Origin of the sequence: Actinacidiphila glaucinigra (genome assembly GCF_900188405.1) — a bacterium.
GTDB lineage: Bacteria > Actinomycetota > Actinomycetes > Streptomycetales > Streptomycetaceae > Actinacidiphila > Actinacidiphila glaucinigra.
In genome coordinates this window covers 336,054-392,469 of record NZ_FZOF01000005.1, presented here as the reverse complement: position 1 = coordinate 392,469, position 56,416 = coordinate 336,054, and the positions used below count along the sequence as shown (strand labels likewise).

The window sequence follows — 56,416 nt, the reverse complement described above, 5'->3', positions numbered from 1 at the left end:
CTCGTGGTCCCCGACGGACTCGCCGCCTCCCGCGGCGGACGGCCCTCCCACAATGTGCGCCTCGCCCCCTCGCTGCGCTTCCTGGGCGTGGACATCGGCGCCACCTCGGTCGACGTGGCGGTCACCAACGCCGAGTTGGAGGTGCTCGGCCACCGCGCCGCGCGGTACGACGTGCGCGAGGGACCGGTCGCGGTGTTCGAGCAGGTACTGGCGATGGCGGCCGACCTGCGCGAGGCCGGTGCCGCGGAGAGCTTCGACGGCGCGGGGATCGGGGTGCCGGGGCCGGTGCGCTTCCCCGACGGCGTGCCGGTCGCCCCGCCGATCATGCCCGGCTGGGACGGGTTCCCCGTCCGGGAGGCGATGAGCCAGGAACTCGGCTGCCCCGTCCTGGTCGACAACGACGTGAACCTGATGGCGCTGGGGGAGCAGCACGCCGGGGTCGCCCGTTCCGTGCGGGACTTCCTCTTCGTCAAGATCGGGACCGGGATCGGCTGCGGCATCGTCGTGGGCGGACAGGTCTACCGCGGGGTCACCGGCAGCGCCGGGGACATCGGGCACATCCAGGTGGTGCCGGGCGGGCTCTCCTGCGCCTGCGGCAACCACGGCTGCCTCGAGGCCTACTTCGGCGGCAGCGCCCTGTCCCGGGACGCGGCCGCCACGGCGGCCGCGGGCGGATCGGCGGCGCTCGCCGACCGGCTGGCCGCGGCGGGGACGCTGACCTCCGCCGACGTGGCGGCCGCCGCGGCGGCCGGGGACGGCGCGGCCCTCGACCTCATCCGGCAGGGCGGCAACCGCACGGGGCAGGTCATCGCCGGCCTGGTGAGCTTCTTCAACCCCGGACTCGTCGTGATCGGCGGCGGACTCACCGGCCTGGGGCACACCCTCCTGGCGAGCATCCGCAGCCAGGTGTACGGCCAGTCGCTGCCGCTGGCCACCGGCAACCTGCCGATCGTCCTCAGCGAACTCGGCCCGACCGCGGGAGTGGTCGGCGCCACCCGCCTGATCAGCGACCACGTCTTCTCGCCGGTGTGATCCCCCGGCGGGCACGGCCCGCCGGTACCCGGCCGTTCCCCTCCGTTCGCCGTGCCGTTGCCGTGGGTTCGGTGTCGGCGGCGTCCACGGCCCTTGTACGCCAGGTGAGTTGGCCCGCGTCCAGACTTTGTCCTGGAACCGGGAAAAGACCTTGTCGATTCCTGCGCAACTTCTTCCCCCACCGGGCGGGCGCTGCTACTTTCCCATCGAAAGCCTGACGGAGCGGGACCGGCCGATGCCGGTCCGGTATCCCCATGCCGAGGGCCGGGGGAGGTGAGGGGCACGTGAGACGCATGACAGCTCGACCCGCCAACGCGCACCAGGCGCGGCTCCTGCGGCTGCTCCGTGACGGCGGACCCAACTCCCGTGCCCAGATGGGGGACCAGATCGACCTGTCCCGTTCCAAGCTCGCCGTCGAGGTCGACCGGCTGCTGGAGACGGGCCTCGTCGTCGCGGACGGCCTGGCCGCCTCGCGCGGCGGGCGGCGTTCGCACAACATCAGGCTCGCACCGGGCCTGCGTTTCCTCGGCGTCGACATCGGCGCCACCTCGGTCGACGTGGCGGTCACCAACGCCGAGCTGGAGGTGCTCGGCCACCTCAACCACCCGATGGACGTCCGTGAGGGTCCGGTCGCCGTCTTCGAGCGGATCCTGGAGATGGCCGCCAAACTGCGGGCCGCCGGCCTCGCCGAGGGCTTCGACGGGGCGGGCATCGGGGTGCCGGGGCCGGTGCGCTTCCCCGAGGGCGTCCCCGTCGCCCCGCCGATCATGCCGGGCTGGGACGGCTTCCCGGTCCGCGAGGCGCTCAGCCAGGAACTGGGCTGCCCCGTCATGGTCGACAACGACGTGAACCTGATGGCCATGGGGGAGCAGCACGCCGGGGTCGCCCGCTCCGTCGGCGACTTCCTCTGCGTCAAGATCGGCACCGGTATCGGCTGCGGCATCGTCGTCGGCGGTGAGGTGCACCGCGGTGTGACGGGCAGCGCCGGCGACATCGGCCACATCCGGGTCGAGGCCGACGGACGCGCCTGCGCCTGCGGCAACAAGGGCTGCCTGGAAGCCCACTTCAGCGGCGCCGCGCTCACCCAGGACGCCCTGGAGGCGGCCAGGTCGGGGCGGTCCCCGGCCCTCGCCGCCCGGCTCGAGGCGGCCGGGCAGCTCTCCGCCGTCGACGTCGCCGCGGCGGCCGCGGTCGGCGACGCGGCGGCACTGGAACTCATCCGCGAGGGGGGCAACCGCGTCGGGCAGGTCATCGCCGGACTCGTCAGCTTCTTCAACCCCGCACTGGTGGTGATCGGCGGCGGCGTCACCGGTCTCGGCCACACGCTGCTCGCCAGCATCCGCAGTCAGGTCTACCGCCAGTCGCTGCCGCTCGCGACCGGCAACCTGCCCATCGTCCTGGGTGAACTGGGCCCCACCGCCGGCGTGATCGGCGCGGCCCGGCTCATCAGCGACCACGTGTTCTCCCCGGCCTGATCCCCCCACCGGCCAAGGCTCCACCGGCACCACGGCACCACCGGCTCCACCTGCACGCCTTGCACGCGCACGTGTCACCCGCACCCGCCGAGGGGATCGTCATGGCACCTGAACCACCGGCACCGCCGCCCCCGACAGCACCTCCGCTGCTCACCATGTCCGGCATCACCAAGTCGTTCCCCGGCGTCCGCGCCCTGGACGGCGTCGACCTGGACGTCCAGGCCGGCGAGGTGCACTGCCTCCTCGGCCAGAACGGCGCGGGGAAGTCCACCCTCATCAAGGTGCTCGCCGGGGCCCACCAGCCCGACGGCGGGGAGATCACCTGGCGCGGGGAGCCGGTGTCGCTGAGGTCGCCGATCGCCGCCATGCGGCTCGGCATCGCCACCATCTACCAGGAACTCGACCTGGTCGAGGGGCTGTCCGTGGCCGAGAACGTCTTCCTGGGCCACGAACCGACCACCGCCGGCTTCGTCGTGCGCGGACGTGACGCCCGCCGTGAGGCCGCCGTGCTGCTGCGCCGGCTCGGCCATGCCGAGATCGACCCCGCCCGCCACGTCGGCGACCTCTCGGCCGCCCAGCAGCAGATCGTCTCGATGGCCCGGGCGCTCTCCCACGACGTGCGCCTCATCGTCATGGACGAGCCGTCCGCCGCGCTGGACCCCGAGGAGACCGACAACCTGCTGCGCATCGTCGGGCAGTTGACCGCCGACGGCGTCGCGGTCGTCTACATCTCCCACCGGCTGGAGGAGATCCGCCGCGTGGGCGACCGGGTCACCGTGCTGAAGGACGGCCGCGCGGTCGCCAACGGGCTCCCCGCCAAGTCCATGCCCACGCGGGAGATCGTGGCGCTCATGACGGGCCGTGACGTCGAGTACGTCTTCCCCCGGCGCCCCGCGGCGCCGCGCTCCGGCGACCCCGTCCTGCGAGTCGAGGGACTCGCCCGCGACGGCGAGTTCGCCGCGGTCGACCTCGAGGTGCGCCCGGGCGAGATCGTCGGGCTCGCCGGACTCGTGGGCTCCGGACGGTCGGAGATCCTCGAGACGCTCTACGGCGCCAGGAAGCCCACCGCAGGCCGGGTCACCGTCGACGGCCGGCCCCTCAAGCCCGGCAGCGTCCGCTCGGCCGTCCGCGCCGGGATGGGGCTGGCGCCGGAGGAGCGCAAGGCGCAGGCACTGCTGATGCTGGAGTCCGTCACCCGCAACGTGTCGGTCTCCACGCTCACCCGCTTCTCCCGGGCGGGCTGGCTCGACCGCAGGGAGGAACGACGCGCCGCCCGGGAGTCCACCCGGTCGCTGTCGCTGCGGCCCGACAACCCCGACGCCCTGGTGCGCACCCTGTCCGGCGGCAACCAGCAGAAGGCCGTCCTGGCCCGCTGGCTGCTGCGCGGCTGCCGTGTCCTGCTGCTCGACGAGCCGACCCGGGGCGTCGACGTGGGTGCCCGCGCCGAGCTGTACGCGGTGATCCGCCGGCTCGCCGACGACGGGCTCGCCGTACTCCTCGTCTCCAGCGAGGTCCCCGAGGTCCTGGGGCTCGCGGACCGGGTGCTGGTGCTCCGCGAGGGACGCGTCGTGCACGCGGCGCCCGCGACGGAGCTGGACGAACACCGCGTACTCGACCTTGTCATGGAAGGGAGCCCGAGCCGATGACACAGCCCGCATCCGAGGCCCCGCAGGCACCGACGCCGCCCGCGGAAGCGCCTCCCGCCACGAAGGGCGGCGGCCGGCGTCCCGCGCTGGGGCTCCACGCCGACGTCCGCAACCTGTCCCTCCTCGGCGTCCTCGCCGCCCTCGTCCTCGTCGGCGGCATCACGCAGCCCGACGCCTTCCTGGACGTCTCCAACCTCCAACTGGTGCTCACCCAGGCGTCCGTCATCGGTGTCGTCACCGTCGGCATGACCTTCGTGATCACCAGCGGGGGCATCGACCTGTCCGTCGGCGCGATCGTCGCACTCGCCTCCGTGTGGGCGACGACCCTCGCCACCCAGGAGTACGGCTTCACGGGCATCCTCTTCACCGCGGTCGTCGTCGGCGTCGGCTGCGGGCTGGTCAACGGGGTGCTCATCGCCTACGGCGGCATGGTGCCGTTCATCGCGACCCTCGCCATGCTCGCCTCGGCGCGCGGGCTCGCCCTGTACCTCACCGACGGCAAGACGCAGATCGTCACCGTGAACTCGGTGCTCGACCTCGGCCTTCCCGCCACCTACGTCCTCGGCATCCCGCCGCTGGTGCTGGTCTTCGCCGGGGTCACCGTCATCGGCTGGCTGGTGCTGAACCGGACGACCTTCGGGCGCAGGACCGTGGCCGTCGGCGGCAACGCGGAGGCGGCCCGCCTCGCCGGCATCGACGTCCGCCGGCAGCGGCTCTACCTCTACCTGCTGTCCGGGCTGTGCTGCGGCATCGCGGCCTTCATGCTGATCATCCTGTCCGGCTCGGGCCAGAACACCAACGGCAACCTCTACGAACTCGACGCCATCGCCGCGGCGATCATCGGCGGCACGCTGCTCAGCGGCGGCCGCGGCACGATCGTCGGCTCCGTCCTGGGCGTCCTGGTGTTCATCACCATCCAGAACATCTTCGCCCTCAACAACCTGGAGAGCGCCGTCCAGCAGATCGCCAAGGGAGCGATCATCGTGGCCGCCGTCCTGGTCCAGCGCAGCACCGTGCGCAACGGCGACGGCTGACCCAGCCCGTCGCGCCCGGCTCCACCCGACAACCCGCACGCGCCCGCACCGCCCTATCCCGAAGGGTTTCACCGTCATGCCACGAATCCCGGTCACCAGCCGCAGAGGACTGCTCTTCGGCGCCGCCGCCGTCTCCGCCGGAGCGGCCCTCACCGCCTGCACCAGCAACGAGCCGAAGAAGGCCGGCACGGCCGCCACCACGGCGGCGGCCGCCGACGACAAGCCCGGCACGCCGGTCACGATCGGCTTCGCCGGCCCGCAGGCCGACCACGGCTGGCTCAACGCCATCAACCAGAACGCCAAGGACCGCGCCGCGAAGTACTCCGAGGTGACGCTGGAGATCACCGAGGGCTCCAACGACACCGCCGCCCAGATCGGGCAGATCCAGACGCTGATCAACAAGAAGGTCGACGTCCTGGTCATCCTGCCGGCCGACGGCAAGGCCCTCACCCAGGTGGGTCTGCAGGCCATGAAGGCCGGCATCCCGGTGATCAACCTGGACCGGGTCTTCGCCTCCCCGCAGGCGTACCGCTGCTGGATCGGCGGCGACAACTACGGCATGGGGCTCAACGCCGGCCGCTACATCGGCGAACAGCTCAAGGACAAGCCGGACGCCAAGGTCGTCGAGCTCGCCGGCATCGACAACCTGGAGCTGACCCGGCAGCGCACCCAGGGCTTCGACGACGCCCTGAAGAACTACCCCAACATCAAGAAGGTCGCCCGGCAGGCCGCCGAGTTCACCGTCGAGACCGGCCAGGCCAAGATGGCCCAGCTGCTCCAGGCGCAGAAGCAGTTCGACGCGCTGTGGAACCACGACGACGACCAGGGCGTCGGTGCCCTGCGCGCCATCGCGCAGGCGGGCCGCGACGACTTCTTCATGGTCGGCGGCGCCGGGTCCAAGTCCGCGATGGACGCCATCAAGGCCGACAACGGCGTGCTGAAGGCCACCGTCCTCTACCCGCCCACCATGGCCGCCTCCGCCATCGACCTGGCCCGCGCGCTCGGCCAGAAGAAGGGCGTCGGCGGGATGTCGGAGCTGGAGATCCCCGCGTCGATCACCCTGTACTCGGCCGTCGTCACCAAGGAGAACGTCGACGAGTACCTGCCGACGGGCTTCATTTAACGGATCCGCCCCGCCCGTCCGAACCGAGCAACCGACGAGGAGCAACGGCATGGCTGATATGGCCGGCAACGAAGACAGTGAGGCAGGGGCCGCTTCGCCGGCGCTCGGCATCGGCATGGTCGGCTACGCCTTCATGGGCGCCACCCACTCCCACGCGTGGCGCACCGTGGGCCACGTGTTCGACCTGCCGATGAGGCCCGTCATGGCCGCGATCGGCGGCCGGGACGCGGACGCCGTCCGGGCCGCGGCCGCCCGGCACGGCTGGGCGGCCGCGGAGACGGACTGGCGGGCACTGGTGGACCGGGACGACGTCCAGCTGGTGGACGTGTGCACCCCCGGCGACAGCCACGCCGAGATCGCCGTCGCGGCGCTCGAGGCGGGCAAGCACGTGCTGTGCGAGAAGCCGCTGGCGAACTCGGTCGCCGAGGCCGAGGCCATGGCCGCGGCGGCCGAGCGGGCGGCCGCCCGCGGCCAGGTGGCCATGGTCGGCTTCAACTACCGGCGGGTGCCCGCGGTCGCGTACGCCCGGCGGCTCATCGCGGACGGGAAGGTCGGCACGATCCGCCACGTGCGGGTGACCTACCTCCAGGACTGGCTTGTGGACCCGGACTTCCCGCTGACCTGGCGGCTCAAGCGCGAGTACGCGGGTTCCGGGGCGCTCGGGGACCTCGGCGCGCACGCCGTCGACCTCGCGCAGTACCTGGCGGGGGAGCTCCTGGTGGGCGTCTCGGCGCTCACCGAGACCTTCGTACGGGACCGGCCCGAGCTGGACGGCGCCTCGTCGGGGCTGTCGGGCTCCGGGAGCGCGCGGCGGGGACCGGTGACGGTCGACGACGCGGCGCTGTTCACCGGGCGGCTCACCTCGGGGGCGCTCGCCTCGTTCGAGGCCACCCGGATGGCCTCGGGGCGCAAGAACGCGCTGCGGCTGGAGGTCAACGGCGAGCGCGGCTCGCTCGCCTTCGACCTGGAGCGGCTGAACGAGCTGTCGTTCCACGACCACACGGAGTCCGCCGAATCGGCCGGCTTCCGGCGGATCCTGGTGACCGAGCCGGGCCATCCGTACCTGGAGGCGTGGTGGCCGCCCGGCCACGCGCTCGGCTACGAGCACACCTTCACCCACCAGGCGCGCGACCTCGTCGTCGGCATCGCCGAGGGGGCCGCCCCGGCGCCGTCGTTCGCCGACGGCCTGCAGGTGCAGCGCGTCCTGGCGGCGGTGGAGGAGAGCGCCGAGAAGAACGCCGTCTACACCCCCGTCCCCTCCTGACCACGTCCGTACCGAGGAGGCCCTCGCCGTGCCACGACCCTTCACACTCTTCACCGGCCAGTGGGCCGACCTGCCCCTGGAGGAGGTCTGCCGACTCGCCCGCGACTTCGGTTACGACGGGCTCGAACTCGCCTGCTGGGGCGATCACTTCGAGGTCGACAAGGCCCTCGCCGACCCCGCGTACCTCGACGGGCGGCGGGCGCTGCTCGACAAGTACGGACTGAAGTGCTGGGCGGTCTCCAACCACCTGGTCGGACAGGCCGTCTGCGACAACCCGATCGACGAGCGCCACAAGGGGATCCTGCCCGCCCGCATCTGGGGCGACGGTGAGCCGGAGGGCGTGCGGCAGCGCGCCGCGCGCGAGCTCGCCGACACCGCGCGCGCCGCGGCGGCCTTCGGGGTGCGCACCGTCATCGGCTTCACCGGCTCGTCGATCTGGCACCTGGTCGCCATGTTCCCGCCGGTGCCGGAGCGGATGATCGAGCGCGGCTTCGAGGACTTCGCCGAGCGGTGGAACCCCGTTCTGGACGTCTTCGACGCCGAAGGGGTCCGCTTCGCCCACGAGGTCCACCCGGCCGAGATCGCCTACGACTACTGGACCACGCACCGCGCGCTGGAGGCCGTCGGCCACCGGGCGGCGTTCGGACTGAACTTCGACCCGAGCCACTTCGTGTGGCAGGACCTCGACCCCGTCGGGTTCCTGTGGGACTTCAAGGACCGCATCTACCACGTCGACTGCAAGGAGGCCCGCAAGCGCCTCGACGGCCGCAACGGGCGCATGGGCTCCCACCTGCCGTGGGGCGACCCGCGGCGCGGCTGGGACTTCGTCTCGGCCGGGCACGGCGACGTGCCGTGGGAGGACGTGTTCCGGATGCTGCGGTCGATCGGATACGACGGCCCGATCTCGGTCGAGTGGGAGGACGCCGGTATGGACCGGCTCGTCGGCGCGCCGGAAGCGCTTTCCCTCCTGAAGCGCTATGACTTCGACCCGCCGGCGGCGTCCTTCGACGCCGCGTTCGGAGGCAACGACTAAGGCGTCGCCGCAGGTCACAGCCAGCAGTCCGCAGCCCGGCGGCCACCGCCGCCGGGCCTGTCGGGCTGCCCCGGCACGTCTTTGTCCTGACCCGGGAGAAAGTTCAACTTATCTACTGCACAAGGGCTTTCGGTCCCGGACGAACCCGGCTACCGTCCCTGAGGTGTACAGGACACAGGCCTGAAACACGAGGCCGGTCCTGACGTGGCACCCCCGACCAGCGTGACGGCGCACGCCGGTCCCCGGATCTTCCGCACGGCAGCTGCATCCGCCCGTACGACCTTCCCGGAGGACACACGTGCACAGAAAACGGCCCGGAGCACCCAGAAGCCGATTCCGGCAGGGACTCGCGCTCCTCACCGGCGGCCTCCTCGCCGCCACCTCCCTCGTCGTCTCCGCCCCCTTAGGCGCCTCGGCCCGGCCTCTCGATACGGAGCCCGCGGCAGCGGCGGCGGAGGAGTTCCAGCAGGTCACCCTCGCCAAGGGCGAGCCCGAGACCGGCGAGCCCATGTCGCTCGCGGTCCTGCCCGACCGCAGCGTGCTGCACACCTCGCGCGACGGCGAGCTGCGCAGGACCGACGCCGCCGGCGACACCACCGTGATCGGCACCGTCCCCGTCTACACGCACGACGAGGAGGGCCTCCAGGGCGTCGGCATCGACCCGGACTTCAGCGAGAACCGGGCGATCTTCCTCTACTACGCGCCCCTGCTCGACACCCCCGCGGGCGACGCCCCCGACCAGGGGACCGCCGAGGACTTCGCCAAGTTCGACGGCGTGAACCGGCTCTCGCGCTTCACGCTGAACGCCGACTGGACCCTTGACCTCGGCAGCGAGAAGAAGGTCCTCGACGTCTCCACCACCCGCGGCATCTGCTGCCACGTCGGCGGTGACATCGACTTCGACGCCCAGGGCAACCTGTACCTGTCGACGGGCGACGACTCCAACCCCTTCGCCTCCGACGGCTTCTCGCCCATCGACGACCGCCCGGGCCGCAACCCCGCCTACGACGCGCGCCGCACCTCGGGCAACACCAACGACCTGCGCGGCAAGCTGCTGCGGATCAAGGTCGCCGACGACGGGTCGTACACGATCCCCGACGGCAACCTCTTCGCCCCGGGCACGGACAAGACCCGGCCCGAGATCTACGCCATGGGCTTCCGCAACCCGTTCCGCTTCAGCGTCGACAAGCAGACCGGCATCGCCTACGTCGGCGACTACGGCCCCGACGCCGGTGCGGCCGACCCGAAGCGCGGCCCCGGCGGCCAGGTCGAGTTCGCCCGCGTGACGAAGGCCGGCAACTTCGGCTGGCCCTTCTGCACCGGTGACAACGACCCGTACGTCGACTACGACTTCGCCACCGGGCAGTCCGGCGAGACCTTCGACTGCGCCGCCCCGAAGAACGAGTCCCCGTACAACACGGGCCTGACCGACCTGCCGCCCGCGCAGGCCGCATGGCTCCCCTACGACGGCGGTTCGGTGCCCGAGTTCGGCTCCGGATCCGAGTCCCCGATGGGCGGCCCGGTCTACCGGTACGACCCCGAGCTGGACTCCCCGGTGAAGTTCCCCGAGGCCTACGACGGCGACTTCTTCGCCGGCGAGTTCGGGCGCCGCTGGATCAAGCGCATCGAGCAGGGCGAGGACGGCACCGTCCAGTCCATCAACAACGTCCCGTGGACCGGGACGCAGATCATGGACATGGCCTTCGGTCCGGACGGCGCGCTGTACGTCCTCGACTACGGCACCGCCTGGTTCGGCGGTGACGAGCACTCCGCCCTCTACCGGATCGAGAACGCCACCGACGGCCGCTCCCCGAGCGCCGAGGCGTCCGTCAACAAGACCTCGGGCACCGCGCCGCTGAAGGCCACCTTCTCCTCGGCAGGGACCATCGACCCCGACGGCGACACGCTCACCTACAGCTGGGACTTCGGCGACGGCGGCACCTCCACCGCGGCGAACCCGGCACACACCTACCGCAAGAACGGCACCTACACCGCGACCCTCACCGTGAAGGACCCGACCGGGCGCACCGCGTCCGCGAGCGTCCAGGTCGTCGTCGGCAACACCGCGCCCAAGGTGACGCTGGAACTGCCGGCCGAGGGCGCCCTGTTCAGCTTCGGCGACGAGATCCCGTTCAAGGTGACCGTCACCGACCCCGAGGACGGGACCGTCGACTGCTCCAAGGTCAAGGTCACCTACATCCTCGGCCACGACAGCCACGGCCACCCCGTGACCTCCGCCAACGGCTGCTCCGGCGCCATCAAGACCTCCGCCGACGGCGGCCACGACCCCAACGCCAACATCTTCGGTGTCATCGACGCCGAGTACACCGACGGCGGAGGCGGCGGCCAGGAGGCGCTCACCGGCCACGACCAGGCGCAGCTGCAGCCGCGCCACCGGCAGGCCGAGCACTTCACCTCCTCGTCCGGCGTCGACCTCTTCGACAAGGCCGAGGCCCACGGCGGCCGTACCGTCGGCAACATCGACAACGACGACTGGATCTCGTTCAAGCCGTACAACCTCACCGGTTCCGTCCGGCTGAGCGCCCGGGTCTCCTCCGGCGGCGCGGGCGGCTTCCTGGAGGTGCGCACCGGCTCGGCGACCGGCCCGATCCTGGGCTCCGCCCCCGTCCCGGTCACCGGCAGCTGGGAGAGCTTCCAGGAGATCGACGTACCGCTGCGCGCCGTGCCGAAGAAGACCACCGAACTCTTCCTGGTCTTCAAGGGCGGCTCCGGGGCCCTCTACGACCTGGACGACTTCGAGCTCTCCGACGTTCCGGCCGACCGCGCCGCCAAGCGCGTCCTGGTCTTCTCCAGGACCGCCGGCTTCCGCCACGACGCCATCCCCACCGGGATCGCCGCGCTGAAGGAGCTCGGCGCCACCGCCAACATCACCGTCGACGCGACAGAGGAGCCCAAGCAGTTCACCAGCAACAACCTGGCGCGCTACGACGCCGTGGTGTTCCTGTCGACCACCGGTGACGTCCTCAACGCCGAGCAGCAGCAGGCGTTCGAGAACTACGTCAAGGGCGGGGGCGCCTACATGGGTGTCCACGCCGCGGCCGACACCGAGTACGACTGGCCCTTCTACGGTGGTCTCGTCGGCGCCTACTTCCAAGGCCACCCGCAGATCCAGAAGGCCACCGTCCGTGCCGAGGACCACGACCACCCGGCCACCGCGCACCTCGACGAGGCCGGCTGGGAGCGCACCGACGAGTGGTACAACTACCGCACCAATCCCCGCGGTCAGGCCCGCGTCCTCGCCACCCTGGACGAGACCACCTACCAGGGCGGCACCATGAAGGGCGACCACCCCATCGCGTGGTGCCAGACCTACCAGTCCGGCCGCTCCTTCTACACCGGTCTCGGGCACACCAAGGAGTCCTACGCCGAGCCGGCCTTCCGCCAGCACCTGCTGGGCGGACTGCGCTACGCCGTCGGCCAGGTCAAGGCCGACTGCAAGCCGCAGACGGGCTACCGCGACCTGTTCAACGGGCACACCTCGGAGGGCTGGAAGCAGGCGGGCCCCGGCAAGTTCAACGTCGTCGACGGTGAACTGCGCACCGAGGGCGGCATGGGCCTGCTGTGGTACCAGGCCAAGGAGTTCGGCACGTACTCGCTGAAGTTCGACTGGAAGATGGACGGCGACGACAACTCCGGTGTCTTCGTGGGCTTCCCGGCCTCCGACGACCCCTGGTCCGCGGTGGACAAGGGCTACGAGATCCAGATCGACGCCTCCGACGCCCCCGACCGGACCACCGGCTCCGTCTACAGCTTCAAGTCGGCCAACCTCAAGGCCCGCGACCAGGTGCTGCGTCCCCCGGGCCAGTGGAACAGCTACGAGATCAAGGTCCAGGGTGAACGGCTGCAGGTCTTCCTCAACGGAGTGAAGATCAACGACTTCACCAACACCGACCCGGCCCGCAGCCTGAAGGACGGCTACATCGGCCTGCAGAACCACGGGGCCGACGACCAGGTGTCCTTCCGGAACATCCAGATCAAGGAACTGCCCTCCTCGTAGGGCGGGTCCTGCCGGCACCCACGAGCCGGCGGCGGGCGGGGAGACGCCGTGCCCCCGCCCGCCGCCCCCCACCACTCGCACCAAGGGAGGCAGCCGTGACGAACCCGCCCGCTCCGGCACCGGCATCGGACAACCAGTCGTCCTCGCGCACCGGAGTGTGGCTCATCGGAGCCCGCGGCTCCGTCGCCACCACCGCCGTCGCGGGATGCGCGGCGGTCACCGCCGGGCTCCACCCCGCGACGGGCATGGTGAGCGAGACGGCACCCTTCGCCTCGGCCGCACTCCCACCACTGCCGTCCCTGGTCTTCGGCGGCCACGACACGGCAGCCTGCCCGCTGGGCAAGCGGGCGGAACAGCTCGCGGAGGGCGGCGTGCTGCCGCACGGCCTGCCCGTCGCGCTCCACGCCGAACTCGCAGCCGCGGACCGGGAGATCCGCACCGGCGGCCCGCTCCCCGGCGACACCCGCGGCGACGAGGAGCTGATCGCGGCCTTCGCCGCGGACATCACCGACTTCACCCGGCGCCACGACCTGGCCCGGACCGTCGTCGTCAACGTCGCCTCCACCGAGCCCGTGCCCGAGCCCGGGAGCGACCGCCTGCCGGCGAGCTCCCTCTACGCGGCGGCGGCGATCGAGGCCGGCTGCGCCTATGTGAACTTCACCCCCTCCACGGGCATACGCACCCGGGCCCTCGCCGAGGCGGCCGCCGCCCGCGGCCTCCCCCACGCGGGCCGGGACGGCAAGACCGGGCAGACCCTGCTGCGTTCCGTCCTCGCCCCGATGTTCGTGCAACGCGCCCTGTCGGTGCGGGCCTGGTCCGGCACCAACCTGCTCGGCGGCGGCGACGGCGCGGTCCTCGCCGACCCCGCGGCGGCCGCGGCGAAGAACGCGGGAAAGGAACGCGTCCTCGCCGACACCCTCGGCGCCGCCCCCGAGGGCGAGGTGCACATCGACGACGTCCCGGCCCTCGGCGACTGGAAGACGGCCTGGGACCACATCGCCTTCGACGGCTTCCTCGGCACCCGCATGGTGCTGCAGACGACCTGGCAGGGCTGCGACTCCGCCCTCGCCGCCCCGCTCGTCATCGACCTCGCCCGCTTCGCGGCGCGCGCCCACGAGGCCGGGCTGAGCGGCCCCCTCCCGGAACTGGGCTTCTACTTCAAGGCCCCCGACCCGGGCGCCCCCGCCTCCCTCTCCGATCAGTACGGCGAGCTGCTGGCCTTCGCCGCCCGGCTGGGGGAGTCCCGGTGAGGGCTCCGGGAGCGCGGCGGCTGCGGGCCCTGGCCTTTGTGGCGGCCCTCGGCGCCGTGACGGCGTTCGCCACGCGCCGCCCACCGCGCGGCGCGGCGCAGGACGCCGTCCCGCGGAACGGGGCGGCGGAGGGGGCCGTCCCGGGCGGGCCCGGCCGTGCCCGGCCCGCCGGGCCTCGGAGTGACGGCGCCGCCGGGAAGGCCGACGCCGCCGAGATCGCGGACGGCTCCGGGGCGGAACGGCCCGCTGCGGGCACACGGCTGTGGGACTGGGCCGAACTCTTCCGCGTCTCGGCACTGTTCACCGTTCCGGGCGACGCCCTCGCGGGCGCCGCCGCGACCGGGCGGCGCCCCGGTCGCGGCACATTCCTCGCCATCGGCAGCTCGCTGTGCCTCTACCACGCGGGCATGGCGCTCAACGATTGGGCCGACCGCGACGAGGACGCCGTCGACCGCCCCCACCGCCCCCTCCCGTCGGGCCGGATCAGCCCGGCCGCCGCCCTGACGGCCGCCGGAGCACTCACCGCGACCGGCCTTGCCCTCGCGGCCCGCGCGGGACGTGCCCCGCTCGCCCTCGCCACCACCCTCGCGGCGACGGTCTGGGCGTACGACCTGCGCCTGAAGCACACGGCGGCGGGCCCGGCCGCCATGGCCACGGCACGCGCCCTCGACCTGGTGCTCGGCGCGACGGCCACCCGCCCCCGGGCCCTGGCCGCGGCGCTGCCCCACGCCGCCCTGCTCGGCGCGCACACCTACGCGGTCACCACCGTCTCGCGCAACGAGACGCGGGGCGGCTCCAGCACCGCACCGCTCGCCGCGCTGGTCACGACCACGGCGATCGCCGCCGTCACCACCACCGACGCCGCCCGTACGCTACGCCGGCTGCGCACGTCCGGACGCCCGCCGGCGGCCACCGCCCGGCACGGGGCGGGCGGTGGCCGCCGCGCGCGACCGGTGGCACCACCGACGGGGCCACCACCGGCATTGCCCCACGCCCTGACGGCACTGGCCTCCGCCGCCTATGCCGGCACCGCGCTCACCCCCTACCTGCACGCCGCCCTCAATCCGTCACCACCTCTCACCCAGCGCGCGGTCGGCGGCGGGATCCGCGCCATGATCCCGCTGCAGGCAGCCCTGGCGGCCCGATCCGGCTCGGGTGCCTCCGCGGTGGCCGTCCTTGCCCTCGGCCCCGTCGCCCGCCGGATCGCCGGGAAGGTGAGCCCCACATGAGCCTGCGCCTCGGATACGGGACCAACGGCCTCACCGACCTGCGTCTCGACGACGCCCTCGCCCTCCTCGCCGACCTCGGCTACGAAGGCGTCGGACTCACCCTCGACCACATGCACCTCGACCCCCTCGCACCCGACCTCGGCCCCCGCACCCAGCGCCTCGCGCAACGGCTGTCCGCCCTCGGCCTCGAGGTCACCGTCGAGACCGGCGCGCGCTACGTCCTCGACCCACGTCGCAAGCACGGCCCCTCCCTTCTGGACCCGGACCCCGACGCCCGGGCCGCCCGCACCCGGCTGCTCGTGCGGGCCGTCCGGGTCGCCGCGGACCTCGGGGCCCACGCCGTGCACTGCTTCAGCGGGATCACGCCCGCCGGCACCTCGTCCACCACCGCATGGCAGCGGCTCCAGGACGCCCTCGCACCCGTCCTGGACGCGGCGTCCGCCGCCGGGATCCCCCTCGCGGTCGAGCCCGAGCCCGGTCACCTCCTTGCGTGCCTCGACGACTTCCACCACCTGCGCGGCCTGCTCGGCGACCCCGAACCGCTCGGACTCACCCTCGACATCGGCCACTGCCAGTGCCTGGAACCGCAGTCGCCGGCCGACTGCGTCAAGCAGGCCGCTCCCTGGCTGCGCCACGTCCAGATCGAGGACATGCGCCGCGGCGTCCACGAACACCTCCCCTTCGGCGACGGGGAGATCGACTTCCCGCCCGTCCTCCAGGCCCTGGCGGACAGCGGCTACGAGGGCCTGACCGTCGTCGAACTTCCCCGCCACTCCCACGCCGGACCCGAACTCGCCCGTACCTCCCTCGACTTCCTGCGCTCCCACATCCCCACGAACGGAGCCACGGCATGACGACACCCACCCGCGAGGTACTCCACGACCGGCTCGGCGACGCCGCCCGCGCCTGGCTGGACGCGGCCCTCGCCGAAGCCGGAGCCGCCCCCGGCGGCGCCACGGACGACGACACCCCCACCGCACCCTCCTCCCCGCCCGCCTGGGAACAGCACTTCGCCTCCGCGGGCCGCCAGTGCGGCCAGGAGCACGCCGACGCCGCCCGCGTGCTGCTGCTGCGGGAGGCCCGCGCCGACGCCCCCACCCTGACCCGCCTGTACCGGCAGGGCACCGCCGCGGAGCGCCGCGCCGTCCTCCTCGCGCTGCCCCACCTCGAGCCGGCCCCCGCCGACGGGGTGCCCCTCGTCGAGGACGCCCTGCGCACCAACGACACGCGGCTGGTCGCCGCCGCCGTCGGCCCGTACGCCGCGGAGCACCTCGATCCGCACACCTGGCGCCACGCCCTCCTCAAGTGCCTGTTCACCGGGGTGCCGGTGGACGCCGCCGCCCGGCTCGGGCAGCGAGCGCACGGCGACGCGGAACTGGCCCGCATGCTCGGCGACTACGCGGCGGAACGCACCGCCGCGGGCCGGCCCGTCCCCGCGGACCTCCACCGCGTCCTCGCCCTGACGTCCCGGACGGAGGAGTCCTGATGCGCATCTTCGACCCCCACATCCACATGACCTCCCGCACCACGGACGACTACGAGGCGATGTACGCCGCCGGTGTCCGCGCCCTGGTCGAACCCTCCTTCTGGCTCGGTCAGCCCCGTACCTCTCCCGAGTCCTTCTTCGACTACTTCGACTCCCTCCTGGGCTGGGAACCCTTCCGTGCCGCGCAGTACGGCATCGCCCACCACTGCACCGTCGCCCTGAACCCCAAGGAGGCCAACGACCCGCGCTGCCTCCCCGTCCTCGACGCGCTGCCGCGCTTCCTCGTCAAGGACAACGTCGTCGCCGTCGGCGAGATCGGCTACGACTCGATGACCCCGGCCGAGGACACCGCCCTCGCCGCCCAGCTCCAGCTCGCCGCCGACCACGGCCTGCCCGCCCTCGTCCACACCCCGCACCGCGACAAGCTCACCGGGATGCGCCGCACCATCGACGTCGTCCGCGAATCGGCGCTCGACCCCGAGCTCGTCCTGCTCGACCACCTGAACGAGACCACGGTCAAGGAGGCCGCCGACAGCGGCTGCTGGCTCGGCTTCTCGATCTACCCCGACACCAAGATGGACGAGGACCGCATGGTCGCCGTCCTCAAGGCCCACGGCACCGAGAAGATGCTGGTCAACTCGGCCGCCGACTGGGGAAAGAGCGACCCCCTCAAGACCCGCAGGACCGCCGACGCGATGCTCGCAGCGGGATTCACCGACGACGACGTCGACCAGGTCCTGTGGCGCAACCCCGTCGCCTTCTACGGCCGCAGCGGCAGGCTGCAGCTCGACGCCGCCGCCCCGGGGGACCTGCACGAGGGCAACTCCATCCTCCGCGGCGGGGAATGAGGAGGCGGTACCCATGCGCTTCCGGCACCCCGACGGCTCGGTCGTCCACCTGGCCTACTGCACCAACGTCCATCCCGCGGAGACGCTCGAGGGAGTCCTCGCCCAGCTCCGCGACCACTGCGAACCCGTCCGCAAACGGCTCGGCCGCGACCGCCTCGGCATCGGGCTCTGGCTCGCCAAGGACGCCGCGCACGCCCTCCACACCGATCCGGCGGCACTGCGCGGGCTGCGCACCGCCCTCGACCGCCGCGGCCTCGAGGTCGTCACCCTCAACGGCTTCCCCTACCAGGGCTTCGGCGCCGCCGAGGTCAAGTACCGGGTCTACCGCCCGGACTGGACCGAACCGGAACGGCTCGCCTACACCAGCGGCCTCGCCGACCTGCTCGCCGCCCTGCTCCCCGCCGACGTGACCGAGGGGTCGATCTCGACCCTTCCGCTCGCCTGGCGGACCCTCTGGGACGACCGTGCCGCGCGGACCGCCCGGACCGCCCTGACCACCCTCGCCGGGCGGCTCGACGCGCTGGCCGAACTCACCGGGAAATCCATCAGGATCGCCCTGGAGCCCGAACCCGGCTGCATCGTGGAGACCACCGCGGACGCGATCGAGCCCCTCGCCGCGATCGCCCACCCGCGCATCGGTGTGTGCGTCGACACCTGCCACCTCGCCACCTCCTTCGAAGAACCCGCCGCCGCGCTGGACGCGCTCACCGCCGCGGGCATCACCATTCCCAAGGTCCAGCTCTCCGCCGCCCTGCACGCCGAACACCCGCACCTGCAGGACGTACGCGACGCGCTCGCCGCCTTCTCCGAACCCCGCTTCCTCCATCAGACCCGCGCCCGCACCGCCGGCGGCCTGCACGGCACCGACGACCTGCACCAGGCGCTCACCGAGGGCCCGCTCCCCACCGGCGCCCCCTGGCGCGCCCACTTCCACGTGCCGCTGCACGCACCACCCGCGCCTCCGCTCACCTCCACCGTCCCGGTCCTCAAGGACGCCCTCGCCCGCCTCGTCGGCGGTCCCGCCCCGCTGACCCACCACCTCGAGGTCGAGACCTATACCTGGCAGGCCCTTCCCGCCGAGCTGCGCCCGCGTACCCGCGCCCAGCTCGCCGACGGCATCGCCGCGGAACTCGGCCTCGCCCGCGACCTCCTCCACGACCTCGGCCTGAAGGAACTCCCATGACCGACACCTCCGGGCCGGCCCCCCTCCTCGTCCTGGACGTCGTCGGCCTCACCCCCCGTCTCCTGGACCACATGCCGCGCCTGAAGCGCCTCGCCGACACCGGCTCACAGGCCCCGCTCGGCACCGTCCTCCCCGCGGTGACCTGCGCCGCCCAGTCCACCTTCCTCACCGGTGCGCCGCCCGCCGGGCACGGCATCGTCGGCAACGGCTGGTACTTCCGCGAACTCGGCGACGTCCTGCTGTGGCGCCAGCACAACGGTCTCGTCGCCGGCGACAAGCTGTGGGACGCCGCCCGCCGGGCTCACCCGGGCTACACCGTGGCCAACATCTGCTGGTGGTACGCCATGGGCGCCGACACCGATGTCACGGTCACCCCACGCCCCGTCTACTACGCCGACGGCCGCAAGGAGCCCGACTGCTACACGCGGCCCCCCGAGCTCCACGACGAGCTCACCGACGCCTTCGGAACCTTCCCCCTCTTCCACTTCTGGGGCCCCGGCGCCGACATCGTCTCCAGCCGCTGGATCATCGACGCCACCCGGCACATCCTGCGCACCCGCACTCCCGACCTCGCCCTCTGCTACCTCCCGCACCTCGACTACGACCTGCAGCGTTTCGGCCCCGACGACCCCCGCTCCCGGCGCGCGGCCACCGAACTGGACGAGGCACTCGCCCCGCTGCTGGACGACGCACGCCGGTCGGGCCGGACGGTGGTGGCGCTCTCCGAGTACGCCATCACGCCGGTCAGCCGGGCCGTGGACATCAACCGCGAGCTGCGGCGCGCCGGGCTGCTGGAGGTCCACACCCAGGACGGCATGGAGTACCTCGACCCGATGGCCTCCCGGGCGTTCGCGGTCGCCGACCACCAGATCGCCCATGTGTACGTGCGCCGTCCCGAGGACCTCGAGGCCACCCGCAAGGTCCTCGCCACCCTGCCCGGAATCGCCGAACTCCTCGACGACGAGGGCAAGAAGCGCCACGGCCTGGACCATCCGCGCTCCGGCGAACTCGTCGCCGTCGCGGACCCGGACGCCTGGTTCACGTACTACTACTGGCTCGACGACGACAGGGCACCCGACTTCGCCAAGCTCGTCGAGATCCACCGCAAGCCCGGCTACGACCCCGTCGAACTGTTCATGGACCCCGAGGACCCCTACGTCCGTGTCAAGGCCGCCACGGCCCTGGCCCGCAAGAAGCTCGGCATGCGCTACCGCATGGCGGTCGTGCCGCTCGACCCCTCGCCTATTCGCGGCAGCCACGGCCGCCTCCCGGCGAGCGACGAGGAAGGTCCGCTCATCATCTGCTCCGTCCCCCGTGCCGTCGGCGGCCGCGTCGCGGCCACCGAAGTGAAGTCCCTGCTCCTGCGCCTGGCAGGACTCCACTGAACCACACGTCACCGACGCCAAGGAGTTATCCACAATGGCCAGCACGCGTCGTAACAGCACCCCCGACCCGGAGCTCAGCCGCAAGCTCAGCAGACGCGGCATGCTGGGCGTCGCCGCCGGAGCCACCGCAGCCGCGCTGCTCGGCGCGACCGCCCCCACGGCCGCCGCCCACAGCAAGGGCCACGGCAAGGGCCACGGCCGGCCCGTCCTGCCCCCCGGCCGCCTCGGCATCCAGCTGTACTCGCTGCGCGACAAGGTCTCCACCCTCGGCTTCGCCCCCGTCTTCGCGGAGCTCGAGAAGTACGGATACGACGAGATCGAGTACGCCGGCTACACCCAGGGCTCCGCGGGCGCGATCACCCTCGCCCAGCTGCGCCGGCTCGCCCGCGACCACGGACTGCGCGCCATCGGCAGCCACGTCGGCTACTACAACGACGGCGACCCGGGCGCCTACACCTTCGCGCAGAACCTGACGCAGGTCCTCGACGACGCCCAGGCGCTCGGGCTGAAGCACATCGGCACCGCGTCCGGCCCCTGGCGGTACGGCAGCACGGTCGACGGCTGGAAGCGCTGCGCCGAGGAGTTCAACGAGTACGGCGCCGCCGCCAAGGCCCGCGGCATGAAGTTCTACCAGCACAACCACGCCGAGGAGTTCTCCTTCGCGACCGACCGCCCGAACGTGCGGCTGTACGACGTCCTCCTCGCCGAGACCGACCCCGACCTGGTCTACCTGGAGATGGACATCTACTGGGCCTACTCCGGCCAGTTCCGCTTCTCCAAGCGGGTGGACGGCACCCCCGCCCCCTTCGACCCGCTGCGCTACGTCCTGAAGCAGCCCGACCGCTACCCCCTCTTCCACGTCAAGGACGGTGATCGCGACGAGACCACCCGCGACGGCTACCGCATGGTCGACGTGGGGGACGGCGACATCGACTACCAGCGGTTCATCTCGGCCGTGACGCGCACGCACGGCGGCCGCCTCGACCACCACTGGCAGACCGAGCACGACACGCCGGCTGATTCCCTCAGCTTCGCGCGCAGGTCGAGCGCGTACCTGCACTCGCTGCGCGAGAAGGACTGCTGACGCCGTGTCGGTGACAATCTGACGCTTCGTCCGGCATGCCGCCGGGCGTGCCGCAGGGGCCCCGTGCCCGCCGCTCGGGCGGGCCGGGGCCCCTCGTCTTCCCGAGAACGGCCGGGCTTGCGCGTCGCCGTGACTTCGTGCAGTCCCGCGGCCGCAGCGACGCGCGAGCCCATGACCAGGGACGGAGCGGTTCCCATCCGCTCCGGGCCCGCGGTCGGCCCGGTCGTCCCGGGGGCTGGGTGGTCGCGTTGGCGTACGTTGTCGGTGACGAGGATTCACCCGTCGGGAGGTCCGGACGTGACGGTTCGTGATTACGGTGCGTGGCGGAGTGATTGAGACCCCGTCGGACCCGTGATCATCAGGAATTCGGCGCTGTGCACGCCGTCCGCAGTCCACCGTTCGCCGCATCTGACGCGGCGTCGCGTGACGGAGCGTGACGGGATTCCGTCGTGCGGCGCGGATGTCCTCGACGCACGCTCTCCATGTCGGAACCTTGCGGACACCGCCACGGTGCCCGCCGAGACAGGAGAGTCAGTATGCGCGTTTCCCGTTTTGTGGCCGCGGTCGGTGTGGCCTCTGTCGTTCTGCTGGGTGGTGCCACTGCTGCCGGCGCCGCCACCCCGGACCTCGCCAGCGCCAAGGGAACCCACGTCACGGGCGACCACGGTCGCGGCGGCTACGACCGTGGTCACGGTGGCCGCGGCCACCACCGTGACTCCTACCGCTTCGACCGCGGCTTCTTCGGCTCGTACCTCTTCGGGCCCTACCTCTTCGACCCCTTCTTCTTCGGCGGTCGCTACCGCTGACCTCCGGCCGGCCCGAACGCCCGCGCGTGACGGCCGTCGATTCCCGGGCCGCCGCCCCCGTCACGGGGGTGGCGGCCCTGTCGTGTGCGGGATGGCGCACGTCGCGGACTCCCATGTGAACGGCGCTAACGAGATCACGTTATCGCCTGTTGCGTTTCCGGCGATAACGTGGCACTGTTATCAGCGGAAGCGGGGCGACGGAAGGAGCCGCCCCCCTCGCATGATCGGGAGACCGCAATGACCGAGACCACCACCGCCCGCCGCGTCGCGATCGTCACGGGCGGCTCCCGCGGCATCGGCCGCGAGGTCGCGTTGCGCCTGGCCGCCGAAGGCCAGGCGGTCGTCATCGCTTACGCCGGCAACCAGGCCGACGCCGACGCGACCGTCGCGCAGATCACCGCCGAGGGCGGTTCCGCCCTCGCGGTACGGGCCGATGTCGCCGACGAGAAGGCGGTCCTGGCGCTCTTCGACGCCGCGGAGCAGGAGTTCGGCGGTGTGGACGTGGTGGTCAACTCGGCCGGCCTCATGATTCTGAACACCGTGGCGGACTTCGATCTCGATGCCCTGGACCGCATGCACCGCACCAACATCCGCGGCACCTTCGTGGTCAACCAGCAGGCCGCCCGCAGGGTCCGCGAGGGCGGTGCCGTGATCAACGTGTCCTCGTCCCAGACCCGGATCGCCACGCCGACCTACGCCGCGTACGCCGCGTCGAAGGGCGCGGTCGAGGCCATCAGCCTGATCCTGGCCCGGGAGCTGCGCGGCCGCGACATCACCGTCAACGCCGTCGCGCCCGGCCCGGTCGCCACCGATCTGTTCCTGAACGGCAAGGACGAGGCGACCATAGAGCGGTTCGCGAAGATGAACCCCCTCGAGCGCCTCGGGTCCCCCGAGGACGTCGCCGCGGTCGTCTCCTTCCTGGCCGGCCCCGGTCGCTGGATCAACGGCCAGACGATCTTCGCCAACGGCGGAGTGGCCTGACCCGCGGGCCGCGCCTCGCGCAGCCCCGCCCGCCGGACGTCGGCCACCCGGCCCCCCGTACCCCGAGCAGCACCCTGCCTCCCGGCAGATCCCGTACCTCGCGCCACCCACTCGATCCGTGACCCGGACGCCACCTGCACCGGGAGCGGTCCCCAACAGCCCAAGGAGATCCGAAATGTCCCCCGTGTCTTCCGTCGTCCTGGTCACCGGTGCGAGCTCCGGATTCGGCGCGCTCGCCGCCCACGCCCTCGCCTCCGCGGGTCACACCGTCTACGCGAGCATGCGCGACATATCCGGCCGCAACGCCGAACGCGCGGCGGAGGTACGCGAACGCGCCGCCCGCGAGGGCATCGACCTGCGGGTCGTCGAACTCGACGTGCTCTCGCAGGAGAGCGCGGACCGGGCCGTCGCCACCGTTCTGCGCGAGGCCGGCCGGCTGGACGTCCTGGTGCACAACGCGGGCCACATGGTGCTCGGCCCCACCGAGGCCTTCACCCCGAAGGAGATGGCCGCCGTCTACGACACCAACGTGCTGGGCACCCAGCGGGTGAACCGCGCGGCCCTGCCGCACCTGCGGGCCCAGGGGCACGGTCTGCTGCTCTGGGTCGGGTCCAGCAGCACCCGCGGCGGCACCCCGCCCTACCTGGCACCGTACTTCGCCGCGAAGGCGGCCATGGACGCCGTCGCCGTCAGCTACGCCGCCGAGCTCGCCCGCTTCGGCATCGACACCTCCATCGTCGTCCCCGGTGCCTTCACCTCCGGCACGAACCACTTCGCCAACGCGGGGCACCCGGCCGACACCGGCACCGTCGCGGCTTACGAGACCCGCTACGAGGGCCTGACCGAGCAGGTCGGCCGCGCCCTGGCGGCCATCACCCCCGAGGACGCCGACGTCGCCGAGGTGGCACGCGAGATCGTCCGCGTCGTCGGGCTCCCCGCGGGCAAGCGGCCCTTCCGGACCCACATCGACCCCGCCGACGACGGCTCGGAGGCCGTCTCCGTGGTCGCCGACCGGATCCGTGAGGACTTCTACCACCGGATCGGCCTGGACGACCTGCTCGGCCCCCGCGCGCAGGCCTGACGCAGGCCCACAGCCACAGCCGACCGATGCCACGGCTGCCCGGCCCTACAACTGCCGGACCCCACAACTGCCGGACCCCGCAGGAGCCGGCCACCCGCCGCCGGACGCGCCGTCCCCTCCGGGGGCCGGCGCGCCGCCCGACACCGCCAAGGAGAACCGCCATGACCGCTTCCGAGTTTCCCGAGCTTCCCGAGCCCGTGCGGCGCGCCGTCGCCGCGGCGAACGCCCATGACACCGAGGCCTTCCTCGACCAGTTCACCGAGCACGGCGCGGTGGACGACTGGGGCCGCCGTTTCGAGGGCCGCGAGGCCGTCGAGGGGTGGAGCGCCCGCGAGTTCATCGGCGTCAAGGTCTCCCTGAAGGTCACCGCGGTGACCCGGCGCGGGGGCCAGGTGATCGTCTCCACGCAGGTCGGCGGCGACGGTTTCAACGGCCCGTCGGACTTCGCCTTCACGGTCGAGGGCGACAGGATCGCCCTGATGAGGATCACCGGCTGACCGGCAGGTGGCCGGGACGCCGAAACGCCCGCTGGGGAACCGTCGAACGACGGTTCCCCAGCGGGCGTTTCCGCACAGGACGAAGGGGCAGCGGCAAGGCTCCGCGGGCAGGGACGCGGCCCTGCCCGCGGGGCTCAGGCGGAGTGTGTGATGCGGTCCAGCAGTTCGTTCAGCAGGATGCGTTCACCGGGTGTGAGGATCTCCCCGATCTCGGGGAGTACGGCCTTGAACGCGACGGTACGGGTGATCGTCCGGCGCTCCTCCCCGGCGGCATCCTCCGGCTGCGCGGTGGTGATGGCGGCGAGAATGGCCTCGCGCGTCCGCGGTGACAGCTCCGGGTCGCGAGCCCCGGGCAGCGTCGCGATCAGCGTCAGGACGACTCCGCAGCCGGCCGAGTGGATCATCAGCATGGCGCGTTCCACGTCGACGCTCAGCCGGCCCGCCTCGGCGACCCGGGTCACCAGACCGCGCAGGACGTTGAAGGACTCCGTCACGGCCGCCGGCTCGGCCCCGGGCCTGGGCTGACCGAACATCAGCTGGTATATCTCCGGGTTGGCCACACCGAACTCGATGTGCAGGTCCCAGCCCCAGCGCAGGTCCTCGACGGGATCGTCGGCCCGCGTCCGGTCGGTCTTGCGGTGCAGGTAGTCGGCGAAGCCCTCCGCGGCGACGGCGTCGAGCAGGCCCTGCATGTCGCCGAACTGCCGGTAGATGGTCGGCGGCTGAACGGCCGCCGCCTTGCTGACCGACCGGGTCGAGACCGCGTCGCGGCCGCCCTCGGCGAGCAGGGTGGCGGCAGCGGACATGATCCGCTCTCTGGTGGTCGCCCTCTCATCCATGAATCAACGATAACAGAAAAATGTTACCAAGGGAAACTTATCCGCCGAAAGGCCGTGAAGGGGCGGCAGGATGTGCCCGCCGCCCCTCCCCGTCCGGGTGTGCGGAAGCCTCACTTGGCGGGGCCGGAATCCGCCCCGTGCAGCGCCTCGCGGAGCGCCGCGGTGACCTCGGCGACCGCCTTCTTGTTGGACTCCGTGTCGCGGAGGGCGTTGAGCATCATGAAGTCGTGCGTGATCTTGGGGTAGTGCGTCAACTGGACGGGCACGCCGGCCTCCCGCAGCTTCCCCGCGTACGCGGTGCCCTCGTCGCGCAGCACGTCCGAGTCCGTGACCATCAGCGCGGGCGGCAGGCCGCGCAACTGGTCGACGGTGGCGCGCAGCGGGGCTGCCAGCGGGTTCTGCCGGTCCTTGAGGTGGGGGGCGTATGCGTCCCAGAACCACTTCATCGCGGGTTTGGCGAGCCAGCAGTTCTCCGCGAAGCGGTTGTACGAGGCGGTGTCGAAGTTCGCGTCCGTGACCGGGTACAGCATCACCTGGCGCCGGAATTCGGGTCCGCCGCGCTGCTTGGCCATCATCGTCACGGCGGCGGTCATGTCGCCGCCCACGGAGTCGCCGGCGACGGCCAGGCGCGAGGGGTCGACGCCGATCCGGCCGCCGTTGTCGGCGACCCACTTGGCCACGGTGTACGCCTGCTCGATCGGCACGGGGAACTGCGCCTCGGGCGAGGGGGTGTAGTCGACGAAGACCACCGCCGCCTGCGCACCGTTGGCGAGCTCGCGCACCAGGCGCTCGTGGGTCTTGAAGTTGCCCAGCACCCAGCCGCCGCCGTGGATGTAGACGATCCCGGGCAGGTCCCCCTTGGCGCCCTCGGGCCGTACGACGTGCACCGACACCGGGCCGGTCGGTCCGCCGGGCACGGTCCGCTCGCTGATCTGCGCCGGGAGCATCTCCACGGGACCCGCCTGCAGCTTGTCCAGCACTCCCCGGGCGGCCGTGTAGGAGAGCGTGTACAGCGGCGGTCCGTCCGCTGCCGCGAGCTGGTCGAGGAAGTCCTGGGCCTGGGGGTCGAGCTTCACCGGCGGGTTGCCGCAGGGCACCTTTGGCGCGGGTGTGTCCGCGGGCACCGCGTGGTCGACGCGCGCGGCGTTCGTCGTCTTCTCCCCGCAGGCGGTGAGACTTGCGGCGGCCGCGAGGAGGACTGCGACGGCGTAGCGAGCCTTGCGTCGCGTTATGGACCGGACGTGCGGACAGGTCATTGCGGTCTCCGAACCGTGGTCGGTCGTTGGCCCCCACGTCAGCAGCCTGCGGAGGCGGTACGGTCCGGACAACCGGGGATGGGCCGGGGGAGTGGCCCGCGGGCGCCGGGCGCCGCGCGGCCCTGCCGGGCCCGGGGGGTCAGACGACGACGAGGTCCCAGGCCGTCATCGCGTCGGCGAGACGCAGGTGGGGGGCGGCTTCCGCGAGTCGGCCCTGCCGCTCGAGCGTGCGGCCGAGGAGGAGGTGCGCGTGCGCGTCCTGCGGCTCGGCGCGCAGGAGGTCGCGCAGCTCCGCCTCCGCCCGCGACAGCTGTGCGGAGAAGTAGTACGACCTGGCCAGCAGCATGCGCACCGCCATGTTGCGGGGCGCCACGTCCACGATGGACGCGAGCGTCCGGGCCGCGGCGGCGTAGCGCTGCCGGTTGAAGAAGAGCACGGCGCGCTTGAACGTCTCCGTGGTCGGACTGCTCATGTCGGTGCCCACTACTGCATCACCTCGGCGGAATGACGATCACGTTGTCAGGGCTTTCAACCGGGGCAAGTGTCGGATTTGTTCCGCGGTGCCCCCTTGATCTGGTTGTATTTTTCCGTACCCGACCGGTTACTGAGCGTGCCGGTCGGGCCCGAACGTGGTCCGGCCGGGTTGCGTGCCTCACCCTCCTGGAGGAACGTGACTTCGAGGCCGTACGGCCGCGCACCGGGGACTCCGTGCGTCCTCCGCGCCCTACGCCCCTCCGCCCCGTACGCGCCACGCCGGGACGCCGCCGGGAGTCCCGCCTCCGGTCCCGCGACCCCCGAATCGGCGCTCCGGACCGCACCCTCGCCCCCGACCGCCACCATCCCCGGCGGCGGCCAGGAAGGCAGACCGAGATGCCACTCCTTCGCTCCCTCGCCCTGACCGCCACCTCCGCCGCCCTCGCGACCGCCCTCGCGACCGTGGTCGCGGCCGCCCCCGCCTCGGCAGCCGCCGGCTCCCCGGCGCCCCGAGCCGCCCCGACCCACGCCACGGTCCTGGTCACGTGCTTCGGCCGGGGGCTTGTCATGCCCCCCGACTTCCTGCTGGCCTGCGGGGACGGGAACGACCGGCTGGGCGGCCTGTACTGGTCGCACTGGGCCGCCGACTCGGCCGTGGCCACCGGTTACGAGGAGGCCAACGACTGCGATCCGTACTGCGCCGCGGGCCACTTCCACACCTTCCCGGTCAAGATCACGCTCTCGGACAGCAAGCCCTGGCCCGGGGACCCGGGCCTGCGGCACTTCACCAAGCTCACGATCAGCTACCCCGACACCGAGCCGTCCTGGCCGCACGACCCGGTCCGCGAGCTGTGGGACTGAGCGGTCGCGGGACCGTGTGACGGGAACGGCGCGCAGCCGTCCGTGCGTCCTCCCCGACCGGGACACGACGGAACGTGCCCCACGGAGGCGGGGAGGGACATGACCGCGAGCGGATTCGCCCGGTGGACGGAGCGCTTCGAGGAGGAACGGGACCGACGGCGTGCGACGGGGGATCCCGCGTGGGCACGGGGAGCGGTCCTGCACGACGCGGTACGCGCGAGCGTGCAGCGCTTCCAGGCCGGGGAGGACGGCGACGGGGCGTACCTGATCGCCAAGGCGGACGGGGCGGGCGACCGCGACTACGCGCAAGCGGTGCGCCTGTTCGTCGCCGAGGAGCAGAACCACGCCCGGTTGCTCGCCCGGCTGCTGGACGCGGCCGGCGCGTCCACCATCGACGGCCACTGGACGGACCGGGCCTTCGTCGCCCTGCGCCGCCTGCTGGGGCTGCGTCTGGAGCTGCTGGTGCTGATGGTCGCCGAGGAGGTCGCGCTGCGCTACTACCGGGCCCTGAGGGAGGGTGCGGACGACCCGCTCACACGTGAGGTCGCGGGCCGGATCCTCGCCGACGAGCAGCGGCACGTGCCCTTCCATTGCGAGCGCCTGAGGGCGTCGCTCGCGGCCCTGCCCGCGCCTGCGCGCCGTGCAGCGACAGCCGGATGGCGCGTGGCCGTGGCGGGAGCGGCGCTCCTGGTGGCGGTGGACCACGGCCGGGCGCTGCGCGTGCTGGGCGTGGGGCGGGCGCGGTTCGTCGCCGATGCGGTGGTGTCGTCGAAGGCGGCCGCCTCCGCGATGCTGCGCGAGCCCGCCGTGCCGGACCGCGGGGCCGGCGAGGGCACGCCGACGGCCCCCGCATCGCGGGGGCCGCTGGTGGATTCGCGGGCTTCGCGGTGGTCCTTGCCGGGTCGGGCCGGCCGGAGGGCCTGACGGCCCTGGCCGGCCCCGCCCGCCGGATCGACCGCCCACACCGTGGGCCGTCACCGTCCGAGCCCGGGGGCCGGACGGCGGCGGTCTCGGTGGGGACGTCACCGGACGGGCCGGTAGGGCACCGGCCCGACGACCTCAGCGGTAGAAGCCTCCGTAGAAGCCGGAACCGTAGAAGCCGGGGTAGAAGCCGTAGTAGCCGCCGTAACCTCCATAGCCGCCGTAGCCGCCCCAGCCGTAACCGTTCCCCCAGCCCCAGCCGCCGTGTCCGCCACCCCAGCCGCCGTGTCCGCCGCCCCAGCCGCCGCCGTGGTCGACGACGGACTGCGCAGTGACGGGTGCTGTCTGTGGCGTCGCCGCGCTGGCCGCGGTGGCTCCGGCGAAGGCGAGCAGGGGCGCCACCACGGCAGCGGCGGCGATCCTGCGGATGGTAAGGGTGCGCATGACTCCCCCTTCGGGGATCTGGACTTCGGGTCGCGGTCCGCGCGGAGCCGACCGCCGGCGCGCGGGAATGTGCGTGATCCCGGCGCGGATGGGGGGTGCGGACGCCTGGGCGCCAACGCACCTCACGGACGTGGAACGCCGGAACAGATGTCTGTAGTTGAAGACGTCCCTATATGAACGGTAGGCGCGTTTTGCGCCGCGCGTCAAAGGGATCCGGCAAAAAGTGCATATTGGTATCTTTTGCTCGGCTGTGACGCCCCCTCAACCGTGTGTGCCGTGGAGGATCCGTTGTGTCAGCGATGACCCAACCGGGCTTCGAGGAGCGGCGGTTGATGCCGTGATGCGACCCCCTCCGCACGGAATGCCCCGCGGCCGCAGAGGCTGTTGTGGCGCATGCGACAGAAGGTGCCACTGATGTCAATGAGGCGTAAAGGAAAATTCCACCGAAATCCGGAAGCCCGCAAGTCCGCTTCACCGTCAAGCGCTTGCGTCCCGCGCGGGACACCGCTGCGTCACGCGTCGTCACTCCGGGCATCCACCGCAGGTCACGGAGTCGTCGAGCGTCGGTAACGCTTCAAAAATCGCTGGTCGGCAATTTGTTAACACCATTGACATATCCGCGCTCGCTGCATACGGTCCTGCGTCGAAGCGCTTCGACGCGTCGCATCGAAACCATTCGATGGACGCCTCATTCGTTCGGCCCAGGTGGAGGTCACTTCAATGTTGAAGGTGCGCAGACCGCTGGCTCTCGCAGCAGCTGCCCTTGCGGGCGCCATGCTCATCACTTCGTGCGGTAGCTCGGACAGCGGTGCGGAGGGCGACGGCAAGACGCTGAAGCTCTGGCACTACGAAGCTCCGAACAGTGCCATGGGTATCGCCTGGAACCAGGCGATAGAGGAGTTCAAGAAGTCCCACCCCGGCGTCAAGGTCGAGTTCGAGGCCAAGGGCTTCGAGCAGATCCAGAAGACCGCCTCGATGGTGCTCAACTCCAGCAACGCCCCTGACCTCATGGAGTACAACAAGGGCAACGCCACGGCCGGCCTGCTGGCCAAGCAGGGCCTGCTCACCGACCTCACCCCGCAGGTCACCAAGTACGGCTGGGACAAGCTGCTCAGCCCCAGCGTCACCACCACCAGCCGCTACGACGCCAAGGGCGTCATGGGCTCCGGTAACTGGTACGGCATCCCGAACTTCGGTGAGTACACGATGGTGTACTACAACAAGGACCTCTTCGCGAAGAACGGTGTGAAGGTCCCGACCACGTTCAACGAGTTCGAGCAGGCCCTCGCCGCCTTCAAGGCCAAGGGCGTGACCCCGCTCGCCAACGGCGGCGCCGAGTACCCGGCCCACCAGTACCTGTACCAGCTGGCCCTGACCAAGGCCGACCGCAGCTGGGTCGACTCCTTCGAGCTCTACAAGGGCAAGGCGGACTTCCACGACGCCGCCTGGACGTACGCCGCGAACACCCTGTCGGACTGGGTGAAGAAGGGCTACATCGCCAAGACGACCAGCGGTGCCAAGGCCGAGGACGCCGGCGTCTCCTTCATCAGCGGCAAGTCCCCGATCTTCTTCTCGGGCAGCTGGTGGTACGGCCGCTTCCGCGACGAGAACAAGTTCCAGTGGGGCTCGTTCCTCTTCCCGGACTCCAAGATGACGCTCGGCTCGGGCGGCAACCTCTGGGTCGTCCCGAAGAACGCCAAGAACAAGCAGCTGGCCTACGACTTCATCGACATCACGATGAAGAAGGGGATCCAGAACACCCTCGGCAACAACGGCGGCGTGCCCGTCGCGGCCGAGCCCTCGGCGATCACCGACCCCAGCTCCAAGGAGCTGATCGAGAACTTCAACAAGGTCTCGGACCAGGACGGTCTCGCCTTCTACCCGGACTGGCCGGTCCCCGGCTTCTACGACGTGCTGGTCTCGGCCACCCAGAAGCTGATCACCGGCAGCGGCACCCCGGACCAGGTCCTGGACGAACTGCAGAAGGCCTATGACGCGGGTGCGCCCACGTCATGAGTGCCCGACCCCTACGGCTGCGCAATCCCTACGCGCTGTACTTGATCCCGGGTGTCATCGCCTTCCTGGCCGTCGTGATCGTGCCGTTCGTGATGAACATCTACTTCAGCTTCACGCACTGGCAGGGCGTCGGCTCGCCCACCTGGGCGGGGCTGGAGAACTACCGGGAGCTGATGAAGGACTCGCGGTTCTGGGAGTCCTTCCGGCACAGCGTCGCCATGGTCCTGGCGATGGCGGTGATCCCCACCGCCGTCGGCCTCGTGGTGGCCGCGGCGCTGTTCGACTTCATCGGCAAGCACTTCGGTTCGAAGCTGGCCAGCGTGCTGCGTGCCTGCTTCTACCTGCCCCAGGTCCTGCCCATCACCGTCGCGGGCATCGTCTGGAGCTGGATCCTGGCCCCCGAGAACGGCTCGCTCAACGAGCTGCTGAAGGCGGTCGGCCTGGGTTCGCTCCAGCAGGACTGGCTGGGTGACCCGAAGTTCGCGCTCTACAGCGTGATGGCCGTCATGGTCTGGGTGCAGCTGGGGTTCCCCGTCGTGATCTTCATGGCGGGACTCCAGCGGGTCGATCCCTCGCTCTACGAGGCGGCCGAGCTGGACGGGACGAACTGGTGGCAGCGTTTCTGGCACGTGACGCTGCCCCAGATCCGCCCCGAGATCTACGTGGTGATGCTGTGGTGCACCATCGCGGCCCTGAAGGTCTTCGGCGCGGTGTACGTCCTCACCAAGGGCGGGCCCGCAGACGCGACCATCGTGCCGTCCTACTTCTCCTTCTCGACCTTCTTCGAGAAGACGGACGTCGGCTACGGCTCGGCGATCGCGACGGTCCTCACCCTGATCATCCTGGCGCTGACGACGGTCGGCCTCCGCTTCCAGACCCGATCGGAGGACGCACAGTGAAGGCGCTCAAGCGCTACCCGGTGCTGGTGGCGATGATCCTCGGCGCGATCTTCATGGTGCTGCCGCTCCTGATCGTGCTCATCAACGCGCTGAAGTCGCCCGCCGACTACTCCGCGCACGGCCCGCTGTCCCTGCCCCACGGCCTCCACCTGGACGGCCTGACGGACTTCTGGACCCGGGTCAACTTCGGGCACACGCTGCTGAACTCGGTCGTGATCTCGGGTTCGGTCGCCGTGTTCGGCGTGATCCTCTCGGTGCTCAACGCGTATGCGATCGGCATCGGGCGGATCAAGGGCAAGGCGTACTTCCTCGCCTTCTTCGTGCTGGCCAACGTGCTGCCGCAGGAGGCGCTGGTCTACCCGCTGTACTACCTGTCCAAGCAGGTGGGGCTGTACGACACCAGGCTGAGCCTGATCATCGTCTTCAGCGTCGTGCAGGCGGCCTTCGGTACCTACCTCCTCTCCTCCGTGCTCGGGGCCTTCCCGAAGGAGATCATCGAGGCGGCCAGGATCGACGGCGCGAACAGCTGGCAGATCCTGTGGCGGATGGTGGTCCCGGTCAGCCGGCCCACCCTCGGCGTCCTGCTGGTGTTCTTCTTCATCTGGACCTGGAACGAGTTCCTGCTCCCGCTGGTCATGCTGCCGTCGAACGACAACCAGACCGTCTCGGTGGCGCTCGGCGTGCTCCAGGGCCAGCGACTGATGGACGCGACGATGACCAACGCGGCCGGCCTGCTCGGCGCGCTGCCCGCCATCGTCTTCTTCCTCCTCTTCCAGCGGACGCTCACCCGCGGTATCGCCGTCGGCGCCGTGAAGTGACCCGCGCCCGGACCACCGTGTCCGCGGCCCTCCACCCGGGCGGGTGACGTTCGCCCCGTTCCGCCCACGGCTCTGCCTCCCCCCGCACGGGCAGGAGGCAGAGCCGGCCCCACCTGCTCCCACACGTACCGAGAACGCCGGTGGCCGCCCACCGGGAAAGGCATCGACCATGAAGTTCACCAACGGGTACTGGCTGCTGCGCGAAGGCGTCACGGCGGCGTATCCGGCCGAGGTCCTCGATGCCGTCCCGGGCCCCGGAACGCTGCGGGTCCACGCGCCCACCCAGCACATCCGGCACCGCGGCGACCTGCTCAAGGGCCCGCTCATCACCGTCGACTGCACCGCGCCGATGCCCGGCGTCATCGGCGTGCGCATCACCCACTTCGAGGGCGACGTCGAGACCGGCCCGCACTTCGAGCTGCACCACGAGCCGCACGAGCCCGTCGTGACCGTCGACGAGGAGCAGGCCGTCCTCACCTCCGGCGACCTGAGCGTCCGCTTCCGCCTCGACGGCGAGTGGCGGATGGAGTTCCAGGCCGACGGGCGCACCCTCACCAGCAGCGACGTCAAGGCCATGGCGCTGATGGAGACCGCCGAGGGCGAGCACCACGTCCGCGAGCAGCTCCGGCTGGCCGTCGGCACGTCCGTCTACGGGCTCGGCGAGCGCTTCGGCCCACTGGTCAAGAACGGCCAGACCGTCGACATCTGGAACGCCGACGGCGGCACGAGCAGCGAGCAGTCCTACAAGAACATCCCGTTCTACATGACCGACGCCGGCTACGGCGTCTTCGTCGACGACCCCGGGAAGGTCTCCTTCGAGGTCGCCTCCGAGCAGGTCTCGCGGGTCCAGTTCAGCGCCGAGCGCCAGCAGTTGCAGTACTACGTCATCCACGGCCCCACGCCGAAGGAGATCCTGCGCAAGTACACCGCGCTCACCGGTCGGCCCGCGCTCCCGCCGGCCTGGTCGTTCGGGCTGTGGCTGACCACCTCCTTCACCACCTCCTACGACGAGCAGACCGTCACCGGGTTCGTCGACGGGATGGCCGAGCGCGACCTGCCGCTGTCGGCCTTCCACTTCGACTGCTTCTGGATGCGCGAGTTCAACTGGTGCGACTTCGAGTGGGACCCGCGCGTCTTCCCCGACCCCGAGGGGATGCTGAGCCGCCTGAAGGAGCGTGATCTGCACATCTGCGTGTGGATCAACCCCTACATCGCCCAGCGCTCCCCGCTCTTCGCCGAGGGCAAGGCGGCCGGCTACCTCCTCAAGCGCCCCGACGGCGGCGTCTGGCAGTGGGACCTGTGGCAGCCCGGCATGGCCCTGGTCGACTTCACCAACCCCGACGCCTGCGCCTGGTACGCCTCCAAGCTCGAGGCCCTCCTCGGCCAGGGCGTCGACTGCTTCAAGACCGACTTCGGCGAGCGCGTGCCCACCGACGTCGCCTGGTTCGACGGCTCCGACCCGGAGCGCATGCACAACTACTACACGCAGCTGTACAACAAGACCGTCTTCGACGTGCTGCGCAAGCACCGCGGCGAGGGCGAGGCGGTGCTCTTCGCCCGCTCCGCCACGGCCGGCGGCCAGCAGTTCCCCGTGCACTGGGGCGGCGACTGCGAGTCCACGTACGAGTCGATGGCCGAGTCCCTGCGCGGCGGCCTCTCCCTGGGTCTGTCCGGCTTCGGCTACTGGAGCCACGACATCGGCGGCTTCGAGGGTCTGCCCGACGCCGGCCTGTTCAAGCGCTGGACCGCCTTCGGCATGCTCTCCTCGCACAGCCGGCTGCACGGCTCCTCCTCCTACCGCGTGCCGTGGCTGTTCGACGAGGAGGCGGTGGACGTCCTCCGCCACTTCACCAAGCTCAAGCTCGGCCTCATGCCCTACCTCTACGGTGCCGCGCACCAGGCGCACACCGAGGGCGTCCCGATGATGCGCGCCATGGTGCTGGAGTTCCCCGACGACCCGGGCTGCGCCTCGTTGGAGCGCCAGTACATGCTCGGCGGGGACCTGCTCGTCGCGCCGGTGTTCTCCGAGGACGGCGAGGTGTCCTACTACGTGCCCGAGGGCACCTGGACCCACTTCACGACCGGCGAGAAGGTCACGGGCCCGCGCTGGGTGCGCGAGACCCACGACTACCTCAGCATTCCGCTGCTGGCCCGTCCCGGTTCCGTGATCCCGGTCGGCTCGGTCGACGACCGTCCCGACTACGTGTGGGCGGACGACGTGACCGTCCGGGTCTTCGAGCCGGCCGACGGCTCCCGCACCACCGTGCGGATCCCCCGCGAGGACGGTACGGCCGCGGCCGAGATCACCGTCGTGCGCGAGGGCTCCACGCTGCGGGCCGAGACCTCCGACGCGTCCCTGCCGTGGGGTGTCGAGGTCGCCGGCGGTCCCTCCGCGCGTGCGGCGGCCGGTACGGCCGTCCTCACCCTGGAGCTCTCCGGCTCCTGAGGACGGTCCGGCGCGGCACGCACGTAGGGGAAGGGAGTTGCATGGTCAAGATCACTGACGTCGCGCGGCACGCCAACGTGTCGCCGAGCACCGTCAGCTACGCCCTCAGCGGCAAACGGCCGATCTCCCCGGAGACCCGGCGGCGCATCGAGGACAGCATCCGTGAACTGGGCTACCGGCCGCACGCCGGGGCCCGGTCCCTGGCCAGCAGCAGGTCACGGGTGATCGGCCTCGTGCTGCCCCTCCGGAAGGGCATCCACGTGCCCGTGGTCATGCAATTCGCCACCTCCGTGCTGACCGCCGCCCGGGAGCACGACCACGATGTCCTCCTCCTCACGCAGAACGAGGGGGAGGAGGGCATCAACCGGGTCGCCCAGAGCGCGATGGCGGACGCCTTCATCATCATGGACGTCGAGACGGACGACCGGCGGCTGCCCCTGCTGCGCGTTCTGGACCGGCCGTCCGTGCTGATCGGTTTCCCCTCGGACACCGCCGGGCTGACCTGTGTCGACCTGGACTTCACGGGCGCCGGCGAGGCGTGCGTCGAGCACCTCGCCGCGCTCGGCCACCGCACCGTGGCCCTCGTCGGCTCACCCCCGGAGGTCTACGTCCGCGGCACCGGATTCGCCCGTCGGGTCGCCGCCGGGTTCACGGCCGCCGCCGACCGCCTCGGCCTGCGTTCGTCCGTCCACCCCTGCCCGGAGACGCCCGCGGCCGCGCGGGCCATGGCCGAGCAACTGCTGCGCGAGCAGCCGGGGCTGACCGGGGTCGTCGTCCACAACGAGCCGATCACCCAGCCCCTGATCTCCGCCTTCCAGGCCATGGGACTGCGCGTCCCGGAGGACCTCTCGGTCGCCGCGATCTGCCCCGACGAGACCGCCGAGCAGGCACCCGTGCCGATCACGTCGGTCTCGATCCCCTCCGTCGAGATCGGCACCAGCGCGGTGGAGCTTCTGATGGCCAAGCTCGCTGGCCGCGACGACGTCCCCGAGACGACCGTGCTCTCCGCACTCCTGACCCCCCGGGCCACCACCGCCCCGCCGGCGGTCGCGGCCCCCTGACCCGCTCCACCGGCGTCACTCGGTGCGCAGGCCCTCCGGGCGCATCATGCGGACCAGCGCGGGAAGGCTCAGCGCGGTCACCAGCAGGACGACGGCCGCGCTGACGCCGGTCATGGCCGCGACGTCGGCCCAGTCGACGGTGACGGTCGCGCCGACCATGCGGAGCAGCACAGCGCCCAGGGTCAGCCCCACCACGCACGCGAGGCCGAGGCCGAGACCGACGGGGAGGGCGGTCTGCCACAGTACCGACAGGCTGAGGGTGCTGCGGCGGGTGCCGAAGGCCACCAGGGTGGACAGCAGCTTCCTGCGCTCGCGCAACTGCTCCAGCTGGGAGACGAGCAGGCTCGCGCCGATCAGCAGGAGGACGCAGCAGCTGCCGACGAACACCCCGGTGCGGACCGAGGAGTAGCGCGCGGACTCGGTGTGGGTGACGTACTCGCGGGCGTCGGCCAGCGGGTCGACCGCCGCCACCGTGTTCCGCACGATCTCGGGCGCGTCCGGGACGGAGCGGTCGAGTGAGACGTAGACCCGGCCCGTGAGCGCCCGGGCGGCGGCCGCGGGGAGCGCTGCGGGGGTGACCAGGACGCCGCCGCGCGCGTAGCCGCTGGGATCGGCGCGGGTATGGGCCTTCTTCAGGCCGGACGGCAGGCGCCAGGCGACCGCGAGACCCGCGGAACCGGCGGAGCCGGGGTCGACGTACACCACGCGCCCGGGCTTCGCGGTGCGGAGGGTGTCGTCGTCGTACGACCGGTCCTGGACGGCGAAGACGTCGCCGTCGCGGCAGGCGGGCACCCTGGCGACCTCGCGCAGCGCGTCGCAGGTGCCCACGGTCAGTTCGAGGAACCGCCTCGGCTCGCGGGCGCGTTCGCCGAGCACCCCCACGGACAGCGGGGTCGCCCGGGCCGCGGCGTCGCCCGCGGTGAGCCGCCGGGCGGCCTCGGCGGGGGAGTCGGCCGCCGGGAGGTAGACCTCCATCTGGGCCCGGGAGAGGTCGTTGCCGCTGCTGCGGGTGTACGAGCCGTCGACGCCCGCGAAGAGCATGTGCAGCGCGATCGCCCCGGCGACGGCGACGGCGATGCCGTTCACCGTGCGGGCCGCGGTGCCGCTGTTCAGCTGGAGCCTGCGGACCGCGAGCTGCCAGGAGGGCGCACCGGTGCCCAGCCGGGCGACGGCCGCCTCGACGATCCACGGCAGCAGGGCCGTGACGCCCATCAGCAGCAGGACGGTGCCGCCGACCACCAGCGCCTGGTTGAAGTCCCCGTGGTCCGGGCCCTGTCCGATCATCGGGTACAGGAGGGCGATCCCGCCCAGCGGCAGCAGCAGCCGCCACCACAGGCGGCGGCGCGGCGGCCTCGTCGCGCGGACGACACCGAGCGGCTCGATGACCACGCCGCGCAGCGCCAGCAGGGTCACGGCCACCGAGGCGGCCGGGACGGCGACGGCGACCAGGGCGGTCAGCGCGGGCGCGGGCATGAGGTCGTCCGGGAAGACGCTGACGCGGTAGAAGCTGATCCGGCCGGCCAGGACGCGGCCGGCCGCGAACAGCACGGCACCGACGGCGAGTCCGCACAGGGCGCCGGCGAGGGCCTCGCCCGCGGCGACGCGTCGCGTGGTGGCCGCGTCCGCGCCGAGCAGGCGCAGCGCGGCGAGCCGGCGGTCGCGGCGGTCGCCGCCGAAGCGGACCGCGGCCGCGATGAACACGCCGACCGGCATCAGCAGCGCCACGAAGACGATGAGCACGAGCAGCACGAGGACGGGGTCGGTCGTGCCGCCCTGGTCCACGGAGCCGAAGGCGTGGATGCGTTCGACGCGGACGGTCTGCCCGGCCCCGGCCCCGGCGCTCACGGCCAGTCCCGTGGTGCCCGCGTAATAGGCGAGGTCGTCCGGTCCGACCAGCCCGTCCTGGCCGATGGTGCCGGTGACGCGGTACGGCAGCCGCTCGCTCAGCAGCCTGCCCTCCGGGGCGGCGAGCAGCCGCCGCAGGGCGGGGGAGGCCACCATCGTCCCGCGCCCGGGCAGCCGGCCGACGCCCGGCGGCAGCGGCGGCCGCCGGCCCTCCGGCTGCAGCAGGCGGCCCCGCACCTCCTGGTCGCGGTAGGTGGTGTCCACCGTGGCGATCAGCAGGGTGTCCTCGGCCCGGTGTTCGGCGAGCGAGGTGTACGTCATGTCGTTGCGGGCGCGCTCCCGGTCGTGACGCTGCGTCAGCGCGTGCGGCAGGGCGGCCGTGAGCAGCAGCAGCGCGACCCCCAGGCCGACGCCGACGGCGGTCAGGAGCGTACGCACCCAGGCCTCGCGGCCGCCGGTGACGGCGAACCGGACGCCCATCGCCAGGTCCTGGATCCGGCTCCGGCGGACGCCGCGGGGGGAGTCGCCGGGCCTCATGCCGCGCGCGCCGTGTCGCGGGCCCTCCCGTCGCGTACGACGACCTCGCGGTCGGAGTACGCGGCCACCCTCGCCTCGTGGGTGACCAGGACGACCGCGGCGTCGGTGTCGCGGGCGGCGGCGGTGAGCAGCTGCATCACGCGTTCGCCGTTGAGGGAGTCCAGCGCGCCGGTGGGTTCGTCGGCGAACAGCACACGGGGGGCGGTGACCAGGGCGCGGGCGACGGCCACCCGCTGCCCCTGTCCTCCGGAGATCGCCCCGGGGCGTTGCGCCGCGACGTCGTCGACCTCCAGCCGGCGCAGCCATTCCAGGGCGGCGCGCGCGGCCTCCTTGCGGGAGGTGCCGCCCAGCCGCAGCGGGAGCGCCACGTTCTCCGCGCAGGTGAGCTCGGGGACGAGCTGCCCGAACTGGAAGACGAAGCCGAAATCGCTCCGGCGCAGCGCGCTGCGCCGGGCGTCGTTCATCGCGGACAGTTCGTCACCGCGGTAGGTGATGGTGCCGGCGTCGGGGACGACGATCCCGGCGAGGCAGTGCAGCAGGGTGGACTTGCCGGAGCCGGAGGGGCCCATCACGGCGACGACCTCACCGGGGCGTATGGAGAAGTCGGCCCCGTCCAGCGCAGGCGTCGAGCCGTAGCTCTTGCACAGGCCGTCGGCGGTGAGCAGGGGCTCGGCGGCCGTCATGCGCTCACCTCCCGGGCGAGCCTGTCGAGGCGCGCCGCGGTCAGCTCCAGCCAGCGCAGGTCGGCCTCGAGGTGGAACAGGGCGTGGTCGCAGATCAATTGGTCGGCCAGGTCCCCGGTGCGCTTGCGTTCGGTCAGGTCGCGCATCAGCCGCAGGTGCTCGGCGCGCTGCACGTCCAGGATGTCGGCGGCGTCGCGTCGGGTGAGCAGCGCGAGGACGACCTTGGTGTAGAGCGTGGACTGCAGATACGGCTCGGGCTTCTCCGGGGTCGCGAGCCACCGTGCGACGTCGGTGACACCCGCCTCCGTGATCGCGTACCGCTTGCGCTCGGGCCCCTCGCCGGGCTCTATGGCCTCGACCTCGACCAGTCCGTGCTTCAGCAGCCGTGACATCGTGGAGTAGACCTGCCCGTAGTGCAGCGGGCGGTCGTGGCCGAATCGCTCGTCGAAGGCCCGTTTGAGGTCGTAGCCGTGACGCGGTCCGGATTCGAGGAGGCCGAGGAGGGTGTGACCGATGGACATGCGCGTCAATATACACATGACGTATACACCTCATGTAGACGCCAGGTCGCGAGGACGCGGACGGGGAGCACCCCCGATATGAATAGCATGTATACCCCATGTGTATAGTCGCGGGCATGCGATTCAACCGGCCTCGACGCCCCCTGCCCGCCCGACGTGACGCCGCGCCCGTCAGGACGGTCCGCAGATGGGCGGCGCTCCCCGTGGCAGCGCTGGCGATCGCGCTCGCCCTCACCGGGTGCACCCGCGTCGAGACCACCTCCCCCGGCACCGTGCGGCAGGAGGCCGGCAAGACCGGCAAGGGCGCCTTCGGCAGCGTCGACTGCCGGGAGGCCAAGTGCATCGCGCTCACCTTCGACGCGGGACCGAGCAAGAACACCGCGCAGCTGCTCGACGTCCTCAAGGACAAGCAGGTGCCCGCCACCTTCTTCCTGCTCGGCAAGAACCACGTCGAGCGCTACCCGGACATGGTCAAGCGCATGGTGGCCGAGGGGCACGAGGTGGCCAGCCACACCTGGTCGCACAAGATCCTCACGGACATCGACCCCGAGGAGATACGTGAGGAGCTGAGCCGCCCCGACGACGCGATAGAGCGGATCACGGGCCGCCGTCCCACCCTCATGCGCCCGCCGCAGGGACGTACCAACGACACCGTCCAGGGGATCGCACGCGAGATGGGTCTCTCCGAGGTGCTGTGGAGCGTCACGGCGAAGGACTACGAGACCAACGACCCCGACGTGATCACCAAGCGCGTCCTGGACCAGGCCGGCCGCGACGGCATCATCCTGCTCCACGACGTCGTCCCCGGCCCGGACGCCAAGGGCTACCGGGGCACCCTGCCGGCCGTGCCCGGGATCATCGACGCGCTCAAGCAGCGGGGCTTCACCTTCGTGACCGTTCCGCAGCTGCTCGCGCCGGGCACCCCGCAGCCCGGGGCCGTCTACCGCCCCTGACCGAATCCGAGGGGTACGCGGCAGGATGGACGTGGCCGCGACGCCGCCGCCTGCGCCACCGTGGATGCCGGGAGCCGGACCGCGTGGCGGGAGTGAGAGATGAGCAACACCCACCCTTCCAGGGCCACCGACCTCCCGGCGGCCGACCCGGCGCGGGCCGGCGGACGGGGTGCTCGCCCCGACGGCACCCCGTCCGGCGGTCACGAGGCCGGAGCGGTCTGGCTGGTCGGACTGCGTCATCGCGCCGGTTCGGGGGTGCTCGTCCACCACTACTACGTGGTGGCCGGGACGATCGCCGGCGTCGACGCGCTGCACCGCGCCCGCTGGTGGGCGGCACAGCCCGCGGAGTGCCTGCTGCGCGGCGACGCGGCGGTCGACGGCACCTGGGCCGAGGTGCGCCGGCTCATACGGGACACCCTCGGCCGGTTCCGCCTCGCCGCACGGACGGGCTGACCGCGGTGCCGACCCTCACCCGCCGGGCGCCTGCCCCGGGCCCACCAGCAGCAGGGCGATGTCGTCCCGGCCGCCCGAGGTCCGCTGCGCCTCCCGCAGGAGTTCGTCGGCCAGATCGTCCAGCGACCCGACGGGTGCGGCGGCGAGCCGTCCGGCGAGTTCCCGGAGCGCCGTCTCCAGATCGGTGCCCGGGCGTTCGATCAGGCCGTCGGTGAACAGGGTGAGCACGCTGCCCGGCGGCATGGGCACCTCCGCCGCCCGGTAGTCCGCGGCGACGTCCACCCCGAGCAGCAGCCCGGGCGGGACGTCGAGGATCTCGGTGCGGCCCGACGGGTGGCGCAGCAGCGCGGGCAGGTGGCCAGCGCTCGCCAGCAGCGCGCGGTGCCCGGGCACGTCGAGCTGGGCGTACAGGCAACTGGTGAACAGGTCCGTGTCGAAGTCGCTGAACAGGCGGTTGATCCGGGTGAGCACATCGTCCGGGGCCGCGCCGGTGCTCGCGTGGGTGTGCACCGCCGTGCGGATCTGGCCCATCAGCGCCGCCGCGCTGACGCTGTGCCCCTGGACGTCGCCGATGACCGCGGCGGCGGCCCCGGAGCCGTCCAGACGGATCAGGTCGTAGAAGTCGCCGCCGATGTCCATGCCGCTGGCGGCCGGGAGGTAGCGGGCGGCGACCCGCAGTCCCGCCACGTGCGGCAGGGAGTGCGGCAGCAGCGCGGTCTGCAGGGTGCGCGCGACCTGGCTCTTGGTGTCGTAGAGCCGGGCTCGTTCCAGCGCCTGGGCGATCATGCCGGCCAGCGAGGTCAGGGCGGCGCGTTCGTCGGGCGGGAAGGCGCGGGGGAGGGCGAAGGCCAGGACGCAGCAGCCGATCGTACGGCCCGAGGCGTTCAGCGGGAGGAACGCCCAGGCGCCCATCCGCGTGTAGGGGGTGACGAGGGGGAAGGCCTGCCGTATCGCGTCGACGTCGCTGAAGAACATCGGCGTACCCGTGGCGACGGTGCGCGAGCCCGCCGTGTCGACCGTCAGCGACAGGCCCCGGAAGAAGTCCTTGTGGTCCCGCGGGAAGCCGCGGGAGGCGACGTCCTGGAACCGCCCCTCGTCCGTGATCAGCAGTGACAGGCCGTCGGCCCCGAGGACGGGCATGATCTGCTCGGTGACGGACGCCGCCACGTCCCGGACGCCGACCGCCTCGGTGAGGGACGAGGCGATGTACAGCAGGTGGTACAGCGCGCCGGCGCGGGTCGGCGCGGTCCCGGAGGGTGTGGTGGGCGGAAGCCGGTTGCCCGCCGGGGCCGGGGCGGTCCGCAGACGGATGCTGATCCCGGTGGTGTCGGGGTAGAGCCGGAAGGACAGCCAGTCGTCCGGGGGACGCAGCGCGGTGAAGTCCGTGGGGAGCCGGCTGAACAGGGCGGCCAGGTAAGGGTCTTCGTAGGCCGGGTCGATCAGCCAGGGCAGGGACTCCCAGAGACGGGTGTGCATCAGTTGCCGCTTGTCGCGGCCGAGCAGCTCGGCGGCCCTGCTGTTGAGGAAGGTCACCCGCCCCTCCAGATCCAGCGCGAGCACCCCCTCGTTCAGGCGCTCCGTCAGCTCCGCCGCCGCCTGGGCCTCGGCGGGCGGCACGGGCGGCGGAGGGTCCGGCGCGAGCACCCGCGGCACGGCGCCCGGCCGCAGCGGCCGCCCCCGGGCGGCGGCCCGCGTCAGCAGCCCGCTCATCCGGTCCGCGGCGCGGGTGACGGCGGCCCGTTCGTCCGGGGCGAGCCGGTCGGGACGGGTGTCGGGCCACAGCAGTTGCAGCACGCCCGACACCGTGGTGCCGGTGCGGAGCGGGACGACGTACATCGCCACCCGGTAGGGCAGGGCGAAGGCCGTGCGCGGGAACCGGCGGGCGAGTTCGTCGTGGCCGTGCACCCACACCGGATGCCCTTCGCGGGCCACGACGGAGACGGGGGCCGGGGTCGCGAGCGCCAGCCGGGACCACGGCCGCACCGCACCCGCGGACAGCCCCGTCACCACCGCCAGCCGCAGCGCCTGGGCGTGCGGCACGAGCAGGAAGACCCCGGCGGCGTGGGATCCCGTGATTCCCGCCACCTCCGCCAGAACGCGGTCGAGTGCGGCCTCCTCCTGCGGCGCGGCGCCTGGCGCCGCGCTTTCGCCCATCACCCACCGGCCCCGCGCGGTGCCCAACGGGCCGGTCGCCGCCGGGGAACGCCGTTTCGGCGCGGCCGTGGCGCTCCCATATGTGGACGATAGACCCCGCCGACAGGTGCGGGCATCTCGGCCGGGCCCGGATCCGGGCCGCGGCCGGTGGAGCGACGTCGATGTGCAGACGTCTGGTTTAAAGTTGAAACCACCCGAACCCGAGGAGAACCCCGTATGCAGTCGGCCGCACTGGACGCACCCGTGATCGTCATGCCCGTGGACGCGCCCCCGGAGAGCCCCGCGGACGCGTCGTCGCGGCCCGCGCATGCCGCGGCCGGGAACGGCGGGGGCGCACGGCGTGCGACGCGCATCGGGCTGATGTCGGTCTCCCTCGGCACGGCGGGCCTGGGCGGGCTCTGGCAGTCGGCGGCGGCGACGGTGGACGCGCCCCTCGGCGTCAGCGACGTCCTCTTCGTGGTCAGCGCACTGGCGTGGGTGGTGCTGCTGGCGCAGTACCTGCGGCACGGCGGGGCGCGCTGGCGCAATGTGCTGGACGACCTCCACCACCCGGGTCAGGGCTTCGCCCTCGCCTACGTCCCGATCATCGGCATGCTGACCACCGGCCACTTCGCCCGCTTCGGTGTCGACGGCGCCCGCTGGGCGTACGCGCTGTTCGCGCTCGCCTCGGCCGTCATCGCCGCCCGGCTGCTCGCCCACTGGGTGAGCGGCGGCCTCGGCGCCGCCCCGCTCCACCCCGGCTACCTGCTGCCGGTGGTCTCCGGACCCTTCATCGCCAGCACCACCGCTTCCGCGGTCCGGCTCCCCGACGCGGCCGCGGCCGCCTTCGCGGTCGGCGTCCTGTACTGGCTCGCCTTCGGCACCGTCGTCCTGGGCCGCCTCGTCGCCGGCGGCCTGCCCGGACCCGCCCGCCCCACACTGACCGTCCTGACGATCCCGCCCGCCGTGGGCGGCCTCGCCTGGACCGCAGCGCACGGCGGCCGGGTCGACTCCGTGGGCCAGGGCTTCGCCGGGCTCGTGCTCTTCACCGTTCTGATCGTGCTGTTCCTCGTGCCGCACGTACGCCAGGACGGGTTCCACGTCGGCTACTGGGTCTTCTCCTTCCCCGCGGCGGCCACGGGCAACTTCCTCGTCCGCTGGCTGCACGGCGCCGATGTCCCGGGCCGGCAGAGCCTGACCTGGCTGGTGGTCGCCCTGGTCAGCGGCGCGTTCCTCGTCCTGTACGCGGCGACCCTCCGGTACGCCGTCCGCGCCGCGGGCCGGCACCGGGCGGTCGCGGACGCCTAGGTGAAAGGCACCTCGCTGTCGAGGAAGCGGGCGACGTGGGCGCAGAAGAGCCGCGGGTACTGGAAGAGCGCCCCGTGGCCCGAGTCCGGGTAGACGACGAGCTGCGCGTGCGGGATGTGCTGCGCGAGGATCCACGAGTTGACCGTCGGCACCATGATGTCGTTCCGGCCGTTCACGACGAGCGTGGGCCGGGTGATGCGCCGCAGCTCGGTGAACCGCTCGCCCCGCGCGGTGTTCCAGTCGGCCCGCAGCGCCTGCTGTGCCCGGACGCTCTCCGGTCCCGACTCGGCGTCGGCGTCGACGGTCCGTTCGTGACGACGCGCCCAGAACTCCCGTCCGGCCCGTCGGCCCCCGGGGGAGTCGTCGAAGAAGAGGTACAGGTAGTCCTCCTCGGTCAGGACCTCGTGGGCGGCCACCTCCGCGACCCGTTCGCCGACGCCCGCCGTCTCGCCCGCCCGCGGCCTCGTCCCGACCAGGACCAGACGGCGCACCAGTTCGGGATGGGCCAGGACGAGTGCCTGGCTGACGTACCCGCCCACCGAGAAGCCCAGCAGGTCGACCTCGGGGATGCCGAGGGCCCGGAGGAAGGCCACCGCGTTCGCGGCGAAGCCCTCCGCCGACTCCGGCGTGCGGCCGCCCGAGTTCCCCACTCCGGCGTTGTCGAGCAGGATCACCGGCCGGTTCTCGGCGAGACCGTCCGTGACGAGCGGATCCCAGTGGTCCATGCCGGCGCGGAAGTGCGGCAGCATCAGCAGGGGCGTCCCGGTCTCCGCCCCGAAACGGCGGTAGGCGTAGCGGTCCCCGTTCACCTCGGTGTACCGGGTCGGTGCCGTGGTGTGCACGTACGAAGGCATGATGCCGTCCCGCGATCGGTGGGCCCCCCGCCGCCGGTGTGGGTAGCGCGTCCTGTGGACATTGTCCGGCAATACGCGGCTCGCCTCAAAAGACACCGGCGGCGGAAGGGCCCCGCCGGGATCACCGGACGGTGGCCAGCACCTCGTTGAAGGCCTCGGTCGAGCTCGGGTGCGTGTAGATGGCGTCGCGCAGCTCGGTCGCCGTGACCCCGTGGCGCATCGCCAACGCGACCGTGTTGACCAGCTCCTGGGAGTCCACGCTGAACAGGGCCGCACCGAGCACCCGGTCCGTCGCCGTGTCGAGGACGAACTTCATCAGCCCGCGTGTCTCGCCGACGATCTTCGCCCGGGGCATCGCGGCGATCTCGGCGACCGCCTTCTCGGCGACCCCGACCGCGTACCCCTGCTCGCGTGCCTGCCGCTCGGTGAGTCCGACGCGGGACAGCGGGGGCGTCGTGAAGACCGTGTACGGCACGGCCTCGCGGTCGCGGGTCGTGCGCGTGCCGGGGCCGGTCAGCTGGTCGCCCACGATCCGGCTGTCGTCGAGCGAGATGTAGGTGTACTGGGGCCCGCCGTTGACGTCCCCGACGGCGAAGACGTGCGGCTGGCTGGTGCGCAGGTACTCGTCCACGGCGACCGCACCCGTCTCCGTGGTCCGGATCTCCGCGGCCTCGAGGCCGAGTCCCGCGGTGGCGGGCCTGCGTCCCGTCGCGACCAGGACGGCGTCGGCGTGGGCCGTCAGGTCCCGACCGTCGACGCGGTAGTGCACGGCGGCGTGGTCCGCCGCGTCCGTGACACCGGTGACCGCTGCCCCGGTCACGAGGGTGACCCCCTCGTCGGCCAGGACGGCCGCCACGGCGCCCGCGACGTCCTCGTCCTCGCGCGGCAGCACTCGCGCCCCCGCCTCCAGGACGGTCACCTCGGTGCCGAACGCGCGGTACATCCCGGCGAACTCCAGGCCCAGGTAGCCCGCGCCGAGGATCACCATGCGGGCGGGACGCAGCGGGTCGCGCACCAGGTCGGTGCTGGTGCGCAGGTACGCGCTGGTGCGCAGCCCCGGTACGTCGGGCACGACCGGTTCCGCGCCGGTGTTGACGACGACGGTGTCGGCGGTGACGAGCAGCCGGTCGGTGCCGGCGCTCACCTCCACGGTCTTCGGGTCGACGAACCGGGCGCGGCCCGTGATGACGGTGACCGAGTCGACGGTGTCGAGCATCTCGAAGTTCTTCGCGCGGAGCGCCTCCGTCAGCCGGGTCGTGCTGTGCACGGCGTCACGGAACCCCGCCTCCGGCGGATCGTCCGGGCGGCGCTCGCCCGCGTGGTGGATCAGTGCCTTGGTCGGTACGCACCCCACGTTGATGCAGGTGCCGCCGTACATCGAGTCCGACTGCTCGACGATGGCGACGCGCCGGCCGAGACGGCCCATCCGCCCCGCCAGGGTCTTGCCGCCCTTGCCGAATCCGATCACGAGGAGATCGACATGCATGGTTTCCATGGCTCCCACCTTGCTGTCCGTGGTGCGAGATGCCAAGATCAGTCAGTACCGATTTCTATCGAGAAAGTCTCATGGACACCCTGAGTCGTGTGGTCCGCCTCGCCCGGCTGCGGGGCAGCGTCGACATCCGCTGCCTGATCGCCGGGAGCCACACCCTGGACAACCCCGCGGGCGGGACCGGCAGCTCGCCCTTCCATCTGCTGCTGGAAGGCGAGTGCACCCTCGAACTGCCCGGCCGGAGCATCGACCTGCGGGCGGGCGACATGGTGCTCCTGCCGCGCGGCACCGCACACCGCGTCCACACGCACGGGCCCGGCCCCGCCGCGTCGGTCGAGCACCGCGACGTCGGCCCGTACGCCCTCGTGAGCGGGACCGCGCCGGACGGCGACGTGGTGCCGGTCGACCTGTTCTGCGGCCACTACACGTGGGAGCCGGGCGCGGGTCAGGTGCTGATGGGCATGCTGCCCGAGGTGCTGCACGTCCCGCTCGGCGCCGGTGCGGGCAGCCCCCTCGCGCTGCTCAGCGCCTTCATGCGCGACGAGGCCCGCACCGCGGGACCGGGCACGGAGGCCGTCCTCGACTCCCTCTGCGACGTGCTGCTGACGCTGGCCCTGCGCGGGGTGTCCGGCGTGAGCCGGGTGGCGTGGCTCTCCTCCACCCGCGGCGTCGTGCGGACCGTCACCGACGCCGTCCTGCGCGACCCCGCCCACGACTGGGGCATCGAGAAGTTCGCCGCGCTCAACTCCATGTCGAGGGCCACCTTCATCCGGCACTTCGGCCGCGAGACCGGGATGAACGCCGGGGAGTTCCTGATGCGGCTGCGCATGCTCCTCGCCGCGGAACTCCTCACACAGACCGAGCAGCCGGTCGCCTCCGTCGCCGCCGCCGTGGGCTACGCCTCGGAATCCGCCTTCGGGCGTGCCTTCCGCCTCGCGGCGGGCGACACCCCCGCCCGGCTCCGCCGAGCCGCCCGTCAGGGCGTACCCGGCGAGGAGGTCTCCATCCTGCGCCTGCGCGCGGCGAACCGTGGGGACACGCCGCGGCCATGACCGCTCAGCGGCGCCGCCGCAGACGGCGGACCCACCTGCGCGGCCCCCGCGCGGAGCGAGCGGCGGGACGGGCCGGGAGGGCCGCCCGGGCCGGGCGCCACGGGTCGTCCGGCGACTCCAGGGGCAGCTTGCGCCCGGCCTGGGTGCGGATCTCCTGGTGCGCCTCGTAGGAGGTGACGCGGAACGCCTCCTCGTAGGAGGCCAGTGCGGCGGCGACCGCGTGCCCGGCGACACCCCGGCGCCGGATCACCCGCGCCAGCCAGGCGAACGCGCCCATGATCACGGCCAGTACGGCCGCCAGGATCAGACAGCCCAGCAGGTCATCCACGCACCACACCCTACGTCGGCCCCCCTCGCGGGCGCGTCGGTGTCAACGGCTCGCTTTATCGGCCGATAAAGTCCGTCGAAGCGGGCTTGGAACATGCCCGGGGCCGGGACGAGCCGCGGAGGGAGGGCCGGAGATGCTGGCGGTGGACGTACGGCAGGCGCTGCGCGCCGGGCGCACCGTCGAGGAGAGCGCGGCCCGGGCCTGGCGCTTCTCGGCCCGGACGGTCGACCAGCACGGGGACTTCCTCCTGGCGTTCGTCGACGGAGGGGTCTGCGTCGGCGCGTTCGAGATCCGCGGCAGCCGCTCCGACGACGGCAGCGGCGGGAAGTACCTGTTCGACCTGGCACCCGCACGGCGCTTCCGCTGGGCACTGGGCCGCAGGCTTCCGCTGCCCCCGGGGCGCAACCCGGCCCGTATCCTCACGGGGCAGCACCTGCGCGAGTTCCTCGACGCGGAACCCCGCCGCGCCTTTGGCACCGGCCAGGACTGAAGCAGCGAAGGAGCCAACCGCCGCATGGCCAGCACGTCCGATCCCGTCGACGCCCTCCTGAAGTCGGGGCCGCGGCGGACCCGTCTGCCCGAGCCCGCCGAACGCGCCCGGCTGCGCACCGAGTACGGCCTGACCCAGGTGGAGGTCGCCGAGGCGCTCGACGTGACCCGGACGACCGTGGCCGGCTGGGAGGCCGGCCGCAGCGAGCCGCAGGGTGCCACCCGCGCCGCGTACGCCAAGCTGCTGGACGGCATCGCGGCCCAACTCGACGCCGCGCCCGAACCCGCCCCCGTTCCGGCGCCCGCCCCCGCCCCGGCTGCGGCCCCGGCCATCATGCCCGCGCCCGAACCCGTGGCCGCGCCCGCGAGGCCGGCGCCCGCCCCCGTCCGGAAGGAGACGGCGCCCGCGCCCGCCACGGAGGATCCGCGTTTCACCAACGGCCCGCTCGCCGTGCTGGACGGCGACGGCACCGCCTACTGCGCCGGCGGCCTGGTGCTGTCGTGCCCGGCGACCGACGTGCCGTCGCTCGTCGCCTGGACGCTCGCCGAGGCGAGGCTCGGCGCACCAAGGTTGCACCGCAACGGCAAGGACGCCGACCCGCTGATCGTCCTGACCGCTCCGGCCGCCGAACGCCTCGGCCTGCCCGTCGTCCTGGAGGACCGCCGGGCCCTGCGCCTGCCCGCGGACCACAAGGCCGTCCGGCAGATCGCCCGCGCCAAGTGGCAGCTCACCCGCCGCGGCTTCGGCCCCTGGGCCCGCGTCTACCGCCCGGCGCAGGACGGCAGGCGCCAGTGCGTGCAGCTCGCCGTCCTGCCCTGGGGCGCGCTCGACACCCGTTCCTGGGGCGGCGCGGAACAACTGCCGCCCCCCGAACTGGCACAGCTGCTCGCGGACTACGCGCGCCGGGTCCTCACCCCGCGCGGCTCGACCGCGGTGAGCGGCCTCGAACTCATGACGGCCCTGCGCCCACCGACCCGCGCGGTCAAGGACCACGCGACCGGTGCGTGGGTCTCCGGGCCGAACCCCGGCGCCCTCACGCAGCCCGTGGACCCGGCCCCCCCCGAGGCACCCGACGAACACCCCGTCGTGGCCTCGCGGTTCGCGCGCGGCCACCGCCGTACCCCGGAGGAGGTCCTCGACGAGGAGGCCTTCGAGTGGATCCGGGACCCGCAACTGCTCACCGACGACGAGTGCGCCCGCACCTTCGCGGTCGGGATCGACGTCAACATGGCGTTCGCCGCCGCCGCGAACCGGCTGAACGTCGGCCTGGGCGCCGCCGTCCACGTCCGCGCCCCGGAGTTCGACAAGGCGCTGCCCGGCTCCTGGCTCGTCGACCTCTCGCACATCGACGTCGACCCGCGTCTGCCGAACCCGTTCACCCCGGACGGCGCCCGGCCCGAGGGCCCCGCCTGGTACGCCACCCCCACTGTGGCCTACGCCGCCGAACTCGGGCACGAGGTGCGCCCGGTCGAGGCGTACGTCCGTCCCGAGCACGGCGCGTACCTCGACGCCTGGTACGGCCGGCTGCGGGACGCCTACATGGCCACCATGGCCGAACTCGGCGTCGTCCCCGGCATGCCGGAGGCCGAATTCCTCACCGCGATGGAACACCACAAGGAGGCCGACCCGTCGCGCGCGGCACTCCTCACGGCCGTCAAGGCCACCGTCAAGGGCGGCATCGGCAAGCTCCGCGAGCGCCCCCAGGGTGCCGGTTACCGTCCGGGGGAGCGCTGGCCCGCCCTCGACCGACCCACGTGGCGCCCCGACATCCGCGCCGCCGTCATCGCCACCGCGCGGGTCAACATGCACCGCAAGATGGGCAGGTTCGCCGCCGCGGGCCTCTTCCCGGTGGCCGTGCTGTCCGACTGCGCGGTGTACCTGTCCGACGGTCCGGGCCCGCTGGACTTCCTGCCGCGTACACCGGAGGGCAAACCGCTGCCGGGCGGATTCCGGCTCGGCGTCTCGCCGGGGATGGTCAAGCACGAGGGCACCCAGTCCCTCATGTGGGCCGTGGAGTTGCTCGAGGACGGACACAACCCCGCCCGCCATATCAAGGGCGGCGACGCCGCACTCGACGGAGAGTAGGAGAGCCCGGTGGGCATGCTCGGCGACGGCCTCGACAAGGCCACGGAGAAGACCTTCACGCGGCCCGTGCCCAGGTCGGCGCAGGCCCAGATGCGGTTCCTGGTCAAGCAGGAGAAGGGCACCAGGGCGGTCGCCGCACTGCTCGGTGTCTCGCAGCGCACCGTCGAGCGCTACCTGGCCGGCCGGCTCAAGCGCCCCCGCAAGGACCTCGCCGCCCGCCTCGAGAACGAGGTCCGCAGGCGGTGGCAGCCCCGCGTCCGCGAGCGCGCCAGGCAGCGCGCGGCCACCACCGGCGGCATCGTCATCGAGACCCGCGCCCGCTTCGGCTTCACGGCCGCCCCGGGCTCCACCGACGACGCCCGCCTCCGCCTGGTCACCCAGGCGCTGCCCCCCGACTACGCCGCCCGCCTCTTCGCCGCCCAGTCCGCGGGCGCCGGCGAGGACCGACTGCGCGCCATCGCGGCGGAGGGCCTCCAGGAGATCTACTTCCAGGACCGCGGCCGCCGCGCCCAGGGACTGCGGGTCGACTTCACCGACATCGACTACGTCGAGTTCGAGTTCTGAGCCCGGCCGGCGTGCCGGTCCTTCACGGACTCGGCGATCCGCAGGGCCGCCTCGGCGGGCGTGAGCTGCGTGGTGTCGACGACCTCGGCCTCGTCGTGCAGCCAGGTACGGGCCGCCTCGGCGTAGGGCTCCAGGTACTCGAGGCGGAATGTGGAGGGCCCGAGAACCGTGTCCCCCTCGATGCGCCCCCGAAGGGTTTCCTGGTCGGCGTGGAGGACGAAGTGCCGCACGGGAATGGCGTGTTCAGCCAGACCCGTGCTGATCTCGCGCCAGTACTGCTCGACCAGGACCGTCATGGGCATCACAAGGGTGCCACCGGTGTAGTCGAGCACCCGGCGGGCGGTCTCGACGACGAGCGGCCGCCACGGCGGCCAGTGCTGGAAGTTGCCCGTCTCGGGCAGCCCCGGCGTGATGTCCATGAGCGTCTCGCCGACCTTCTCGGCGTCGAACACCCGTGAATCCGGGATCAGCCGCTGTACGAACGCACTGGTCGTCGTCTTGCCCGCGCCGTGGGTGCCGTTGAGCCATACGATCATGGACCTCGACGGTAGCGTCGTTCGGGCTGCGGGAACAACCACGGCAGCGTGCTCCCGCCGGCGGACGGTCCGTCGCGGCCGGCCGAAGCGCTCAAATACCGGGCGATCAGCGCACCAGACGCGCCATCTCCGCCGGTGGCAGGGACGGGTTGGCGGCCGCCGCGTCCGCGACCTCCCAGTCGTCGTCCGTGAGCAGTCCGGCGATCACCGCGGGCGGCAGCGCCGGATGCCCCGCGGCCACGCGCCGTGCCCGTTCGTCGTCCAGGCAGGCGACCAGCGCCACGGCCGTCGCGTGCGGGTGCCGGGCGATCTCGCGCAGTGCCTTCCGGGCCGGGGGCCGCTGTCGCGCCAGCCGCTCCAGCAGGGCAGCGGTCGCGTCGGGGTTCGCCGCCACGCGTGCGGCGACGCGAAGGCCGTGCCGGTCGACCATCGACGCCAACCGCGCTTCGGTCAGGCCGGGATGGGAGGCGACGGCGGCCACCACCTTCGCGTCCGGGTCGCGGGTCAACGCGTCGCGGATGTCGTCCGGCAGATCGGTGCGCCGGGCCGGGAGCATCCGTACGGCGGGGTCCGGCGAGGCGGCGAGCTCCGCGGTCTCGGCGGGGGAGGCCGCGGCGATGCGCGGAAGCAGCGCCGGGCCGGTCCGCACGGTGGCGGCGAGCCTGCGCAGGACGTCCAGCGGCACCGCGGGGTGGTGCGCCAGCCGTTGCCGGACGACATCGTCGTCGTCCGTGGCCAGTACGCGGATGAGTGCCTCGCCGATCGCCGGGTTGTCCGCGAGGCGCGCCCTGATCCGGGCGTCGGTGTCGGCGGCGAGCCGCGTGTACACCTGCGGCGGCAGGTCGGTCCGGGCCGCCAGTTCCCGGCGCAGCAGCCAGGAGGGGTGGCCGGCGAAGGCCGCGGCGGCGGTCGCGGGCGTGGCCGGGTTGCACAGTGCGGCGTACCGCATCGCGTGGACGGTGGACTCGTGCGCACCCTCGCAGTGGTCCCAGGGCGGGTCCGGCTCACCCTCGCACACCCGGCAGGACCGGGCCGGCGGCAGCGCGTCACCGTCGAGGAGTGCCGCCAGCACGTGGGGTGGGGCCGCCTCGTTGACCGCGACCGCGCGACGCACCTCGGCGTGCGGATGCTCCGCCAGGCGGGCGAGGAGCGCGGACGTCGTCCGGAGCGCGAGTTCCGCGACCACCTCGGTCTCCGGGTCGGCCGCGAGGGCACGTGCGACGTCCTCCGGGAGATCGGGGCAGGCGGCCAGCTGCTCCCGCTGCTCGGCGGACCCCGAGCCGGCCAGCGTGCGCGCCCACTCCGGCGGTCCCGCGCGCTGGTCGAGCAGGGCGAGGGCGACGAGCGGCCGGGCCGAGGGATCGACGTCGGCCGCGGTGAGACGCCCCCCGTAGGCCAGCCGCAGCGCGGCACTTTCATCGCGGGCGGCCAGGGCGACCACCTGCGCACGGGTGAGGTCAGGCCGTTCGGCGAGCGCTTCGGCGAGTTCGCCGTCCGACGTCGCGATCAGCCGGTCGACCAACTCGCGCGGCAGCGAGGGATTGCCGGCCAGGCCGGGCAGGATGTCGCTCACGGGCCACCATGGTGCCGGAACCACCGCCGGTCGGCGCGGCGATTTCGTACGGGTGCGCGCCCCCGGCGGCCGGGAGCCCGCTCGGCCTGGATAGCGTGGCGCCCACCGTTCCACCGATCGTCGCGGACCAGTCCATGTCCTCGCTGGACCAGTTGCGGGCCCTGCTGGGCGAACCCGCCCCCAGGCAACCGGGCGCCGACGACTGGGCGGAGGTGGAGCGGTACGCGGGCTCGGCCCTGCCCGGCGACTTCAAGGCGTTCCTCGATGCCTACGGCACCGGGGTGATTTCCGGCGAGCTCGTCGTCTTCCACCCGCGGGGCTCGGCGCCGTTGCCCGACCGTATGGCCAGGACGCACCAGGAGTTCGCACAACGCCGCGACAGGGCGGCGGAGTCGGGCGTGCCGGAGCACTACCCGTACGCCTTCCACCCCGCACCCGGCGGACTGATCTCCTGGGGCTACGACCACAGCGGCGACGAGCACTTCTTCCTGCCCTGTGACGCCGATCCCGACCGCTGGAAGGTCGTCACCATGGTGCACGAGGTGGGGTGCCAGACCTTCGACGGCTCGTTCTCCGCCTTCGTGCTCTCGTTCGTGGAACGTCTGGCGTCGCTGGACCGCCTCCACGGACTCGGCCCGCAGGACCTGGAGTTCCTGGAGCCGGAGGACCTCGCGGAACTCGTCGCCGACGGTGAGATCGGCCCGACCCCGCCGGGCTTCGAGCCCTGCTGACGGGCGTCGCCCCCCTGCCGGGGCGTCACGCCGTCATCGAGAACCGCCGGCACACGTGCACCCGGCTGAACTCCGCACGCAGGCGGGCCTCGTCCTCCAGCTTCGCGTGCAGGAAGGCGCCCATGAGCCGCAGGCCGGGGCGGGGGGTGAGGATCGCGCGGTCCGGTTCACCGGGGGCGGTGCAGCGGTGCGCGTAGACGTGCAGGTAGTGGTCGCTCTCCGCGAAGCCCATGGCGCGGTACCAGGCCAGGGTGCCCGGGTCGTCACGGGTCCAGGCGTCGAGGGTCGCCGCGCCCCGCTCGCGGACCTCGGCGCGGGTGCGCTGCAGGAGGGCGCGGCCGAGACCGCGCTGCTGGTGGTCGGGGTGGACGGCGACGGTGTCGATGGTCGCCCGTGCGGTGTCGACGGCGGTGTCCATGATGGCGACGACCGTCCCCGCCCCGTCGACGGCGACGAGTTCCAGACCGGGGGCCGGGATCGGCGGTTTGGCGCGGTCGACGTCGTCGTAGTAGGCGGTGCCCAGGAACGAGAGCACCCTGCAGCGCAGCCAGGAGGCCTCGTCGGCCGGGGTGTACTCACGCAGCGTGTAGCTCACGTCGCAGAACCTCGCGTGCCGTCGGCGGATGACGGACCCGATCGTCCCGGCGCCGGACGCCGCCGCGCAAGGTGATTTCGCCGCTCGACGCGCCGTCCCCGCCGCACGACGGTGCGACGGGGACGGGAACGAGCCGGGGGCGGGTTACTTCCGTCAGGCGCGGTGGTACTGAACCGGGGTGTTGACCTTCCCGCCCAGCGCGGATGCCGCGTGGCGCGCCCAGTACGGGTCGCGCAGCAGTTCGCGGCCGAGGAGGACCGCGTCGGCCCTGCCGGAGCCGACGATGGCCTGCGCCTGGTCGGGCTCGGTGATGAGGCCGACGGCGGCGACCGGCATACCGGTCTCGGTGCGGACTCGCTCGGCGAACGGCACCTGGTAGTCGGGAGCGGCGGCGATCTTGGCGTTCGGGGCGTTTCCGCCGGTGGAGACGTCCATCAGGTCCACGTCCCGGGCCTGCAGCTCCTTGGCGAGGCGGACGGTGTCGTCGGCGGTCCAGCCCTCCCGGTCGTCGTCGGCGTTCTCGCTCAGCCAGTCGGTCGCGGAGATGCGGAAGAAGACCGGCAGGTCCTGCGGCCAGACCGCGCGGACGGCCTCGACGATCTCCAGCGCGAAACGGGTGCGGCCCTCGAAGTCCCCGCCGTAGCCGTCGGTGCGGTGGTTGCTGTGCGGGGAAAGGAACTGGTTGATGAGGTATCCGTGGGCCCCGTGGATCTCGGCGACCTGGAACCCTGCGTCCAGGGCGCGCCGGGCGGCGTCGGCGAATTCCGCCACGATCCGGCCGATCTGCTCGGTGCCGAGCTCCTCGGGCGTGGTGGAGCCGGTGTCGAAGGGGACGGCGCTGGGGCCGGCGGGCGTCCAGCCGTGCTGTTCGCCGGGGCCGATGGGGGCGCCCCGGTCGACCCAGGTCCGCTCCGTGGAGGCCTTGCGCCCGGCGTGGGCGAGCTGGATGCCGGGGACGGTCCCCTGGGACTTCAGGAACGCGGTGATCCGCCGGAAGGCCTCGACCTGGGTGTCGTTCCAGATGCCGAGGTCGTACGGGCTGATCCGGCCGTCAGGGCTGACCGCGGTGGCCTCGGTGATGATGAGGCCGGTGCCGCCGGCCGCCCGCGCCGCGAGGTGCGTGAAGTGCCAGTCGTTCGGCACGCCCGCCTGCTCGCCGTCCGGCGCCGCGCTGTACTGGCACATGGCGGCCA

50 protein-coding genes (2 of these 50 only partly in view) are annotated in these 56,416 nt (G+C 72.5%); 35 read left to right on the top strand and 15 right to left on the bottom strand.

What is annotated here, in order from left to right; translation table 11 throughout:
- From CHF15_RS13015 to CHF15_RS12920, 20 genes are all read left to right on the top strand, one after another.
- On the top strand, positions 1-1,032 hold the 3' portion of the coding sequence (locus CHF15_RS13015; RefSeq protein WP_089223892.1) for an ROK family transcriptional regulator. 150 nt of this gene lie to the left of the window's left edge; 1,032 of the gene's 1,182 nt are visible here — the last part of the coding sequence; its start codon lies beyond the left edge, outside the window; its stop codon occupies positions 1,030-1,032.
- 293 nt (positions 1,033-1,325) lie between these two features.
- Positions 1,326-2,507: an ROK family protein gene (locus CHF15_RS13010; protein ID WP_089223891.1), complete on the top strand. Its 1,182-nt coding sequence runs from the start codon at positions 1,326-1,328 to the stop codon at positions 2,505-2,507.
- Between the two features lie 101 nt (positions 2,508-2,608).
- Positions 2,609-4,153 carry a sugar ABC transporter ATP-binding protein gene (locus tag CHF15_RS13005; RefSeq protein WP_089223890.1) on the top strand — a complete coding sequence of 515 codons (1,545 nt, stop codon included), beginning with the start codon at positions 2,609-2,611 and terminating at the stop codon, positions 4,151-4,153.
- Positions 4,150-5,187: an ABC transporter permease gene (locus CHF15_RS13000; RefSeq protein ID WP_089223889.1), complete on the top strand. Its 1,038-nt coding sequence runs from the start codon at positions 4,150-4,152 to the stop codon at positions 5,185-5,187. The genes CHF15_RS13005 and CHF15_RS13000 overlap by 4 nt, the downstream gene beginning before the upstream one ends.
- 76 nt (positions 5,188-5,263) lie before the next feature.
- Positions 5,264-6,310: a substrate-binding domain-containing protein gene (locus tag CHF15_RS12995; protein ID WP_179279766.1), complete on the top strand. Its 1,047-nt coding sequence runs from the start codon at positions 5,264-5,266 to the stop codon at positions 6,308-6,310.
- Positions 6,311-6,359: 49 nt separating this feature from the next.
- Complete coding sequence (locus CHF15_RS12990; RefSeq protein ID WP_410169636.1) at positions 6,360-7,574, top strand: Gfo/Idh/MocA family protein; 1,215 nt, start codon at positions 6,360-6,362, stop codon at positions 7,572-7,574.
- A 28-nt stretch (positions 7,575-7,602) separates the two neighbouring features.
- The gene (locus CHF15_RS12985; protein ID WP_089223887.1) at positions 7,603-8,607 is read left to right on the top strand and encodes a sugar phosphate isomerase/epimerase family protein; all 1,005 of its coding nucleotides are present in this window, start codon (positions 7,603-7,605) and stop codon (positions 8,605-8,607) included.
- Between the two features lie 298 nt (positions 8,608-8,905).
- Positions 8,906-12,625: a ThuA domain-containing protein gene (locus CHF15_RS12980; protein ID WP_089223886.1), complete on the top strand. Its 3,720-nt coding sequence runs from the start codon at positions 8,906-8,908 to the stop codon at positions 12,623-12,625.
- A 95-nt stretch (positions 12,626-12,720) separates the two neighbouring features.
- The gene (locus CHF15_RS12975) at positions 12,721-13,875 is read left to right on the top strand and encodes an inositol-3-phosphate synthase (RefSeq protein WP_089223885.1); all 1,155 of its coding nucleotides are present in this window, start codon (positions 12,721-12,723) and stop codon (positions 13,873-13,875) included.
- Positions 13,872-15,104, top strand: a complete 1,233-nt coding sequence (locus tag CHF15_RS12970) for an SCO3242 family prenyltransferase (protein WP_089223884.1) — start codon at positions 13,872-13,874, stop codon at positions 15,102-15,104. The genes CHF15_RS12975 and CHF15_RS12970 overlap by 4 nt, the downstream gene beginning before the upstream one ends.
- Complete coding sequence (locus tag CHF15_RS12965; protein ID WP_089223883.1) at positions 15,101-15,958, top strand: sugar phosphate isomerase/epimerase family protein; 858 nt, start codon at positions 15,101-15,103, stop codon at positions 15,956-15,958. The genes CHF15_RS12970 and CHF15_RS12965 overlap by 4 nt, the downstream gene beginning before the upstream one ends.
- Positions 15,955-16,590, top strand: coding sequence for an EboA domain-containing protein (locus CHF15_RS12960; protein ID WP_089223882.1), 636 nt, complete (start codon positions 15,955-15,957; stop codon positions 16,588-16,590). The genes CHF15_RS12965 and CHF15_RS12960 overlap by 4 nt, the downstream gene beginning before the upstream one ends.
- The gene (locus CHF15_RS12955; RefSeq protein ID WP_089223881.1) at positions 16,590-17,438 is read left to right on the top strand and encodes a TatD family hydrolase; all 849 of its coding nucleotides are present in this window, start codon (positions 16,590-16,592) and stop codon (positions 17,436-17,438) included. The genes CHF15_RS12960 and CHF15_RS12955 overlap by 1 nt, the downstream gene beginning before the upstream one ends.
- Before the next feature lie 13 nt (positions 17,439-17,451).
- The gene (gene eboE / locus CHF15_RS12950; RefSeq protein ID WP_089223880.1) at positions 17,452-18,621 is read left to right on the top strand and encodes a metabolite traffic protein EboE; all 1,170 of its coding nucleotides are present in this window, start codon (positions 17,452-17,454) and stop codon (positions 18,619-18,621) included.
- On the top strand, positions 18,618-20,006 hold the full coding sequence (locus CHF15_RS12945; RefSeq protein WP_089223879.1) for a nucleotide pyrophosphatase/phosphodiesterase family protein: 1,389 nt from the start codon (positions 18,618-18,620) through the stop codon (positions 20,004-20,006). Before eboE ends, CHF15_RS12945 begins: the two co-directional genes overlap by 4 nt.
- Positions 20,007-20,040: 34 nt before the next feature.
- The gene (locus CHF15_RS12940) at positions 20,041-21,090 is read left to right on the top strand and encodes a sugar phosphate isomerase/epimerase family protein (RefSeq protein WP_089223878.1); all 1,050 of its coding nucleotides are present in this window, start codon (positions 20,041-20,043) and stop codon (positions 21,088-21,090) included.
- Between the two features lie 536 nt (positions 21,091-21,626).
- Complete coding sequence (locus CHF15_RS12935) at positions 21,627-21,896, top strand: hypothetical protein (protein ID WP_143681558.1); 270 nt, start codon at positions 21,627-21,629, stop codon at positions 21,894-21,896.
- A 237-nt stretch (positions 21,897-22,133) separates the two neighbouring features.
- A complete protein-coding gene (locus CHF15_RS12930) occupies positions 22,134-22,877 on the top strand; it encodes an SDR family oxidoreductase (RefSeq protein WP_089223876.1) in 744 nt (247 codons plus the stop codon).
- A gap of 175 nt (positions 22,878-23,052) precedes the next feature.
- On the top strand, positions 23,053-23,958 hold the full coding sequence (locus CHF15_RS12925; protein WP_089223875.1) for an SDR family NAD(P)-dependent oxidoreductase: 906 nt from the start codon (positions 23,053-23,055) through the stop codon (positions 23,956-23,958).
- Positions 23,959-24,119: 161 nt separating this feature from the next.
- The gene (locus CHF15_RS12920) at positions 24,120-24,455 is read left to right on the top strand and encodes a nuclear transport factor 2 family protein (protein WP_089223874.1); all 336 of its coding nucleotides are present in this window, start codon (positions 24,120-24,122) and stop codon (positions 24,453-24,455) included.
- Positions 24,456-24,589: 134 nt separating this feature from the next.
- Here CHF15_RS12920 and CHF15_RS12915 read toward each other — a convergent pair whose 3' ends face one another.
- From CHF15_RS12915 to CHF15_RS12905, 3 genes are all read right to left on the bottom strand, one after another.
- Complete coding sequence (locus tag CHF15_RS12915) at positions 24,590-25,294, bottom strand: TetR/AcrR family transcriptional regulator (protein ID WP_179279765.1); 705 nt, start codon at positions 25,292-25,294, stop codon at positions 24,590-24,592.
- Positions 25,295-25,404: 110 nt separating this feature from the next.
- Complete coding sequence (locus CHF15_RS12910; RefSeq protein WP_089223872.1) at positions 25,405-26,550, bottom strand: alpha/beta hydrolase; 1,146 nt, start codon at positions 26,548-26,550, stop codon at positions 25,405-25,407.
- 139 nt (positions 26,551-26,689) lie between these two features.
- Entirely contained in the window at positions 26,690-27,022 is a 333-nt protein-coding gene (locus tag CHF15_RS12905) for a tetratricopeptide repeat protein (RefSeq protein WP_179279764.1), read from the bottom strand.
- Positions 27,023-27,420: 398 nt separating this feature from the next.
- Between CHF15_RS12905 and CHF15_RS12900 the strand changes: the two genes are divergently transcribed.
- Positions 27,421-27,885: a hypothetical protein gene (locus CHF15_RS12900; RefSeq protein ID WP_089223870.1), complete on the top strand. Its 465-nt coding sequence runs from the start codon at positions 27,421-27,423 to the stop codon at positions 27,883-27,885.
- Between the two features lie 99 nt (positions 27,886-27,984).
- Positions 27,985-28,809: a ferritin-like domain-containing protein gene (locus CHF15_RS12895; protein ID WP_089223869.1), complete on the top strand. Its 825-nt coding sequence runs from the start codon at positions 27,985-27,987 to the stop codon at positions 28,807-28,809.
- A 135-nt stretch (positions 28,810-28,944) separates the two neighbouring features.
- On the opposite strand, the gene CHF15_RS43890 is transcribed toward CHF15_RS12895, so the two are convergent.
- Positions 28,945-29,250, bottom strand: coding sequence for a hypothetical protein (locus CHF15_RS43890; RefSeq protein ID WP_107418547.1), 306 nt, complete (start codon positions 29,248-29,250; stop codon positions 28,945-28,947).
- A 720-nt stretch (positions 29,251-29,970) separates the two neighbouring features.
- On the opposite strand from CHF15_RS43890, the gene CHF15_RS12885 reads away from it, so the two are divergent.
- From CHF15_RS12885 to CHF15_RS12865, 5 genes are all read left to right on the top strand, one after another.
- Complete coding sequence (locus CHF15_RS12885; RefSeq protein WP_089223868.1) at positions 29,971-31,266, top strand: ABC transporter substrate-binding protein; 1,296 nt, start codon at positions 29,971-29,973, stop codon at positions 31,264-31,266.
- Positions 31,263-32,165, top strand: coding sequence for a carbohydrate ABC transporter permease (locus CHF15_RS12880; RefSeq protein ID WP_018563759.1), 903 nt, complete (start codon positions 31,263-31,265; stop codon positions 32,163-32,165). The genes CHF15_RS12885 and CHF15_RS12880 overlap by 4 nt, the downstream gene beginning before the upstream one ends.
- A 32-nt stretch (positions 32,166-32,197) precedes the next feature.
- On the top strand, positions 32,198-32,983 hold the full coding sequence (locus tag CHF15_RS12875; RefSeq protein WP_089224006.1) for a carbohydrate ABC transporter permease: 786 nt from the start codon (positions 32,198-32,200) through the stop codon (positions 32,981-32,983).
- 169 nt (positions 32,984-33,152) lie between these two features.
- Positions 33,153-35,429: an alpha-xylosidase gene (yicI, locus tag CHF15_RS12870; RefSeq protein WP_089223867.1), complete on the top strand. Its 2,277-nt coding sequence runs from the start codon at positions 33,153-33,155 to the stop codon at positions 35,427-35,429.
- A 41-nt stretch (positions 35,430-35,470) separates the two neighbouring features.
- Positions 35,471-36,490, top strand: a complete 1,020-nt coding sequence (locus tag CHF15_RS12865; protein ID WP_089223866.1) for a LacI family DNA-binding transcriptional regulator — start codon at positions 35,471-35,473, stop codon at positions 36,488-36,490.
- Between the two features lie 15 nt (positions 36,491-36,505).
- On the opposite strand, the gene CHF15_RS12860 is transcribed toward CHF15_RS12865, so the two are convergent.
- Genes CHF15_RS12860 through CHF15_RS12850 form a run of 3 tightly spaced genes read right to left on the bottom strand, consistent with a single transcriptional unit; the run spans position 36,506 to position 40,076 of the window.
- Positions 36,506-38,872, bottom strand: coding sequence for an ABC transporter permease (locus CHF15_RS12860; protein WP_089223865.1), 2,367 nt, complete (start codon positions 38,870-38,872; stop codon positions 36,506-36,508).
- Positions 38,869-39,555: an ABC transporter ATP-binding protein gene (locus CHF15_RS12855; protein ID WP_089223864.1), complete on the bottom strand. Its 687-nt coding sequence runs from the start codon at positions 39,553-39,555 to the stop codon at positions 38,869-38,871. Before CHF15_RS12855 ends, CHF15_RS12860 begins: the two co-directional genes overlap by 4 nt.
- Positions 39,552-40,076 carry a PadR family transcriptional regulator gene (locus CHF15_RS12850; protein ID WP_089223863.1) on the bottom strand — a complete coding sequence of 175 codons (525 nt, stop codon included), beginning with the start codon at positions 40,074-40,076 and terminating at the stop codon, positions 39,552-39,554. Before CHF15_RS12850 ends, CHF15_RS12855 begins: the two co-directional genes overlap by 4 nt.
- Before the next feature lie 116 nt (positions 40,077-40,192).
- Here CHF15_RS12850 and CHF15_RS12845 point away from each other — a divergent pair, with 116 nt between their 5' ends.
- Positions 40,193-41,029: a polysaccharide deacetylase family protein gene (locus CHF15_RS12845; protein WP_245938800.1), complete on the top strand. Its 837-nt coding sequence runs from the start codon at positions 40,193-40,195 to the stop codon at positions 41,027-41,029.
- A 99-nt stretch (positions 41,030-41,128) separates the two neighbouring features.
- A complete protein-coding gene (locus CHF15_RS12840) occupies positions 41,129-41,482 on the top strand; it encodes a hypothetical protein (protein WP_089223862.1) in 354 nt (117 codons plus the stop codon).
- A 15-nt stretch (positions 41,483-41,497) separates the two neighbouring features.
- Here CHF15_RS12840 and CHF15_RS12835 read toward each other — a convergent pair whose 3' ends face one another.
- Positions 41,498-43,636 (bottom strand): SpoIIE family protein phosphatase, encoded by a 2,139-nt coding sequence (locus CHF15_RS12835; RefSeq protein ID WP_089223861.1) that lies wholly within the window; start codon positions 43,634-43,636, stop codon positions 41,498-41,500.
- Between the two features lie 216 nt (positions 43,637-43,852).
- On the opposite strand from CHF15_RS12835, the gene CHF15_RS12830 reads away from it, so the two are divergent.
- On the top strand, positions 43,853-44,923 hold the full coding sequence (locus tag CHF15_RS12830; RefSeq protein WP_089223860.1) for a TDT family transporter: 1,071 nt from the start codon (positions 43,853-43,855) through the stop codon (positions 44,921-44,923).
- On the opposite strand, the gene CHF15_RS12825 is transcribed toward CHF15_RS12830, so the two are convergent.
- Together CHF15_RS12825 and CHF15_RS12820 are read right to left on the bottom strand one after the other, a co-directional pair.
- Complete coding sequence (locus CHF15_RS12825) at positions 44,920-45,777, bottom strand: alpha/beta fold hydrolase (protein WP_089223859.1); 858 nt, start codon at positions 45,775-45,777, stop codon at positions 44,920-44,922. The two genes, CHF15_RS12830 and CHF15_RS12825, sit on opposite strands and share 4 nt — an antisense overlap.
- Positions 45,778-45,898: 121 nt before the next feature.
- Positions 45,899-47,272, bottom strand: a complete 1,374-nt coding sequence (locus tag CHF15_RS12820; protein ID WP_089223858.1) for an FAD-dependent oxidoreductase — start codon at positions 47,270-47,272, stop codon at positions 45,899-45,901.
- A gap of 71 nt (positions 47,273-47,343) precedes the next feature.
- Between CHF15_RS12820 and CHF15_RS12815 the strand changes: the two genes are divergently transcribed.
- Positions 47,344-48,321: an AraC family transcriptional regulator gene (locus CHF15_RS12815; protein ID WP_179279763.1), complete on the top strand. Its 978-nt coding sequence runs from the start codon at positions 47,344-47,346 to the stop codon at positions 48,319-48,321.
- A gap of 4 nt (positions 48,322-48,325) precedes the next feature.
- Here the strand turns inward: CHF15_RS12815 and CHF15_RS12810 are convergent, their stop codons facing one another.
- A complete protein-coding gene (locus tag CHF15_RS12810; RefSeq protein WP_245938799.1) occupies positions 48,326-48,649 on the bottom strand; it encodes a hypothetical protein in 324 nt (107 codons plus the stop codon).
- Positions 48,650-48,782: 133 nt separating this feature from the next.
- Between CHF15_RS12810 and CHF15_RS12805 the strand changes: the two genes are divergently transcribed.
- The 3 genes from CHF15_RS12805 to tpg are packed head-to-tail and all read left to right on the top strand — an operon-like array spanning position 48,783 to position 51,788.
- Positions 48,783-49,139, top strand: a complete 357-nt coding sequence (locus CHF15_RS12805; protein ID WP_089223856.1) for a hypothetical protein — start codon at positions 48,783-48,785, stop codon at positions 49,137-49,139.
- Between the two features lie 24 nt (positions 49,140-49,163).
- Complete coding sequence (gene tap / locus CHF15_RS12800; RefSeq protein WP_089223855.1) at positions 49,164-51,224, top strand: telomere-associated protein Tap; 2,061 nt, start codon at positions 49,164-49,166, stop codon at positions 51,222-51,224.
- Positions 51,225-51,239: 15 nt separating this feature from the next.
- Positions 51,240-51,788: a telomere-protecting terminal protein Tpg gene (gene tpg / locus CHF15_RS12795; RefSeq protein WP_375817349.1), complete on the top strand. Its 549-nt coding sequence runs from the start codon at positions 51,240-51,242 to the stop codon at positions 51,786-51,788.
- Here the strand turns inward: tpg and CHF15_RS12790 are convergent.
- Both CHF15_RS12790 and CHF15_RS12785 read right to left on the bottom strand, forming a co-directional pair.
- Complete coding sequence (locus CHF15_RS12790; RefSeq protein ID WP_089223853.1) at positions 51,767-52,324, bottom strand: P-loop NTPase family protein; 558 nt, start codon at positions 52,322-52,324, stop codon at positions 51,767-51,769. The two genes, tpg and CHF15_RS12790, sit on opposite strands and share 22 nt — an antisense overlap.
- 106 nt (positions 52,325-52,430) lie before the next feature.
- The gene (locus CHF15_RS12785; protein WP_089223852.1) at positions 52,431-53,897 is read right to left on the bottom strand and encodes a hypothetical protein; all 1,467 of its coding nucleotides are present in this window, start codon (positions 53,895-53,897) and stop codon (positions 52,431-52,433) included.
- Positions 53,898-53,992: 95 nt separating this feature from the next.
- Between CHF15_RS12785 and CHF15_RS12780 the strand changes: the two genes are divergently transcribed.
- Positions 53,993-54,628: an SMI1/KNR4 family protein gene (locus tag CHF15_RS12780; RefSeq protein ID WP_245938798.1), complete on the top strand. Its 636-nt coding sequence runs from the start codon at positions 53,993-53,995 to the stop codon at positions 54,626-54,628.
- A gap of 25 nt (positions 54,629-54,653) precedes the next feature.
- On the opposite strand, the gene CHF15_RS12775 is transcribed toward CHF15_RS12780, so the two are convergent.
- Both CHF15_RS12775 and CHF15_RS12770 read right to left on the bottom strand, forming a co-directional pair.
- Positions 54,654-55,223, bottom strand: coding sequence for a GNAT family N-acetyltransferase (locus tag CHF15_RS12775; protein WP_089223851.1), 570 nt, complete (start codon positions 55,221-55,223; stop codon positions 54,654-54,656).
- A 153-nt stretch (positions 55,224-55,376) separates the two neighbouring features.
- On the bottom strand, positions 55,377-56,416 hold the 3' portion of the coding sequence (locus tag CHF15_RS12770) for an NADH:flavin oxidoreductase/NADH oxidase (RefSeq protein ID WP_089223850.1). 64 nt of this gene lie beyond the right edge of the window; the window shows 1,040 of its 1,104 coding nt (coding positions 65-1,104); its start codon lies beyond the right edge, outside the window — the gene reads right to left on this strand; its stop codon occupies positions 55,377-55,379.

What these genes read in the sequence shown, in the direction of transcription:
- CHF15_RS13010 (WP_089223891.1), top strand. Translation starts at nt 1,326, where the DNA reads ATGACAGCTCGACCCGCCAACGCGCACCAGGCGCGGCTCCTGCGGCTG.
- CHF15_RS13005 (WP_089223890.1), top strand. Translation starts at nt 2,609, where the DNA reads ATGGCACCTGAACCACCGGCACCGCCGCCCCCGACAGCACCTCCGCTG.
- CHF15_RS13000 (WP_089223889.1), top strand. Translation starts at nt 4,150, where the DNA reads ATGACACAGCCCGCATCCGAGGCCCCGCAGGCACCGACGCCGCCCGCG.
- CHF15_RS12995 (WP_179279766.1), top strand. Translation starts at nt 5,264, where the DNA reads ATGCCACGAATCCCGGTCACCAGCCGCAGAGGACTGCTCTTCGGCGCC.
- CHF15_RS12990 (WP_410169636.1), top strand. Translation starts at nt 6,360, where the DNA reads ATGGCTGATATGGCCGGCAACGAAGACAGTGAGGCAGGGGCCGCTTCG.
- CHF15_RS12965 (WP_089223883.1), top strand. Translation starts at nt 15,101, where the DNA reads ATGAGCCTGCGCCTCGGATACGGGACCAACGGCCTCACCGACCTGCGT.
- CHF15_RS12960 (WP_089223882.1), top strand. Translation starts at nt 15,955, where the DNA reads ATGACGACACCCACCCGCGAGGTACTCCACGACCGGCTCGGCGACGCC.
- CHF15_RS12955 (WP_089223881.1), top strand. Translation starts at nt 16,590, where the DNA reads ATGCGCATCTTCGACCCCCACATCCACATGACCTCCCGCACCACGGAC.
- eboE (WP_089223880.1), top strand. Translation starts at nt 17,452, where the DNA reads ATGCGCTTCCGGCACCCCGACGGCTCGGTCGTCCACCTGGCCTACTGC.
- CHF15_RS12945 (WP_089223879.1), top strand. Translation starts at nt 18,618, where the DNA reads ATGACCGACACCTCCGGGCCGGCCCCCCTCCTCGTCCTGGACGTCGTC.
- CHF15_RS12940 (WP_089223878.1), top strand. Translation starts at nt 20,041, where the DNA reads ATGGCCAGCACGCGTCGTAACAGCACCCCCGACCCGGAGCTCAGCCGC.
- CHF15_RS12935 (WP_143681558.1), top strand. Translation starts at nt 21,627, where the DNA reads ATGCGCGTTTCCCGTTTTGTGGCCGCGGTCGGTGTGGCCTCTGTCGTT.
- CHF15_RS12930 (WP_089223876.1), top strand. Translation starts at nt 22,134, where the DNA reads ATGACCGAGACCACCACCGCCCGCCGCGTCGCGATCGTCACGGGCGGC.
- CHF15_RS12925 (WP_089223875.1), top strand. Translation starts at nt 23,053, where the DNA reads ATGTCCCCCGTGTCTTCCGTCGTCCTGGTCACCGGTGCGAGCTCCGGA.
- CHF15_RS12920 (WP_089223874.1), top strand. Translation starts at nt 24,120, where the DNA reads ATGACCGCTTCCGAGTTTCCCGAGCTTCCCGAGCCCGTGCGGCGCGCC.
- CHF15_RS12915 (WP_179279765.1), bottom strand. Translation starts at nt 25,294, where the DNA reads ATGGATGAGAGGGCGACCACCAGAGAGCGGATCATGTCCGCTGCCGCC.
- CHF15_RS12910 (WP_089223872.1), bottom strand. Translation starts at nt 26,550, where the DNA reads ATGACCTGTCCGCACGTCCGGTCCATAACGCGACGCAAGGCTCGCTAC.
- CHF15_RS12905 (WP_179279764.1), bottom strand. Translation starts at nt 27,022, where the DNA reads ATGAGCAGTCCGACCACGGAGACGTTCAAGCGCGCCGTGCTCTTCTTC.
- CHF15_RS12900 (WP_089223870.1), top strand. Translation starts at nt 27,421, where the DNA reads ATGCCACTCCTTCGCTCCCTCGCCCTGACCGCCACCTCCGCCGCCCTC.
- CHF15_RS12895 (WP_089223869.1), top strand. Translation starts at nt 27,985, where the DNA reads ATGACCGCGAGCGGATTCGCCCGGTGGACGGAGCGCTTCGAGGAGGAA.
- CHF15_RS43890 (WP_107418547.1), bottom strand. Translation starts at nt 29,250, where the DNA reads ATGCGCACCCTTACCATCCGCAGGATCGCCGCCGCTGCCGTGGTGGCG.
- CHF15_RS12885 (WP_089223868.1), top strand. Translation starts at nt 29,971, where the DNA reads ATGTTGAAGGTGCGCAGACCGCTGGCTCTCGCAGCAGCTGCCCTTGCG.
- CHF15_RS12880 (WP_018563759.1), top strand. Translation starts at nt 31,263, where the DNA reads ATGAGTGCCCGACCCCTACGGCTGCGCAATCCCTACGCGCTGTACTTG.
- CHF15_RS12875 (WP_089224006.1), top strand. Translation starts at nt 32,198, where the DNA reads ATGATCCTCGGCGCGATCTTCATGGTGCTGCCGCTCCTGATCGTGCTC.
- yicI (WP_089223867.1), top strand. Translation starts at nt 33,153, where the DNA reads ATGAAGTTCACCAACGGGTACTGGCTGCTGCGCGAAGGCGTCACGGCG.
- CHF15_RS12865 (WP_089223866.1), top strand. Translation starts at nt 35,471, where the DNA reads ATGGTCAAGATCACTGACGTCGCGCGGCACGCCAACGTGTCGCCGAGC.
- CHF15_RS12860 (WP_089223865.1), bottom strand. Translation starts at nt 38,872, where the DNA reads ATGAGGCCCGGCGACTCCCCCCGCGGCGTCCGCCGGAGCCGGATCCAG.
- CHF15_RS12855 (WP_089223864.1), bottom strand. Translation starts at nt 39,555, where the DNA reads ATGACGGCCGCCGAGCCCCTGCTCACCGCCGACGGCCTGTGCAAGAGC.
- CHF15_RS12850 (WP_089223863.1), bottom strand. Translation starts at nt 40,076, where the DNA reads ATGTCCATCGGTCACACCCTCCTCGGCCTCCTCGAATCCGGACCGCGT.
- CHF15_RS12845 (WP_245938800.1), top strand. Translation starts at nt 40,193, where the DNA reads ATGCGATTCAACCGGCCTCGACGCCCCCTGCCCGCCCGACGTGACGCC.
- CHF15_RS12840 (WP_089223862.1), top strand. Translation starts at nt 41,129, where the DNA reads ATGAGCAACACCCACCCTTCCAGGGCCACCGACCTCCCGGCGGCCGAC.
- CHF15_RS12835 (WP_089223861.1), bottom strand. Translation starts at nt 43,636, where the DNA reads ATGGGCGAAAGCGCGGCGCCAGGCGCCGCGCCGCAGGAGGAGGCCGCA.
- CHF15_RS12830 (WP_089223860.1), top strand. Translation starts at nt 43,853, where the DNA reads ATGCAGTCGGCCGCACTGGACGCACCCGTGATCGTCATGCCCGTGGAC.
- CHF15_RS12825 (WP_089223859.1), bottom strand. Translation starts at nt 45,777, where the DNA reads ATGCCTTCGTACGTGCACACCACGGCACCGACCCGGTACACCGAGGTG.
- CHF15_RS12820 (WP_089223858.1), bottom strand. Translation starts at nt 47,272, where the DNA reads ATGGAAACCATGCATGTCGATCTCCTCGTGATCGGATTCGGCAAGGGC.
- CHF15_RS12815 (WP_179279763.1), top strand. Translation starts at nt 47,344, where the DNA reads ATGGACACCCTGAGTCGTGTGGTCCGCCTCGCCCGGCTGCGGGGCAGC.
- CHF15_RS12805 (WP_089223856.1), top strand. Translation starts at nt 48,783, where the DNA reads ATGCTGGCGGTGGACGTACGGCAGGCGCTGCGCGCCGGGCGCACCGTC.
- tap (WP_089223855.1), top strand. Translation starts at nt 49,164, where the DNA reads ATGGCCAGCACGTCCGATCCCGTCGACGCCCTCCTGAAGTCGGGGCCG.
- tpg (WP_375817349.1), top strand. Translation starts at nt 51,240, where the DNA reads ATGCTCGGCGACGGCCTCGACAAGGCCACGGAGAAGACCTTCACGCGG.
- CHF15_RS12790 (WP_089223853.1), bottom strand. Translation starts at nt 52,324, where the DNA reads ATGATCGTATGGCTCAACGGCACCCACGGCGCGGGCAAGACGACGACC.